A 43,260-nucleotide genomic window follows, 5' to 3' on the forward strand; every position below is an offset into this window, starting at 1 on the left:
GACCACGATTTCGTCTGGTGCCCGGGTCTGCCGTGCCAGTGCGGCCAGGCACCTTTCGAGGAATGCGCCGTCGTTCCGTGCGGGTATCACTACTGAGATGGTTGCCATATCCCCTGCTCTCCGGCCTACGCAATCGTCCCACCGGCCAGGCAGGGGGCGGAAGGCAGGCAGGACGGGCAGCACCTCCGGGAAGCAAAAAGGGCCGGCGGCTGCCGGCCCTTTCCGGGTGTCTCCGTGCTTAGAGCGTGACGGTCACTTCGTCGTAGTCGTAGCGGGGCAGGCGGTCGAACCAGGGGTTCTCCCCCGGCTTGCCCACGTTGATGACCATGAAGGTGCGGCGGTTGCTGCCGGCGTGGAATTCGGCGTCGATCCCCGCGGCGTCGAAAGCGCCCATCGGACCGGCGGCCAGGCCCACGGAACGGACGGCCATGATGAAGTAGGCGGCCTGCATGTGGGCGTTGTTGTTGCCCATGATGCTGCGCAGTTCGTCGTTGCCGTCGAACATTGCCTTGCGGTCCGCAGCGTGCGGGAAGAAGGTGGGGAAGCCTTCATGCCATTCGGTGTCGAAGCTGAGCACGGCCACCGCGGGGGCGGAAGCGGTCTTGGCCTGGTTGCCCTCGGCCATGTGCTTCACCAGGCGCTCGCGTGCTTCCGGAGAGTTCACCCAGGTGATGCGCATCGGCTGGATGTTCATCGACGTCGGGCCCATCTTCGTCAGTTCGTAGATGGCCCGCATCTGCTCTTCGGTCACAGGTTCGGAGCTGAACGTGTTGGCGGTGCGTGCTTCCAGGAAGAGCGTGTCGAGGGCTTCGCTGTCCACGACGAACGGATCCTGGCTGGTCTGGGTGGTGCTGTTGCTCATGGAGACACTTTCTGGTTGGCGAAGTTACCAGTGTTTGTTAACACCGCCGCCGCGCGTCCGCTTCCCGATAGCCTCCGTGATGATCCTCACATTTCAAGCCTCCGGCAGGTCCATCTTGCGCCGGCTCGGCTGCACCCGCGGGGGTTCCCCGGGCATCTTCGGGTAATCAGGAGGAAAGGGCAGCTCCCCCAGCCCGCTGTCCAGGTCCCGCTGCCACCATTCCAGCAGCGTGTCGATGCTGCCCTGCCGGTTCCCGAATCCCGCCCAGGGATCGCCGGTCTCCGCCAGCCGGTCCGGCACGGTGGCAACCGTGAAAGCCCGGGGATCCACATTTTCAAGTTCGTCCCAGGTGACCGGGGTGGAAACGGGGGCATGCGGCAGCGCACGGGGGCTGTAGGCACCGGCCATGGTTCGGTCCCGGTTTGCCTGGTTGAAGTCAACGAACACCTTCTCGCCGCGCTCCTCCTTCCACCACGACGTCGTCACCTCCTCCGGCATCCGGCGTTCGAGTTCGCGGGCGGCTGCGATCACGGCGTGCCGGACATCCTGGAACTCTCGCACGGGTTCAATCGGGGCAAAGACGTGCAGGCCGCGGTTGCCCGAGGTCTTGATGAAGGCCTCCAGCCCTGCTTCGGCCAGCACTTCGCGCAGGGCCAGTGCCGCATGAACGGCGTCGTCGAAATCCGTGCCCGGCTGGGGGTCCAGGTCTATGCGCAGCTGGTCCGGGTTGTCCGGGTCTCCGGCCAGTGAGGGCCACGGGTGGAACACCACGGTGTTCATCTGCACGGCCCAGACGGCTGCCGCAGGTTCATCGATGACGAGCTGCGGATGCGAACGGGCGCTGGGGTACACCACCATCACGTCCCGTACGTAGTCCGGAGCGCCCTTGGGCGGATTCTTGGAGAAGAACTGTTCGCCGTCGATGCCGCCGGGAAAACGCTGCAGGGACAGCGGCCGGTTGCCGTTGGCCGCGGTGAACGCCTCCCCCACCGCCACCATGTAGTTGGCCAGATCCAGCTTGGTGAACCCGGATTCCGGCCACAGCACGCGGTCCGGGCTGGAGATTCGAACCTCCCGGACGCCGTGGGGTCCGGGCACGGAAAGGGTGGTTGCTTTGGCCGCCATGTTCCGCAGGCTACCTGCTGCGCGCGCCGCTGTCAGCGCCGGGTGCCCGGACATTCCCGCATCGGACGGCGGTTGCCTGCGGCTGCAGGCCTCAGGCAACAGCGTTTCTGCCGGCCAACCGCCCGTGCACAAAGTGGTACAGGACCATCGCCGCAGCCACGACGGCGGTCAGGACGGCGTACATGCCGGAGAAGCCGGTGAGCGGGATGAGCAGGCCCAGCAGGAAAGGACCCAGGCCAATGCCGGCGTCGAGCATCAGGAAGAACGTGGACGTGGCGATGCCGATGCGGTGGTCCGGGGCCACGGTCACGGCGATCGCCTGTGCCGTGGGCATCAGGGCTCCGAACCCCATTCCCACAAAGGCTCCGGCAAGGGCCAGCACGCTGGTGTTGGGCGCCCATGCCAGGAGTCCCAGCCCAATCGCGAAGGACGTCAGGATGGGATACACCACGGCGTTATCCCCGTGGATGTCCTGGAGCCGTCCTACGACAAAGCGGGAGATGAACACGATTCCGGCGTAAATGAGGAAAAAGGCCGACGCCGCTGCCACCATGTCCTTCTCCTGTGCGTAGGAGTTCAGGAAGGTGAGCACTCCGGAGTAGGCCGCTCCGGCCACCAGCATGACCGAGGCGACTGCCGCTGCACGCGGTTCAAAGAAGTCCGCCGGCCGCATGCGCCACTTTGCGGCGGTTTCGGCTGCGGTGAGTGTCCGTTCGGGGAGTCTGAGTGCCAGTGCCGTCAGCAGGGACGCGGCAGCGCATGCTGCGGTGACCATGTACAGGACGTCATAGCTGGTGCGGTCCACCAGGAGCACGGCCAGGAAGGGGCCGACGGCGGTGGCCAGGGTAGCTGAAATCCCGAAATACCCGGTCCCCTCGCCCCGGCGCCCGGCCGGGATCAGTCCCATTACGGAGGCTGAGATGGCCGTGCTGGCCAGGCCAAAGGCAGCGCCGTGCAGCACCCTGATGGTGATGAGGACCCCCAGGGTGCCTGCCGGGATGTAGAAGAGGGCGGCCACGGTGTACAGCAGCAGGCCGGTCAGCAGCATCCTGCGCCGGCCCACGAAGTCCAGGAACTTCCCCGCGAAGATCCTTGCCGCGAGTGCACCGAGCACAAACGAACCGGTGGTCAGGCCGGCAGCAGTGTCCGAGGCTCCGAACCGTTCCACGGCATAGAGGGCCATGGACGTCATCAGCAGGTAGAAGACCAGGGAGATGAAGAAGTTGACGGCGATCGCCAGGCTGAAGGCCCTGGTCCACAGCGGGCGGACAGCGGCGTCGTTCCCGTTCCGTGAGCCGTCCAGCGGCAGTTCGCCCCTGTCCGCCTGTCCCTGATGTTCGCCTTCTTGCGGCAATGTGCGCTCCGTTGTCCGTTTGTCCTTTTAGGTTGCCTAACCCAACCACCTAACGCTACGCCGGTTAGCCACAGAGGGAGGAATCGGTTGCGCCCCCCCCCCCCCGGGGTACGCCCGGGCTGCGGATTAGCGCGGTGATTCCGGGGTTTCTCTTCCCTGCCGGTGCGGGCAGGCGCATACTTTCTTCCACGCCGGCTTATGCCGGACCCGGAAAGTAATGGAGAGGATCCGCCATGCCCACCCAGATGAATCCCTACCTCAGCTTCCGTGACAACGCGGCGGAGGCCATGGCCTTCTATCAGGACGTGTTCGGCGGAACCCTGGAGAGCTCCACCTTTGGGGAAATGCATGCCAGCGATGACCCGTCCGAAGCCGGAAAGATCATGCATTCGTCGCTGACCACGGACAAGGGATTCGTCCTGATGGCCTCCGATACGCCCAACAGCATGAACCTGGACGAGGGCAGCAGCTATTCAATCTCGCTCAGCGGCAACGACGGCAATGAGCTCCGCGGTTACTGGGACAAGCTGCTCGACGGCGGACAAATGACCCTGCCGCTGGAGCGCGCACCCTGGGGTGATGTCTTCGGAATGCTCACCGACCGGTTTGGAACCAGCTGGATGGTCAGCATCGAAGACGGCGGGTCCTAAGCCCGGAGGTGCAGGGGGGCTGCACGGAACAACAGATCCTGTGCGGACGCCTCTGCCGCCCTTTGTTGCCGGCCCGGTTCGCCGCCCCTGTTCGCCGGCCCGTGCCAAACCGGGCGTCAACCCCGGGACGACAGCTTTTCTGCCCTGCCTTCCACGGCGCTGCGCAGAGCAAGGGCAGCAACGGCACCACCAACGGCCGCGTAGAGCGCTTCAAGTGGCTGGAACTCGATGACGGCAACTTCCCAGACCTCCAGCCCGGCCAGTGCCGCTCCCGCAGCTCCGGAGACGAAGGGTGCGGCAGGATGCCGCAGGATCTGGAGGGCGCCCGCCGCCAAGTAGCCGCCGCCGCACCCGGCAGCGAGGAGGATTCCCGGGAGGCGCCAGTCCCGGAACGGAGTCCGCCGCAGGACCCCGGGCCCGGCATGGAGGAACGATCCATCCGGCCGTGCCGCCAGCAGCACGCCGGATGCGAGGGCAGCCGCTCCGGTAGTGAGTTCCAGGCCGATCAGCATCTTTTCGGCACGGGTATGGCGTCTGGATCGCTGCTGCATCTCTTTCCCCTGCCGTCGTTTTCACACGGTCCCTGATTCTCCGTCAGCCGTTCCCCGCCCCGTCTGGCCTACCCGCAGTATCCAGCGGGCCGACGTCACCGTACATCCCCCTGCGCGCCCCGGAAGGCTTGCCCGCTCTCATTTGCCGGGATCCGGAGGACCTGTCTTTGGTACCTGCCACAGCCCTATGCTGGCAGTGGAGCCGCCGGGAAACCGGCCGGCGGCCAGAGCCGAGAGGGCTGTCCCATGGAAAACACCTTCACCGTTGCCGTGCGGGCTCCGTTCAAGGAAGCCGTCCGCCTCACCAAGGAATCCCTCGCCGCCCATGGTTTCGACATCATGAGCGACTCAGACTTCGCTGCCCAGCTGGGCTCCGACGCACCCGATTGGATGCTGGGCTACCGAATCCTAGGCACCTGCAACACCGGACTCGCGGGTGAGGCCATGGAGCTGGACCGGGCGATCGGCGTCGCGGTCCCCTGCAACGTAGTCATCCGCGAGGATCCCGGCGGCACCGTTTCCGTGGTGGAAGCACTGAACCCTGAGTCCCTGGTGGACCTGGCCGGCCAGGAAGAGCTGGCGCAGGTGGTCTCCCGGACGTCCGACGGGCTGCAGGCAGCGATGCACACCCTGAGCCAGTCCGCCGGCCCGGTGTAGCAACAAATCCGGGGAGCCGTCCACACTGAAGAGCGCGTTACGGCAGCGGCCCGGGCAGTGCGCGTAAGCTCAGCACATGGCCAGATACTTCGATGTCCACCCCGATAATCCCCAGCCCCGCACCATAGCCCAGGTCACCGCCGTGCTGCGCGACGGCGGCCTGATCGCCTATCCAACGGACTCCTGCTACGCACTGGGCGCCCAGCTCGGAAACCGGGAGGCGCTGGACAGGATCCGCAGTATCCGGGAACTTGATTCAAAGCACCACTTCACCCTGATGTGCCGCGACTTCGCCCAGCTGGGCCAGTTTGTCCAGGTCAACAATGACGTTTTCCGGGCCATTAAGGCCGTCACCCCTGGCAGCTACACGTTCATCCTGCCTGCCACCAAGGAAGTTCCGCGCCGGCTCCTGCACCCCAAGAAGAAGACCGTGGGTGTCCGCATCCCCAACAACAAGGTTGTGCAGGCCCTCCTCGAGGACCTGGGCGAACCCATTCTGTCCAGCACCCTGCTGCTGCCGGGCCAGGAAGAGGCGCTGACCGAGGGCTGGGAAATCCAGGACACCCTGGGGCACCAGCTCGACGCCGTGGTGGATTCAGGTTTCTGCGGCCCGGATCCGACTACCGTCGTCGACTATTCGAGCGGAGTCGCCGAAGTCGTCCGGCACGGAACCGGCGATCCGTCCCGGTTCGAATAGCCCGCACCCGTCCAGTATTGATGCTGTTCTGCGGCCGGAATCCGGCCGGTGCGGTTGACACCCGTATGGGCGTGCCGAAAAGGTGAGCGCACTTGACGAGGGGGGATGCGTCACCATTCGCGCACTCTGAGACGGGAATCCACAAATGAACAAGGGAAAACTGACAGTAACGACGGCGATACTGGGCGGACTGATCCTCTCCGGCTGCAGCGGCGGGGCCGGCTTGGCCGGTTCCCCGCCGGATGCAGGTCCGGCGGATACAGCCGCGGCGGACCTCGAGCAGGCCGGCAACAAAAAGGACCGGGGTCCCAAAAAACCCCGGCCCGACGATCCGCAGGGCGCCAGGAACATCATCCTGATGGTCGGAGACGGCATGGGCACCGCCCAGCGAAACGCCATCCGGCTTTCCCATGTGGGACTCACCGGCGAACTGGTAATGGACTCACTTCCCGAGCTGGGTCTTGTACACACCAATTCCGCGGATCCGGAAACCTTCGTGACAGATTCAGCAGCGGCGGCGACCACGATGTCCACCGGTGTGAAGACCTACAACGGTGCAATCGGCGTCGACCTTAACGGTGTTCCGGTGCCGACGGCGCTGGAGATCGCGGCGGCCCTGGGCAAGTCCACCGGTCTTGTCACCACGGCCCAGGTTACCGACGCAACCCCGGCCGCCTTCGGCTCGCACGTGGCTGACCGAGGCGAGCAGAGCGAAATCGCCCGCCAGTTCCTGGAGTCCAGCCGTCCCGACCTCATTCTGGGCGGTGGTGAAGACCACTGGTATCCCGTGGGGAATCCGGGCCGGCATCCTGACAACCCGCCCGAAGATCCTTCGGAGGAGAGCACCGGCCCGGTAAACCTCGTGGAGCAGGCGCAGGCTGACGGGTACGAATACGTCTGGGACGAGGCAGGACTCCTGCAGGCCCAAGGGCCCAAGGTGCTGGGACTCTTTGCCAATGAGGAGATGTTCCAGTACGGCGACGACGTCGACGAGATCTACGAACCAACCGTTCCGCTGACCACCATGACGCAGAAGGCCCTTGAACTGCTTTCTTCCCCTGCGTCCCAGGCCCGTCACGGCGGCGGCCACGGCGGCCCGGGGCACGGCAGCGGCCCAGGCAACGGTTCCGGAGAGGGGGAAGGTTTCTTCCTCCTCGTGGAGGACGAGGGAATCGACTCAATGTCCCACGTCAACGATGCCGGGCTGACGATCAAATCGGGCATCGCCTTCGAGCAGTCCGTGGCCGTGGCCCGGGACTTTGCCGAGGCGGACGGGAACACGCTGCTGATCGTCGTCGGAGACCATCAGACCGGCGGCATGACGATTGAGGCCTTCAACGACACCGAGGACGAGTCCGGAGACGGAATCTCCGCTGAGGACGGTCCGTTCCCGGTTGCGAATTCGGATCAGGTTTTCTCCGTCGACTGGACCACTGACGGCCACACGGCGCTGGACGTGCCGCTGACTGCCATGGGTCCCGGGTCGGAGAAACTCGGCGGGTTCTATGAGGACACGCATATTTTCGACGTGATGGTGGAGCAGATGCGGACCGGCGTTAAGCGCTCCGGGCTGGACCTCCAGTCGCACCGCGGCGGCCGAGGGGAATTCACGGAAGAGTCCCTGGCCGCGTTCCGGCACTCACTGGAGCTTGGGGTGAGCACGCTGGAACTGGACACCCACCTCAGTGAGGACGGCGCCGTCGTCGTTTGGCATGACGACATCATCCTGGGCACCAAATGCCGTGACACAGAACCGGTGTCCGCAAACGATCCTGATTTCCCCTACGTGGGCGACCGGGTTGCCGAACTGACCCTTGCCCAGCTGAAATCGCTCGACTGCGGCTTCACGCAGCTCCCGGGATACCCGGAGCAGCAGGTGGTCGAGGGAAACAGGATCGCGGAGCTGAAGGACGTTTTTGCGCTGGTCCGTGAGCTGAGGGCGCGTTCGGTGGGCTTCAACATCGAAACGAAGGTAGAGGACGGACGGGCCGGAGGCCCCGGCATGGAGGCACTGACCCGTGCAGTTGTCCGTGAGGTAAAGAATTCCGGGATGGCGGACCGGGTCACTATCCAGTCGTTCGACTGGTCTGCCCTGAACCTCGTGGGCCGCCTGGCACCGCGGCTGGACCGCGTCGCTCTTGTCGACGTCCCGGCTTCCCTCGAAATCGGGCAGCCGGGTGCTGCACCGATCCTCGGCGGCATCGATATCGACGACTACGGCGGATCGGCTGTCAAGGCTGCCGCTGCCCAGGGATACGACGTGATCTCACCGATCTATACGTCCGTAACCAGGCAGATGGTCACAGACGCCCATGAGGCGGGGATGAAGATCGTTCCGTGGACGGTCAATGAGCCGGCGGTGATGAATTACCTCATTGACCTGGGTGTCGACGGCATTATCACCGACTATCCCACGCGGCTGCGGCTGGTCATGGAACAGCGCGGGATTGAACTCCCCCGGGCATACGGCGGCCGCTGAGGCCCTTGATTTCATGGCCTTACGGCCCGGGCACGACGGTGCCTCCCGCACCAGCCGGGTTGGCGCCGTCGTCCTGCTCGAACCGTTACTAGACTTGGGGACGTACTGTTCGCACCACCGAAGAAGTCCTGAATGTCCCGAGGGAAGCATCATCCGCCGCGTCCGAAACCTGCCAACAGCGAGGATTTCCTGATCGCTGCGGATTTGAAGAAGGAACGGGAGTGGACCGAAACGCAGATCAAAACGTTCCTGCCGGAGCCGGACCGCACCGCCCGAAATCCCTTCTCCCGCAAAGCTGCTCCCATGAAGCTGTATTCAACGGAGCGGGTTGAAGCCGTTGAGGCTACCGAGGAATTCAGGAAAGCCCGTGAGGCGTCGCGTAAGCGCCAGCTCGCTGCCCGGGAACGTTCCCTGGCGAAGAAGAAGGAAGCTGTTGCCGCTGCCCGGGCTTTGCAGCTGCGTATTGTTCCCGAACCCTGGGACGAGGTTCAGCAGAAGGCTCTGGACCACTACAACTCGCGGCTGCGGCGAAACCAGTCTCCGGCGGGACCACGTACTTCCCAGGCCCGTCGTGACCGGATGACAGTGAATTACCTTCGGCACAAACAGACCTCCTATGAGGAGGAGCTGAAGGAATTCAAGGGTGTAGTCGGTGTTGGGGAAGCGTATTTGATTGTCCGGAACCGAATTCTGGATTTGATTGCCGAAACGTACCCGTCCCTGGGCGTCGAATGTGAGCGGCAGAAGTTCGATGCTCCCGAGTTGCCGGATGGGGTTGTGCTCTAGCCTTCGGGTGACTTGGTGTTTCGGTGTATTGGTTATCCGGTGCTGCCGGGGTGGATACAGGTCCCTGGTGCCTGAATCTGTTGCGTAAGGGGTTCACCCGTTCGTGGGCGTTCGACACCCGTAGCGGTGGCACGCTGGCCTGAGAAAAGCGGGTAAATCACCGGTAATTGATGGTCCCGAAAAGGGCCGATTTTGGCCCTGAAATGTCGGTGGCAGCTGACAGTGTTGGGGTATGAACCGCTCCTCGGATACACCGTTCTCCCGGTCAGCTGACCGGGGTGGTGGTGGTGTGCCGGGTGCCGGACCTGTGTTCGCCGGTTCTCCGGAGAGTGGAGCGGGCGAGGGGCCGGAACCGGCCGGTTCACTGCCCCGGAATGCCGGGTCTGCTGGCCTTGACGGTGCTGTGTTTTGTGCCGATCCGGCGGTGGCTGATGATGCGTCGGGGTCGTCCTTGCCGGAGGGATTTGCCGGGCGGTTGTCGTTCCGGGGCGCCGAACGTCTGGGTTATGAGGAAACCGTGTCTGCTCTGCAGCGTCTGGGCATGCTGGTGTCTTGGGCGCAGGCGCAGCAGGCACGGGTTGCTGCCCGGTTGGAAGTGCTTTTCGCCCGGGACATTGCCGAAGCATCCGGCCGGGAAGAACCAGCCCTGGCCATGAGTCTTGCTGCTGCGGAGGCTTCCACTGTCCTGAACATTCCGCACATGACAGCGATGCAGCTGATCAGCGAATCCACGCGGCTGTGTACTGAGGCGCCGGACACTCTTGACCGTCTCACCGAGGGGAAGATCGGCCTCCAGCACGCTCGGATCATCCTCGAAGAAACCCACAACCTACCCGCCGACATCCCTGACGTTCCGGAAGTGGGCTCCGGCACAGGTGCCGTAGACCCACCGGCACCGGACCACTCGCCCACCGATGATTCGGGCCAGCTGGACTTGGGGCTCCATGAACCGCACCCAAGTGACGTGAACGGCGCCGATGCCGATGCCGATGCACCAGATGATGCCGAAGCGCTCAGTGTCCGTAATGCCTTTGAACGGGATCTGCTCGCGGAAGCTGAAGGCAGGACTGCTGCCGGCTTCGGACGAAGGGCCCGCAGGCTCCGCGAATCCCGCTTCCCGGATCTGATCCCGGTCCGGCACCGGGAAGCCAAGGACAAACGCCGTGTCATGTTCCAGCCCCTGCCCGATGGTATGTCCTGCCTCAGCGCGATCATCGCAGCAGAAAAGGGCCAGGCCATGTTCGCCGCCCTCACCGGTGCCGCAAAAGCCGGCAAACGGGCCGGAGATCCACGAACTATGGACCAGCTCCGCGCCGACACCCTCACCGAACTGCTCCTCGAAGGCGAACCCACGGCTCTAGCCGCCGACACTCTCACTCCAGCAAGCACACCCGACACCTCAGAGGAAGCACGGTCAGGCACCCCTGCATCGTCTGGCTGTACCGACCCGGGCACGGGGACGGGGACGGGCTCTAGCTCTGGGTCTGGTGGGTCTGGCACCGGCTCGGTCTCCGGTTCCCGTCCCCACCCCGGTTCGGGCACGGGCTCTGGGTCAGGCACCGGCTCTGGTTCAGACCAGCCGGCGGACTCACACAACGACACCAGGCGAGACGCTAGACGTCCCCGCCGGGCCGAACGGCACCGGAACCAGAACCGGTCCACGGTCCGCACCGAAGTCACGGTCCTAATCAACGCCGACACCCTCGCCGGCCTCGACGAGAACCCCGCAGAACTCAACGGCTACGGACCCATCAGCGCCGAAACAGCACGGACCATGATCCTGGGCGCCCTGCACTGGACACCCCTGCTCCAGGACCCCGCCACCGGCGAAATCCTGAACGTGGGACGAACACGCCGCATCCCCGCAGGACTCAAACGCTGGCTCCAGGCCCGGGACGGAACCTGCCGCTTCCCCGGCTGCTCAGTAAACGTCACCCACGCAGAAATCGACCACACCACGCCCTACTCCCACGGCGGACCAACAGAACACACGAACCTGGAACACCTCTGCCCCAAACACCACCGGTTCAAAACCCTCGGCCACTGGAAAGCCCGCCAGCCAAAGGCCGGAACCATCGAATGGAACTCACCCACCGGCCGCACCTACACCACCGTCGCCGAACTGGCCTTCATGCCCAGCCCACGAGAAACGAGCAGAGAGAGCCGCGGCCAGAAAACAAAGCAGGCAGACGACGACCCGCCGCCCTTCTAGGCACTGGCATTAACGACCCCACGCGGGCTGACCCAAAGAATCCAATCCTCAGACGCGCACTGTATTAGCCCCTGTATGAGGAAGGCCGCATCGTCTGGGACCGGCGTTTCCTAGGGCGATGTCCGCAGCCGGGGCAACCGCCGCCGGCACGATGTGAATCACGATGGATCCGCCATCAAGACCACAGGATGCAGGACCGGCGCCGCCTCAAGGCGAGAGATCTCAGGAGGCGGGACGTCCGGAGCAATCCGGAGCCCTCACTGGCAATCAATCCCTAGCTGTACTGAGACACCATGTTGGTTACACGTGAATAGGGTGAAGACCTCTTAGGTTTGGTGGTTACCACACACAGCCGAACCTAAGAGGTCTTCATGTCCCACGGTAATGCCCGTCTGGCTCCGGCCGGAAGAATGATCTTGGTCCAGCGCGTCGCTTCGGGGCGGCCGGTAGCCCATGTCGCGAAGGAAATGGGTATCTCCCGGCCCACCGCTTACCGGTGGGTGAACCGGTACCGGGAAGAAGGCCCGCCTGGTTTGGAAGACCGTTCCTCGAAGCCGAAAACGTGCCCGCACGCCACCAGCCCGGAGAAAACCGCCGAGGTCCTAACAACCCGGGCCGAGCACCGCACCGGGCCGGCCGCTATCGCTTCCCGCACCGGGGTAGGCATCCGCACGGTGTCCCGGATCCTAAACCGTTCCGGGGTCCCCAAGCTCTGGGAACTGGATCCACTGACCGGCATCCGCATCCGTGCCGCACGGGCCACGGACCGCCGCTATGAACGCGACGCTCCCGGGGACATGATCCATATCGACGTGAAGAAACTCGGCCGGATCCCCGACGGGGGCGGCTGGCGGGCAGACCCTAACCAGTCCGCCCGCAACCACAGCACCGGCCACACGAAAGTCGGTTTCGACTACGTCCACGTCGCCGTGGATGATCACTCAAGACTCGCGTTCGTGGAAGTCCACCCCGATGAGAAGGGTCCGACCTGCGCCGGGTTCCTGGAGCGGGCTGCCGCGTTCATGGCCGCCCACGGGGCACCGGTGAAACGAGTCATGACGGACAACGCGTTCGCTTACCGGCTCTCCAAGGACTTCCAGCACGCCCTGAGCACGCTGGGCGCCAAGCACATCCTGATCAAGCCACGCCATCCCTGGCAAAACGGCAAAGCCGAACGGTTCAACCGCACCCTGCAGGAAGGCTGGGCCTACCGGCAGGTTTTCGACTCGAACCAAGCCCGGACCGATGCCCTGCAACCGTGGCTAGACTTCTACAACCACCAACGCCCACACAGCAGCCTCGGAGGCAAAGCACCCATCACCCGGTGTAACTAACGTGCTGTCTCAGTACACCTAGCCGCCCAATCCGGAGCAGACCGCTTCACGGCTGCACCTGCTGGCACCGTCCCCCGATAACCCGACAACCCGGACCTCCGGCTCAGGCTTCGGCTTCGGCTTCGGCTCGGACTCCGACTTCGGCTCGGACTCCAGCACCGGGAACATCGCCACGCGGACCTCGGGCTATTTACTAACGGCCGAACAGTTTCGCCAGCCAACCCGCATTCTCGGCCTTAGGGGCGGGTGCATTCCGGTCACAGGTGCAACGGTCGGACTTCGGAATGTTCCGCATGACTTCCTGCACATGGTTTCCGCAACCAGCCCAGGTCGACTTTCCACAGCTGCGGCACTTTACGGCACGGCACATGATGATTCTCCTCGCAATGTATTCGAATACCGGACCGATGCCCGGCAACACCACCACTATGGGGCATACCCCAGGGGGTATGCAAATTACCCGCCGGGGTATACCATTGGAGGAATCGTGCCGACATCGGCACACCGCCGCACAGGAGAAACCATGCAGCTCGACAGCGAAGACACCACGCCAATCATCAACCGGCTCAAGCGCGCACAGGGGCAGCTCGCAGCCGTCACCCGCATGCTCGAAGAAGGCCGTGACTGCAAGGACATCGTCACGCAGCTCTCTGCAGTGTCCAAGGCGGTTGACCGCGCGGGTTTCGCAATCATTGCCTCAGGCCTCGAACAGTGCCTCACCAGCGACGACCCGAGCCTGGACCGCAAGGATATGGAAAAGCTCTTTATGTCCCTCGCCTAGGGCAGGAACACACGCCGCACGCCAGGACCCGGCAGGCCCCAGCCAGGGCAGTGCCACCCCGCACCGCCAGAGCCCTGCGAGCCTCCGCCGGCCCCGCGGCTAGAAGATCACGACAAAGCGCATGATCGCGTCGTAAAGCTTCGAGCTCATGGGTTCGTCCGGGCCCATCGCCTCCCGGTCGCGGACAGCAGCATCGGGATGGTCGGTAATGATGCCGTCAAGATTGTCGCGGAGCATGCTGCGGATCGCATCCGTTCCGTTCACGGTCCACACATACACTTCCTTCCCTGAATCCCAGGCAGACTCCCGGACGGCATCGGTATACGAGGCCTCCTCCACAACGATGAAATCCGCAGTGGTCTCCGGAGCTGCCAGACCGGCCACAGCGAGAGTCAGCCCCACGTACAGCTCGGGCCGCAGACGCTTCAGTTCCTCGGCCTTGTCCTGGCTCAATGAGTGGTAGATGTTCTCCTGGAGCGCATCAAGCGACTCAAGCTCAGCAACCAGGCGTTCGACATAATCCTCGGTTTCCCCGCCATGCAGCTTCAATTCGATGAGCAGGGGCTCACCGGCTTCCTGGGCAGCGAGGACATAGTCCCGCAGCGAGGGTATCGAGTCCGTATGCCCGGCCTGGTCATGCACAGTGACCGACGTCAGCTCAGCAAGCGTCAGGTCGCCAACCGATTGCTTTCGGCCAGCCAGCCTCTGCAGCGACGCGTCATGCATAACCACGAACCCGCCGTCAGAGGTTTGCATAACATCCATCTCCACCAGATCCGCGCCCACGGCCGAGGCGGCCCGCAGACCCGAAATGGTGTTCTCCACTCCCCCTCCGCTAAACCCGCGGTGCCCCAGGACCAGGGTCTGCGGAACATCCCGCAGGCCTTCCATTACCGGAAGGTTGAACGCACCCAGAAGCACGGCGGGTACGACGGCGGCACCTGCCACAGCCGCCCGGGTCCGGTGCCGCGGCGGGTTTCCGGCCGCGCGTCCAGGACGGGTTCCGGCAGCACTTCCCAATTCACGCTGCACGTCCGGGGGAAGCAGCGGCCGGCTCCGCACCATGAGTTCGAGAAGCATTCCAGCATCGTAGAGAACAAGACCGCCGGCAATCAGTACACCGGCAACCTGGGCTGCACCCAGGCTAAAGGCAGCCACTCCGGCGGCAGCCGAGGGCAGCAGCAGATCCGCGGCCAGCGTCGGAAGCAGCGCAAGCACAACCAGACCGGCACCGGCAAGGAAGGCGGCAGCAACACCGACTGCGCCGGCAGCCAACAGCGCCGGGGTGGTGCGTCCGGTCACCCGCCAGCTCAGGCGCATCGCCTTGCCGCCGGTAACCCCGCCCACCGCAAAGAGCGGAACCGCAAGGGAATACCGCAGCGCGAGGGTTCCCACCACAACAAGGAAGGCCACATAGGCGACCGTCCCCGGCGTGGACTTCAGCATCTCGCCGGAGACGAAGTTCGGAACCGCAATTGAATGGGTCAGGACAGAGAAGAACCCCGCCTGGGTGAGCGGAACAGCGAGAAACAGGTAGGCCCCCAGAGGCAGGAATCCGGGAAGCGCCAGACGCCGCAGCAGCGGCCGGACCTTGGCGGCCAGCGCCGAAGGGCGCAGGCTGCCGCCGCTGCGGACCTGTGCAGCGGCAAGCAGCAGCAGGCTCAGCTGCAGCGACACTGCCAGCAGCGCGACCACGCTCAGCCCCGCAATCCAGGCGAGTGAGACGCCGTTGCCGAGCATGCCTGCAATACCGGCCGAGTCCACGGCATGCGCTCCGGTGGAGGCAAGCGCCTGAATGAACATCCAGTGGATTAGCGGTACTACAAGGGCCAGCGGAATGGCCTGGCTGACCGCATACACAGCCAGCAGTCTCCAGCCGCCGTTCTTCAGCAGATCACGCCCGGCCCGAAGGAGTCCGGGAAAAAGGGACCGGAATGCCAACCCGGGCGGAACCGGATGCCCGTCGGATCGCCCCGGCCCTGCCGACGTCGGAGAGCCGGCACCGCGCATGCCCGGAGACTGCAGACTATTCGGCATGGGCACCGCCCCTGGCGTTGTGCACTAACGGCAGCCTATTTTCCGGCACGGTTGCGGACTTTGCGGTAAGGATGGGTATCGACCTTGGTCGTGAGGTCCGTGATGACGTCCTCGTAGGAGCGGTTGCGGCGGGCCGCGGCCATCATCGCCCTGGTGGTCTTGGCCGCGCTGCGCAGATTCATCGGACGGCCCGCAACACCATAGAGAAGCAGTGCCCAGTCCGGCAGCAGGGAAAGAATTCCGTCCTGGATGACTATGCCGGTCCAGACCTTCACGGGGTTGCCCCTCAGGGACGGCTTTCGTATGGACCGGCTAACTTCCGCAGCAGGCAGGCACAGGGCCAGCCAGTGCCGCTGGTCGTCGATGTACTTCTGCAGATCAGAATAGGTGGCAGGCAGCCGCGCCGGATCGATGCCTACGAGTCCTGCGGCGAGGTGCTGTTCAACAACAAACTGGTCCTGTTCCTGCACCGTCAGTCCGGGGCCGAACGCTTCCGCCGCCCGGAGAACGGCATAGACCAGGGTGTTGTGGGTCCAGTCCATCCAGTCGGCAGTCTCCGCCCGTAGCGTCTCCCCGGTGACGGGATCCTGCCAGTTCGCATGCTTGTGCATGCCGCGCACAGACCTCGCAGCGGCGTCGGCATGGGCCTTGTCACCAAAGATCGTGGTGTCGATGTACTGGCCGGTACGCTCACCCCGGGCTGCGGCGTCCTGGCCCGCCACGCTGACCTCGGAGAACAGGCGCATCATGCCGGGATTAAGCGCCTGCAGCAGCAGTGCGGCAATTCCGCCCAGCTTTGCCGATGGGTCGGAATACAGCTTCCAGCTGATGCTCTCCGGACCGAAGTACCCGAAGTCCTGCCGGGGCTGGTCTGCTGGCCGGGCGGTCTGTGTCACGCGGTCTCCTTCTCGAACGGACTCTGCGGTTGGAAACCAGCCAAACTTGGACAGCATCCAACTTGGCTCGAGTATATAAGCTGCGTCACACGGCAGGCGTCATGATGCCGACACAATTCACGGGCGCTGAAATGGTCTGCCCTCTAGCGCCGGCTGAAGGCTTCGGCCTTTCCAGTGGGCCCCGCCACCAGAAGCTCATCGCCTTCTTCGATGCGAAGGTCGGGCTCGGCAAACTGCCACTCGCCGTCGGCCTTTCGAACGGCAACAATGACGACGCCGAACCGGCGGCGGACCTGCGACTCATAAATCGTCAAACCGGCGAGGAACTCCCGCGGTGAAGTCTCAATCACGGCGAAGTCGCCGCCCAGCGGAATGTAATCGAGCAGGCTGCCCTGAACCAGGTGCGCCACCCGGCGGCCCATGTCCTTTTCCGGGAAAATAACATGGTTGACGCCCAGCTGCCGCAGTACCGTGCCGTGCGCTTCGCTGACGGCCTCTGCCCAGATCTGCGGTACACCAAAACGCAGCAGGAGTGACACGGTGAGGATGCTGGCTCCGATGTCCTGCCCGATTGCCACCACCACGCGGTTGAATTCGGGGATTGAGAGCTGGCGGAGGACATCCTCCTGGGTGGCATCGGCCATGACCACGTAGGTGAGCCTCCCGTCCAGGCTCTGCACCACATGCTGCTCACCGTCTACGCCCAGGACGTCGACGCCGCTGGCCATAAGTTCCAGGGCGAGCGACTCCCCAAACCGTCCAAGACCGATCACGGCCACAGCGTCAGACTCGCCGATCCGCGCCGACTCCCTGCCGGAGAAGAGATTGAGCCTAGCCAATGATCGGCCTTTCCTCGGGAAGCCTGTATTTGAGCCTGCGTTCCTGGAGGGCCAGGGCCGCGGCCAGCAGCAGGGGCCCGAGCCTGCCTGTGAACATAAGTACCACCAGGATCAGCTCCCCTGCTACGGGCAGGGCCGAAGACACTCCGGCTGAGAGTCCAACAGTTCCGAAGGCGGAGACAGTCTCGAACAGCAGCCGGTCCATCGGGTAATCCGTCATGGCCATGAGCGCCGCAGTCGACAGTGCGATTACTCCTCCGGCGACGAGCACCACCACCAGGGCCTGCCGCGCGGTGTAGGCGGGGAGCGACTTGCCCAGGGCCGTCACCTCCTGGTTGCCCCGTGACTCGGCGACGACGGCGAAAACCAGCACAGCGAACGTCGTCACCTTGATGCCGCCTCCGGTCCCGGCCGGCCCCGCGCCGACGAACATCAGCACATCCATCCCCAGCCACGACAGCGGATCCATCTGGGACACATCGATGGAGCTGAACCCCGCCGTACGGGTCTGGACCGACATGAAGAACGCCGCAAGCACCCGCTCCGGCATGGAAAGGGGCCCCAGGGATTGGGGGTTGTTCCATTCGCACAGGGCAATGAACACCGCGCCGGCCGGCAGAAGTCTCAGCGTCCCCCAGAGCACCAGCCGGGTATTGATGCTCCAGTGCACCGGCTTCCGCCAGGCCCGGCGCAGCTGGACGAGCACGGGAAAACCAAGCCCGCCAATAATCACGGCGGCCGCTACCGGAATGCAGACCAGCGGGTCAGAGGCGAAACCCTCCAGATTGCGCGGGAAAAGGGAAAACCCCGCATTGTTGAAGGCTGAGACAGCATGGAAAACCCCCAGCCAGACGGCTTCACCCGGATCCATGCCGTAGCCAAGCCAAAACCGCAGTGCCAGCGCCAGTGCTGTCACCGCTTCGGTGATGAGGGAAATCCGGACGACGCCGCTGATTACGCGCGGCGTGCGGGCCAGGTCCTGGCTGCGGTTCTCGGCGATCGCCTGCAGCCGGGACCGAAAGCTGAACCGTCCAATGACGGCAAGGCCAACAATTGACGCAAATGTCATGACCCCCAGACCGCCAATCTGGATCAGCGCGAGGATGACGACCTGCCCGAAGGTGGACCAGTACACGTGGGTCTCAACCACTGACAGGCCAGTGACACAGAGAGCCGAAACCGCGGTGAAGAGTGCGTCGGTAGAGGAAGCGCTGCCGGCAACTGAATCTGAGACAGGCAGCATCAGCAGTCCCGTTCCGCAGAGGGCGGCGGCGACGAAACCGAGGAAGACCACCTGTGAAGGACGGGAGACGCGTCCGCGGCGCCCCGGCCCGGCACGCTCAGGCACACACCGAGAGTACGCCCGCGGTGCTGCCCGGTCACCGTCACCCAGCCGGGAGAGGGTACCCGCACCGTGAATTGCACCGGCCGGACTGCCGCACTTCCCTGCGGCAGCGGGACGGGCATTGACACCCCTTCCGGCGGACGGGCACCCTTAGCGCACGGTCCGCAGCAGCACTGCGGCCGGAGAATGGGCCGCAGCGGGCCTGAAATGTGGGGAGCGGCAGAGTGACCATGAGCAGCGGCGTCATGCATGAGGTCCTGGCAGTCCTGGAAAAAGAATGGGACGCCGGGCGGACGGCGGCCCTGGCGACGGTGGTCCGCACCACCGGTTCTGCGCCGCGTCCGTCCGGAACCAGCATGCTGGTAACCTCCGGCGGAAGCGTTGCAGGTTCAGTGTCCGGCGGCTGTGTCGAGGCAGCCGTGTACGGGCAGGCCATGGAGTGCATCAGCGGGGCTGTTCCTGCCCTGGTGCGGTATGGGGTCAGCGACGACGACGCCTTCGCCGCAGGACTCACCTGCGGCGGGACCATTGAAGTGTTCATCCAGGCCCTGCCGCCCGGAGCCTCAGCCGTGCTGGGCCCGGTCAGGGACGCCGCAGACGCAGGGCTGCCGGCCGCGGTGGCAACCGTGGTCGAGCATCCCGATCCCGGCTGCCTTGGCCTGATGATGGCTGTTCTTCCCGGACAGACCATCGGCTCACTCGGAAGCCAGCGCGCCACCCAGTCGGCTGCAGACGACACACTGGGCCTGCTGGCAGCCGGCCGCAGCGGGGTACTGACCTATGGCCCGGACGGCGAACGCCTCGAGACCGGCATGAGCCTGTTCGTCAGCACGTTGTCCCCGCGGCCGCGAATGCTCATCTTCGGAGCCACCGATTTCACCGACGCCCTGTCCAGGCTCGGGTCATTCCTCGGCTACCGCGTCACGGTGTGTGACGCGCGGCCGGTGTTCGCGACGCCGGAACGCTTTCCGGACGCGGACGAGGTGGTGAATTCCTGGCCCCACGTTTACTACCGGGCACAGGTGGAGGCTGGGATGATCAGCCCGCGCACGGTGGTGTGCGTCCTCGCCCACGACGCCAAGTTCGATATCCCGCTCCTGGCTGCCGTTCTCGGCGGGCCGGAGGTTGCCTACGCAGGCGCCATGGGTTCCCGGCGGACCCACCGCGAACGCATGAAGAGCCTGCTCGAAGCCGGTGTGGAGCCTGCCGCGCTGGCAGCGCTGCACAGCCCCATTGGACTTGATCTTGGCGCACGCACACCTGAGGAGACCGCGGTATCGATCGCGGCTGAGTTCATAAGCGAGGCCTGGGGCGGCACCGGTGCGCCGCTGCGCCTCCTGACAGCGCCGATCCACCGTGCCGGGCAGCAGCCCCTTACGGCGCCGGCCGCCTCGTCTGCGGAGTCTCCGTCTCCGTTTCCACACCAGATGCTTCCTCCTCCTGACCGGAGAGGTACACGTCAAACGCCAGGGAACCGTGCCGGATCCCGTTGACCTGGATCTGCAGGAGGTGCGTACCGGCGTAATGGCGCCGGGTGGTCATCTGGTGAAGTGCGTGTGAAGCGGACAGAGTGCGGGCCTCGCCCGGTCCGAGTTCCAGGACCGCCAGCTTGAAGACTGCCGGAGCTGTTCCGCCATGGGCTTTTACATAGTGCACCACGTAGTCCACCGCCAGCCGCGCCGTCGTACTTCCCGTGTTCCTCAGCGTGACGCTGAACCGGAGTTGGCCCGGGAGGGTGATGGCAGGCGTCTGCGTCGAGAGGTCCTCCACAGCGACGTCGGCCGGCGCGAAGCCCAGCAGCTCAAGGGCACCGGGGTGCCCCTTCTTGATGAGGGTCCTAAGGCTGTGGCGGACCACCCGTTCCGTTGCGGGACCGGGCGCATCCAGCCAGCGGGCAGCAGTCCGGACCGCAACGTCCGGCGCGTGGCGGGAAATGTCGTTCAGGTGGTTGGCGACGGAGCGGCGCACATCCTCGCTGGGATCGCTGCGCAGCGCATCCAGGATCGGAAGGGTTGCCTCCGGGTTCTGCAGCAGTCCGGGAACGCGGATAGCCCAGGGAAGGTAGGGCCTCGTTCCTTCGCTGGCCAGTCTGCGGACGTGCGAATCGGGATCCGCTGTCCAGCCCTGGATGCGGGCCAGGGCCCGCATCCAGGTCGGCCGCCAAAATCCTGCGGATTGCGAACTCACTCGTTAGCCTGGGTGTGAGGGCCGCCAGCAGGTCCAGGACGTCATCGAAGTCGCGCACGGATCCTCCGGACAATGCCAGCGTGACGGCAGATTCAGTTACCGGCCACATCATCCATCCCTTGAACTTGGGATCGGCCAGGGCGTCCCGGAAGGCAGCGGCCGCCTGGCCGTAGGCGGGGTATGCGCGGGTCAGCCGCTCTGCCAGGAGATCTGTGCGGCCGCGGAGGGACAAAGCGTCCAGCTCCGGGATCGCGGCGAGAAGCCCTTCCAGTCCAGGGACTCCAGCAGCAGCGGCGAGGCTGCGGTGGAGCGCATTTACTTCGGCAGGGCCCAGCAAATCATCCATTGCACCCAAAGATGTCTCCCGCAGTGATCAGCCCGGGGATACCCGGTATCGCAATCGGCCGCTCCAGGTCTGGCAGCACCCTCACATCCTATCGCCGGCCAGGCACCCGGCGGCGTTCACCGGGAGGCCCCGGACAGCTGCTTGCGGCGGGAAGGGACTACAGGTTGGCGTCGGTGTAGCTGCCGCCGGATGCCGGGGCCGCTGTGGCGGCGGCGGTTACGGCACCCGGGCCGAAAACATAACTGTCCACCGGTGCCGGTGAGTTTCGGTGCACCGCACCGTCGAACCGTGCGGTGTATCCGTGGCCGGAGGCAGGGCGGGAAACCGGAGAGTGCACCTCGGACTGGCGGCGGCCGAAGGCTGCCACGTAGTTGCCGCCCAGTGCGGCGCGGCGTCGGCTGGCCGGGGCAACACGAACTGTCCGCTCGTCGTCGTGGACCAGGACCGATTCCTGGTCGTGGATGGTGAGGGTGGCGGCGGAAGCAGTGGTATCGAACATGGTTCTCCTAACAGTGGGCCGCAAGCGGCAACCGGGCAGCACAAAAGGCGCCGGGGCTTGGGCGGCGTTGCAACAAGTGGGGGCGGGCGGCGGGGGCCGCCCGGCGGTGGTCCGTGGTCCCGTTCTGCAGGGACCGGCTGTGGACGAAGGGCCGGACGGGAACTGCCCGGCGCTGGTACGACTCTAACAGTTATTCTGAGTCATTCATAAAAAGGGGTGCTGTCACCTTCGTCTCACATCCCTCACGGGCTGCCGGCTTTGAGTGCCGGAGAACCCACCCGAGTCCGGCGATAGAGTTGAGCGCATGAGCAATACCGCGCGTTCCCGCAGAGCTGTCTTTCTTCTGGTCCCCATGGGCGCGCTGGCAGGAATGGCACTGGCTGTGCTCAACTTCCAGCTCAGTTATGCCTCTGCTGTGGAGCCCGGCGACTTGGCGCCCTACGTGCTCTGGACACTTGCAGGCGGGGCTGTACTGGGAGGTTCATTTGCCTGCCCGGCAAGCGTGGCTGCATATCTGGGCGCCACCTCGGGAAAGTCCGCCCGGTTCTGCGCCGCAGCAGCGGGATCCGCACTTGCAGTGTGCTGGCTGCTCTACGCCGCGGTTTCAGCCTCAGGAGGAACTCCGCTCACCTGGCTGCTGCCGGCCGCCGCCGCCCTCACCACCGCAGCCGGAGCCTGGTATGCCTGGTTCATTGCCCGCCGCAGCCAGCACCCGGCGCCTGGAAACTAACCTCCGTACGGACCACCCACCAGGCGGACCAGGGAGGCCGTTGGCGAGGAGGCTTCCCCGCCGTGGGCAAACAGCATGCGTTCGGGCGACAGGGCGGCGATCCGCTCCAGGGATTCTTCGGCACGTGCGGCATCCGAGGTGAACGCCGCCGGACTCCTGACGACGTCGCCGTGACTCGTGGCGGCAGCGTCGCCAATGAAGAGGGAGCCGGTGCCTTCGTGGAAGACACTGACGTGTCCGGAGGTGTGGCCGGGGGTAGCGAGAATCTGGAGATCCTGCACAGAATCCCCTTCCTCCAGCGTGTGGATCTTCCGCGGCGACCGGATATCCGGAGAATCGGCACCTCCGGCATAGATGGACGCCAGGGGAGCCTGCTCGGCCACCGCAAACAGGGAACCGACATGGTCCATATGCAGATGGGTCAGGACTATGTCCCGCACATCCGCGAAGGTGCCGCCGAGCGCGTCCACCGCTTCCGCGATCGCATCGAAGGCATCCGGCATTCCTGTGTCAATGAGCACTATCCCGCCGGGTTGAGCGACGGCATAGCACCGCACATCGGAGATCACTGGCTCCGGACCGGCCAGGCCGGCCGGAATGCTCATCTCGCGGACGACTTCCTCAACTGGCAGACGGTTGTTTCCGCTGCTGGATTCCTGGGCCACGACAGCTCTCCTTCGCCGGAATACAGGGGTTTAAGCGTATTCCCGCAACACCGGCTCCGTCCCGGGGCTGCGGTAAAATTTCCACTTCCGAACGCCCGCGGACCCGTGAGCAGCCGCGCTGAACGCCTGGGACTGCTGTGAAACAACTCGACAGCCTGCTGCGCGTTAGCACTAGTGACCCGCTGCACACAACGGCAACACGCGGCTGTTACCGAATTGCAATCAAAATGAAATTGCTGTTAGTGTCCTTGGCATGCCGCAGACCTGATGCGGCGCCCCAGGCTCGTTACCTAACTCTGCCGCTTGCCTGGGGTCCCTTTTGCACTACGACGGCAGGGGCGGGGGAACCAATTTTTTGGGTCCTTTGAATCCTTGGGGTTAAGCCGACCGGATGAGACCGGCGGCCGGGTGACTCCCATCCGAACCCGACAGCTCACCTCGCAGGTATAGGGAGAGGTAATTCCTTGTCTTCAAAGAATCGCGGACGTCATTGCGCAGAGTCCAGCATCTGGACCACCATCGCAAAAGCAGCACCCGCCAAAGCACGCACCGTCACCGGAACCGCAGCCGCAGTTGTAGCAGGCTCCGGCCTGATGTTCGGCATGGCAGCACCGGCCCAGGCCAGCGCAGTCATCAACGAGACCCCGGCACCTGCAGCAGCACCCGCTTTCGCTGCTCCGGCAGCCGAAGCCCCTGCGGCTCCCGTTGCCGAAACCCCGGCACCTGCCGCAGCCGTAACGCACACCGTTGTTTCCGGCGACACCCTGAGCGAGATCTCCGCTGCCTACGGAGTCACCCTGGACAGCGTCCTGCAGCTCAACGGCCTGTCACTGGCATCCATCATCTACCCCGGTGACGTGATCACTGTTTCCGGTGAAGCCGCGGCAGCACCCGCTGCCGCCGCAGCACCGGCGGCCACCTATACCGCTCCGGTTGAGGCCGCGGCTCCGGTCCAGGCTGCTGCTCCGGCCGCTGCCACCTACACCGACCCCGGCACCTTCACCGGGTACGAGAGCAACGTCACCACCCAGGCCGTCACTCCGGCCCCTGCTGCAACCGGTTCCGGCATTGGATCGATCATGGTCAGCTCTGCCTACGCCCAGCTGGGCGCGGTACAGGACTGCACCATCCTCGTTGAGCAGGCACTGCGTGCAGCAGGCCACTCGGTCGGCGACCTCTCCCCGGCACAGCTGGCCGCCTACGGCACCCCGGTCTCCAACCCGCAGCCGGGTGACATGATCTACTACGCCAACGGCGGAGCAGGTGTCCCCCACATCGCCATCTACATCGGCGACGGCCAGGCCATCCACAGCGGAATGAACGGCAACCAGACCGTTATCGCAACCGCGAACCTCGGTTCCGGCCCCGTCTACTACCGCGCATAAGTCCGCGCGCCTGCCGGAGTGGTAGCCGGCAGCCTGCAGGGCGCCCCTCCCGGATTCCGGGAGGGGCGCCCTCCTTTGCCTTCCGCCCCATCCCTGCTCCCCGGTGGCCCGCCTGCCTTGAGGGCGGGTGCATAAGCCCGGGACGTGAAATAATGGAAACTGCCAGACTCGCGGCTGCCGGAACCTTCACCCATGTGCTGGTACCGCCTCCGCGCTCCCGTCGCAGCGCTCAGCCGTTCCGAGCTTGTGAGGGGACGGCAATCCCCGCAGCGGGCCACACCCATTCACCCGCTGACGTGCCGGGTCCGGATTCGAAGCAGCCAGAGGTAAACACATTGACGTTTAACGTAGGTCAAACCGTAGTCCACCCCCACCACGGTCCCGCAGCCATCCGCCGGCTGGCAACCCGCAAAGTCCGCGGCGAAGACATGGAGTACCTCGTACTTGAGGTCCAGGCGAACAAGCTGGAGGTCTGGGTCCCGCTGGCCAAGGCTGCCGAGGTAGGGCTGCGTCCTGTACTCGACGGTGCCCAGCTCGAAAAGCTCATGGAAGTCCTCAAGGCCGGTGCGGATGCTGAGGAAACGCAGTGGTCACGCCGTTTCAAGGAAAACACGGAGCTGCTGGCGAGCGGCAGCATCACCGACGTCGCCCGCGTTGTCCGCAACCTGACGCTCCGGTCCCTGGACAAGGGCCTCTCCCACGCTGAACGGGACATGCTGCGCCATGCCCGGCGCCCGCTGCTCACGGAGATTTCCCTCTCACTCGGCGTGAGCGAGGACGAAGCGTCCGCAGTGCTCGACGCCGTCTGGGCGGGCTCCGCCCGTTCCCTTGCCGAGCCTGTTGCCTAGGCTTCCCCCCCCCCGCGCACGAACGGCGCAACGTCCGGCAACGCAGCCTGCGTTGCCGGACGTTCTTAATGCGGGTCCGGTTCGACGCGGGTTCATTGCCGTTTAGATGGCGGCTCACGGTTGCTCCGACACGTCAGGGCAGCAGGCGGCAGAGCCCGTAGACCGCAGGGCACCGCGACACCGCTCCTACATCCGGGCTTTGGTGCGTGCCGTAGCGGGCGCGGTCCACGGATCCTCCGGCCACGGGTGGCGTGGATAGCGTCCGCGCATTTCAGAGCGGACCTGTGCGTAGGGCCCGGACCAGAATGACGCGAGGTCATCTGTGACAGCCAGGGGCCGGCCGGCCGGTGACAGCAGATGGAACTGCAGCCGGATCCGTCCGGCAGCAAGCGTTGGAGATTCAGCCCAGCCAAAGCATTTCTGGAGTTTCACCGCCAGGACGGGAGGACCGGCGTCGTCGTCCACATCCGGATAGGTGATCCGTTCCTGGCTTCCACTGGGCACCAGGATCTTCTCCGGCGCCAGCTCATCGAGCCTGGCTGCGTCGGGCCAGGGAAGCAGGCGGCGCAGTGGTTCCAGAAGGTTGACGTCCGCTGCGCGCACTCCCCCGGCCATGGCTTCCAGCTCCGGACCAAGCCAGTCCTCCAGTGCGGAGAGCAGCCCCGGATCCGAAACGTCAGGCCACGGCGCGCCAAGCAGGCGGTGAAGCAGAGCCATCCGGCGGCGCAGTGAATCGGCTGCCGCAGACCAGCCGACAGCACCAAGTCCCTGCTCTGCCAGTGCGCGTGCCACTGCGCGGCGGCCTTCCGCCGCGGCTGGCCGCACCGGGGTGGAGGAAAGTTCGATGGCGCCCAGGCGGCGCACCCGCCGGGCAGAGACCCTCCCGCCGTCGAACACTGCATTGACGTCCCGGCTGAGCAGGCGGGAAGCGGCAGTTTCGGCGGTCTCCTGCCGGATCGGCGCAGCAGCGCGGATAACCGCCCCGGTTCCCGCAGCAGCCCGCCCGGCGGCGCGGGAGGCTTCCGCTACCGCCAGCCATTCGTGTCCCCGCAGCGGGCTGTCCGGCGGAAGTCCGGCGCGTGTCCCCGATGCCAGGAGGTACTGTTCCCCTGAAGCCCCGGCCACGCGGCGCGCAACGCGCTCCGGATAGGCCAGCGCCACCAGGGCGCCGACGGACTCTTCAGCTCCCGGCGCCCCCGTTCCCGGTGCTGCCGCACCCCCGGCTCCCGCGCCCTGACCGTCCGCGTCCTGCTTTCCTGCGGATTGGACGAAACGCTGGAGGCGTTTTGCCTCGCGGCTGAAAGCTGCCGACCGTGGGGCTTTCCCGGAACGCAGCTCTGACAGAAGCCGCACCAGGTCCGCCCCCGCGGGGCGGCTGTCCCCGGACAGCATGGCTGCCACCTCTGCGGCATTGCGCGGGCCGAGCAGCTGCGCCCCATCCAGGAGCGCCCGGGCCAGCCGCGGGTCTGCCGGAATGCGGACCAGCCGGTGTCCGGTTTCGGTGGCCTTTCCCTCCTCGTCAACGGCGCCGATGCTCTGCAGAACAGCTTCGGCCTCTGCCAGTTCCGCTTCCGGCAGGGCCTGTGGCAGCGGCAGTCCGCGCCCGCCGGGTGTTCCCCAGCAGGCAAGGATCAGCGCGGCTGACGTGAGGTCTGCAGCCGCCGCCTCCGGCGTTGGGCGCGCCGGTGACGCGGCGTAGGCAGCTTCGGTATAGGCCCGGATCACCGTTCCCGGTCCCTGGCGGGCCGCACGGCCGGCCCGCTGCTGGGCCGAGGCACGGGACGCACTGACGGTAACGAGCCCGCTCATCCCGCGGGCGGCGTCGCGCCGTGGTTCACGGGCGAGCCCGGAGTCGATGACCAGCCGCACGCCGGGAACCGTCAGGGAGGATTCAGCCAGCGAGGTGGACACGACGATTCTCGGCCTGTCCCCCGGAGACCGCCCGGAAACCGCGCGGTCCTGTTCGGCCGCAGAAGCCTGTCCGTGCAGTTCCAGCACTTCGGTGCCCGGTCCCGTTTCCTGCCGCAGGACCCGGGCCACGTGGGACACCTCCCGGACACCCGGAGCGAAAACCAGGGCATCAACTGCCGGGTCCTCCGCCAGGGCGCGGGCATGTCCCCGGGCAGCCAGCCGAGCCAGGGCGTCGAGGAATCCGGGTGTAACTCCGCGTTCATCGAGGCGGGCCGCCGCGGGCGGCTCCCACTGGACCTGCAGCGGATGCAGGGCCGACGGGCACTCGATAACGGGTGCCGGAGATTCGGGAGTGCCGATGATCCGGGCGAAACGTTCGGTGTCCAGGGTGGCGGACATGGCAACAAGGAGCAGGTCCGGCCGCAGCTGGCGGACTTCGGCGAGCATGCCGATCAGCAGGTCGGTCTCCAGGCCGCGTTCATGGACTTCATCCAGCACGACGGCGGAAACACCTTCCAGCCCCGGATCAGCCAGCAGCCGACGCAGCAGAATGCCCGGCGTCACGAACTCGATCAGCGTCTTCGCACTGGTGCGGTTTTCACCCCGGACCGTATACCCCGCACGCTCCCCGACCCCGGTCCCATCGAGTGCCGCCAGCCGGCGGGCGGCCGCCCGGGCGGCTACCCTGCGGGGCTGGGTGACGAGGACGCGCACTGCCCCGGCATCCGCGCCGTTCACCGCAGGGCGGCCCGCCATCAGGTTGGCCACGAGAGGCGGCATCAGGGTGGTCTTGCCGGTACCGGGCGGAGCCTGCACGACGGCGGTGCCCCCGGAAACGGCACGCGAACCCCGGCCGCCCGGGCAATCCGTACCGCCCAGTGCCCGTACCGCTTCGGGGAGCGACGCGGCAAACACCAGCCCGCGGCCGAGGGCAGCAAGGTCAAACGGGCCGCCGGGCAGCTGTGCGTCAGGTTCGGAAGAGCTCACCGGACCATTCTCTCCCAGCTGCCTCCGGACTGCGCAGCACCTGGGCGCTCAGCGGCGCAGCACCTTCCGTGCCGTCTGGTTGCCCAGGAACTGCACCAGCTGGACCAGGATGATGATCACGGCCACTGCCGCCCACGTCACCACCGGGTTGAACTGGCGGTAACCGTACTGGATGGCAAAGTTGCCCAGGCCGCCGCCGCCCACGTAGCCGGCCACAGCGGACATATCCACTAGGGCCACGAAGATGTACGTGTATCCCAGGATCAGCGGACCCAGGGCCTCCGGAATCAGGATCGTGGCGATAATCCGCCGCCGCCCGGCGCCGACGGACCTCGCCGCTTCAATAACCCCGGGCTGCACGGTGAGCAGGTTCTGCTCCACGATCCGGCTGATGCCGAAAGCTGCAGCAAGCGAGAGAGTGAAGATGATCGCGTTGTTCCCGATTCCGCTGCCCGTCACGGAACGGGCAAGCGGCTGGGCGGCGGCAAGGAAAATGATGAACGGGATCGGACGGAAGATGTTCACGAGCACGTTCAGCACCCCGAACACGGCCCGGTTGGCCAGGAGCGCACCGGACCGGGTGGTGTAGAGCCCCAGCCCGATGAGCAGGCCTCCGATCCCGCCGAAGAGCAGGCTCAGCCCCACAATGTAGAGCGTCTCCTCCACGGCCTCCCACAACTGCGGCGTAAGCGGTATCAGGTCCTCCATGTCAGCCCAGCTCCGTTACCGTAAGTCCGTGCCCGACGGCGGCCAGGGCAGTGTCGATTGTCTGGTCCCCGCCTTTGAGTGCGAGGGTGAGGTGCCCGAATGCCCGGCCGGCGACGTCGTTGATTCCTCCGTAGACCAGCTCGAAGTCCACCCCGGCAGCCGCGAGCTCCAGGAACACGCCGGCCTGCGAGGCGGATCCGTCCCGGAAGGAAAGCGTTACCAGGCGTCCCTCATGGCGTGCACGCAGCGCCTGAAGCTCCGGTGCTGACGGAACGCCGCGCACCACGGTGGAAACGAAGCGGCGCGACGAGTCCTGCTGCGGGTTGGAAAAGACGTCGAAGACCCCGCCCTGTTCCACGATCCGTCCGGCGTCCATAACGGCCACACGGGTAGCGAGGTCCCGGATGACTTCCATTTCGTGGGTAATCACCACAATGGTGATCCCCAGTTCCTGGTTCACCCTGCGCAGCAGGGCGAGGACCTCGTGCGTGGTCTCCGGGTCCAGGGCAGAAGTCGCCTCATCGGCCAGGAGGATCCTGGGAGAAGCGGCCAGCGCGCGGGCAATGCCCACCCGCTGCTTCTGCCCCCCGGAGAGCTGCTCCGGGTAACTGTCAGCTTTGCCCGCCAGCCCGGTGAACTCCAGCAGCTCGTCCGTGCGGGCCGCGATTTCGGCCCTGCTCCGTCCGGCAACACGGAGGGGGTAGGCGATGTTGTTCCGGACCGTCTTGGAGCTGAAGAGGTTGAACTGCTGGAAAATCATGCCGATGTCCTGGCGGAGCGTCTTCAGTTTCCTTTCCGGCACGCCGGAGACTGCCCGGCCGTCAACGGTGATGTCCCCTGAAGTGCAGCTCTCCAGGCCGTTGATGAGCCGGACCAGCGTGCTCTTTCCTGCCCCGGAGTAGCCGATGATGCCGAAGATCTCCCCCTGCTCGATATCCAGGGTGATGTCCTCCAGGGCGGTGACGGCAGGACTGCCTTTGCGGGAGCCGGGATACGTCTTGGTGACGTTGCGCAGTGATATGAGGGCCATGGTTCCGCGGCTGCTAGCCCAGATCCTTGATGTCCTGCTCAACCTCAGCCAGTGAGGCGCGCAGGTCATCCTGCGGTACTTTCAGGAACTGCGCGGTATTGCCGGAGGACTTCTGGACGCCGTCCTGCACCGACTGGGTGTCCTGGTAGATCTGCACCAGCTTCTGGTACGTCGGGTTCTCCTCCTCGCCCGCCCGTGCAGCAAAGATGTTCACATAGGGAATCGCCTTCGGGTCCGAGGGGTCGTCCTGGGCAATGGCGTCCGCGGCGCTGAGGCCGGCGTCCTCGACGAAGTCATTGTTGATGATTGCCGCAGCGACATCAGGCAGCGAGGTGGGCGTGAGCGAGGCTTCCAGAGTGGTGACCTTCACCTTGGACTTGGCCTCGTCAATGTCCTCCAACGTTGAGAAAGCACTGCCGCCGTCCGCGAGGGACACCAGGCCGGCGGACTGGAGCACGAGCAGGCCGCGGGCCAGGTTGCTCTCGTCGTTGGGGACCGCCACGGTGGCGCCGGCGGGGATTTCCTCCACGGAGCCGTACTGGGTGGAGTACAGGCCCAGGGGGTAAATGGCGGTGGATCCCACCGGGACCAGGTCTTCCCCGGCTGAGACGTTGTAGCGGGCCAGGTAAATGATGTGCTGGAACTGGTTCAGGTCGAGTTCGCCCTCGGTGAGGGCAGGATTCGGCTGGGTGTACTCAGCGAAGTCGACAATTTCGACGTCGATGCCTTCTGCTTCTGCAGCCTCTTCGTAGGTTGCCCAGTAGGGGTCGCTGGCACCGACGACGCCGATCTTAATCGTCCCTTCGTCGCCCTTGGCTGAGCCGCAGGCGGCAGCGCCCAGGAGCAGGACGGGCACGGCGGCAAGGGCAAGCAGTTTCCTGTTGATGTTCATTAGGTTCTCTCCGGTCAGGTTCGCGGCAGGCCGCGGTAAGGGGTTTGTGCGCTGGCCGCTGTGAGGGCAGTGCCCGGCGCCGTACTTGCCCTGCGGGAATTCCCGCTGCAGGACCGAATCTTCACCTGGAGCACCCCGCTTACGACGAGAGGGTTGCTGTCCAGCCGGCCAGGGCCCGTGGCTGGAACTCTTGATTCATGCATCACGCTAAGGCCGGAAACCGCCCCGGGCCACTTGGCAGACATCCGCCGTCGCACACGGTCATCAGGCGCCCAAAAACGAAATGTGACGACATAAATCCGCGGTTCCCACGCGTCCCGGAGTGCTGGCCGGGGATTCCCAAACCTGCGGTGATGGGAAAGGCTGGGCAACAAAGCCCCACGTGCACGTGACCGTGGTGACCGGAGAGAGAAGGATGCGATGAACCCTGTGACGGCAGAGGAGACCCAGCCGAGCCCTGAGGAGGTCTGCGTGCTGGCCGCCGCCCACGGGCTGTCCCTGGATCCGGAGGGCATAGAGTTCAATGAAGCCGGTCTCGATTACCGCGTTGCCTTTGCTGCGGAGACCGGCACGGGGAAGAGATGGGTCCTGAGGCTGCCGCGGCGTCCGGACGTGGCCGCCAATCAGCCGCGTGAGGAAGCGATTCTGGATTTCGTCCGCCCGCGCCTGGGGGTGGCCGTCCCGGACTGGCGCATCCAGCAACGTGACCTGGTGGCCTACCCGCTCCTGCCCGGCCGTCCTGGACTCACCGTGGGAGAAGGCAACCAGCCCAGCTGGCATTTCGACCCGGCGTCCGGGAACTACCTGAAGTCCCTGGCGGACCTGATTGTTTCCCTCCACCGGCTGGACCCGGCTGAGGCTGCTGCGGCCGGTACCCCGGCAGATGCTCCGGAAGAAGTCCGTGGTTACTGGGCCGCCGTGCTGGAGAAGGCCCTGGCCGAATTCCGGATTGATCCCGGGATGCTCGCCGGCTGGCGGCGGTGGCTGGATGACGACGGGCTGTGGCCGGAGCGGACTGTCCTGACGCACGGCGAGCTGTATCCGGCGCATCTGCTGCTTGATGAGGCAGACCGGATAGTTTCGGTTCTCGACTGGACGACGGCGAAAGTCAGCGACCCGGCCCTGGAGTTCATGTACGTGCAGCTCATTACGCCGGACCACTTCGACGAGGTGGTGCGGCGTTACCAGGACGCGGCCGGCGTTGCCGAGCCGCGCCTGGCAGAGCGCTGCACTGCATTGATTGCAGCCGGCCCGCTGAATTACGCAATGTTTGCGCTTACCACGGGCCGGCCCGAACACCGGCAGGCTGCGCAGGCACAGCTGCTGCCGGACTAGGAATTCCGCCTAGCTTTCTGACGGCGCGGACTCAGCGGGCGCTTCTTCCTCGCCGTCTCCGGGCCCGTGATGGTGGCCGTCGCCGCCGCGTCCGCCGCGGTTGTCATCGCGGTCCGGCCTGCCGGGCTTGTCCTTCGGAGCGCTGTCCTTGCCGGAATTGTCCCTGCCGGAGTCGTCCTTGCCTGAATCTTCCTGCTTCTCTGGCCGCGCCGAATCGGAATCCTGGCCGCCGTCGTCGTCATTCGTGCCGTTGTCCTGGGTGTCTTCCCCGTCCGGCAGGTCCCCGTGGTCACCGCGCTGGGGAAGCTCGGGCCGCTCACCGTCAATTTCAGACGTGACCGAAGCCGGCTCTGTATTGTCAGCCACGGCCATACCCGTAAAGAAAGTGCCGGTCAGCAGGCCGGCAGCTGCCAGGCCACTGGCGCTCCAGACAATGATTTTCTTCGCTTTGCTGCCAATCTCCATGGATGGTTTCACCTTCGAGATGAGTGTGGATAACTACGTTTCCTATCCAACGCCGTCATTCTTCGAAGTTTCTTAGAGGGTCACCGGTCAAGGGGCAGCCGGACAGTCAGCGAGGTGCCCCGGGCATGGCTCGGTTCAGCCTGAACCGAACCGCCGTACCGGCTGGCAATCTCGGCTACGAGGGCCAGGCCCAGCCCATAGTGCCGGGTGTGCCCGCCGGATGTCGGGCGCACGGAAGAGAAGCGCTCAAAGACACGTCCGCGCAGTTCCCGGGGCAGGCCCGGACCGTCGTCGGAAACCCGGAGCACACCATCGTGCCCGCTCGCGGACACCTGCACCCATACGGTTGAACGGGCGTAGTCTCCGGCGTTGGAGAGCAGCGCAGTAATCACCCGCTGCACCGCGGCGTGCCCCGCCCGCACCCGCACGGGTGCAGCAGGAACATCCAGCTTCAGCTGCAGCGCCCGCTCGCTCATGGTGGCGCGGAAGGCCTGCGCGCCCTGGCGCGCGGCGGCGGCAAGATCAACCGGTTCCGGCGGACCGGCACGGCGCGGGTCGGCTGATTCAAGCAGGTCTTCAAGGATTCCGGTCAGGACGCCGGCATCAGCGATGATGTCATCGAGGCCGGTCTCAAGGATCTGCCGGTCCGGCGGCTCCTGCCTGGCCCCAGCCCCTTCGGCCTGTCCCGGGGACGCCTCCGGAGAACGGCTTCCCAGACGGCGGCGCAAAAGCTGCGCCCGGGTGCTCAGCAGCGTGAGCGGCGTGCGCAGCTCATGGCTTGCATCCGAAACGAACCTGCGCTGGAGCTCAAGGGCCTGGATGAGAGGCCGCATGGCGGCCCGCGCAGCCAGGACGGAGAACGCTGCGGCCACAGCGGCTGAGAAGAGCACGGCGAAGACCAGCGCCAGGACCAGCCGGTCCAGCTGTCCGCGGGTTTCCGAGGTGTCGATGGCGGCCTGCACTATGTCCCGTCCGTCGGTCCTGGTCAGCACCCGGAAGGTGGTGCCGGACGCTTCGACGGTTTCCTCCACCTCTCCCCCGCCGGCAGCCACTGCGGCCATCGAGTCTTCTACGGGCAGACCCTCAGGCATGTCCCGCGAGACCGTCAGCCTGCCCCGGTCGTAGACGGCCAGGAAAATGTCCAGAGGAGCATCACGGGGATTGTCCAGCGCGGCAGCCGACTCCAGGCGGTCCTGCAGCGCCTGCTCACTTCCAGCGGCGGCAAGGTAATAGACAACCACACCGGCCAGGGACAGCAGCACCACGGTCAGGGCCGTGAACTGCAGCGCAAGCCTGCGGGCGGCACGGGCCGGATCGGCGTCGTCCCCCGGGCCGGCCCGGAACCAGCGCCGCCTCACGTCAGTTTGCCCAGCCGGTAGCCGATTCCGCGCACCGTCAGTACAGCGGGCCGGCCCAGTTTGCGCCTGAGGTAGTGGACGTAGGTGTCAACCACGCCGTCGTCGTCGGCGTCAGGGAAAACCATGTCATGGAGGTCCTGCCGCGGAAAGACCTGCAGCGGCCGACGGGCCAGTTCCTCCAGCAGGGCCGCCTCCCGCTCGGACAGGACCACCACCGTTCCTCCTGCCATGGTCACTGTCCTCCCGGAGGTATCGAACATGCCGCCCGGAACAGGCAAAACCGGCACTTCCTGTGCGGTGCGGCGCCGGAGCACACGGAGACGGGCCAGCAGCTCATCCACGTCGAACGGCTTGGCGAGGTAGTCTTCCGCACCGCGGTCCAGTCCTTCCACCCGGTCGGAGGTGTTGCCGAGCGCAGACAGCACCAGGGCGGGTACGGCTACTCCCTTGCTGCGCAGGCGGACCAGGACGTCCAGCCCTTCGATGGCAGGCAGCCCGCGGTCCAGCAGCAGGACATCGAAAGGGCGGGTGAGCCCTTCGTGGAGGGCACGCTGCCCGTCATGGGCCGCAGTCACGGCGTAGCCCTCGGATTCGAGGATCTCCGTCAGCATCTGCGCCAGGCGCATATCGTCTTCCACCACCAGGATCCGCGGTTGGTCCTCCATCTTGGCGAGTATAGGAGCGGGCGCTGGTGCCTGAGCCTCCGCCGGCAGGTATACACTGTAAACACGATCGAATTCCCGCTACGGCCGTCCGGAGGTGAACCGGTGGGAGCACACCAGCCGCTGGGCCCGGCCGCCATTGCGCGGGCCGGCGCCCGGATCGCGGACGCCGAGGGTCTGGACGCAGTGAGCATGCGCCGGGTGGCAGGTGAACTCGGGGTCTCGGCCATGGCGCTCTACCGCCACGTTGCCGACCGCCGCTCTTTGCTGCTGCTCATGGCCGAAGCCGTCCGGAACTATCCGCTCGTGCCGGCGGGCAACCACACCTGGCAGGACATGCTGGCGCACATGGCCGACGTGCAGTGGCGGACGTTCACGGCCCACCCCTGGCTGCTGAGCATCATCCTGACTCCCCGCCGCCTGGTGAACATGGCGGCACCGGCCGAAGCGGAGCGCCTGCTCTCCGCCCTCGCCGCAGCAGGACTGGCCAGCGATGAAGCCTTCGACTGCCTCCTGGGAGTCTCCGCCGCCGTCATCGGGACGGCTGCCATAGCGGCAGCTGCGGAAGACGGGCCGGGCATTTCGCCGCAGGAGCCCGGTGACGGGGCTGAACCGGCTTCCCTGGCTGAACGCTTCCAGCAGCGCGGCATCAGCTACCGGACTTCACGGCAGTCCCTGGACTATCTGGTGGACAGCTTCATCCGCGGCGTCGAGTCCCGCCTCCACAATTCTCCGGATCCCTCCCCGGACCCGGTACCACGGAAGGAAAATCATGCAGTTGAAGGATAAGACCGCGATCGTTACGGGCGGCGCAGGCGGCATTGGCCAGGGAATCGTCCGCAGGTTCCTTGCCGAAGGCGCGAAGGTGGCCATCGTAGACATCGACCAGGCGCAGGGCGAAAAGCTGCTTGCCGAGCTGGATGGTGAGGCCATCTTCATCGCCAAGGACATCTCCGTTGAGGAGAATGCCGCTGCGATTGTCGCCGAAACCGTCGAGCGCTTCGGCGGCCTGGACATCCTGGTGAACAACGCCCACGCCTCCAGGCAGGCGTCCATCCTGGAAACCACGAGGGAGATCTGGGACCTGTCTTTCAACACCGGAACCATGGCCACGTTCTACCTGATGCGGGCTGCCTATCCGGAGCTGAAGAAGACCCGGGGCAGCATCATCAACTTCGCCTCCGGCGCCGGCATGAAGGGCTTGCCCAACCAGGTGGCATACTCCGCGGCGAAGGAGGCCATCCGCGCCATTACCCGCACGGCGGCGAACGAATGGGCTGCTGACGGTATCCGTGCCAACGTGGTTTCACCCGTTGCCCTGACGCCGGGCATTGTGCAGTGGAGCAAGGCCTACCCGGAGGCGTACCAGGAAGTGGTGGACGCGGTTCCCCTGGGCCGGCTCGGAGATCCGGAGACGGACATTGCCCCCATTGTCGTGTTCCTGGCCGGCAGCGATTCCCGCTACCTGACGGGCCAGACCCTGATGGCCGACGGCGGCTCCATCAAGCTGTACTAGTCCGGCCGCCAGCGGCACCGTAACTGGTCACCGCAGTTGGGTCGACCACAAAGTCGGCCTGCTCCCCCACTGCCAGGGACAATCCTGCCGCGGAAGCTGGACTGATGTCTGCGGCCAGCCCGGCGCCCCGTACCCGAATCCGGTCCCCGTAGGGTTCCAGGTCGGTGACGGTGACGCTGAAGATGTCCAGCCCGGAGTCCGCAGGGCCGGTGCTGCCGGCCCTGCGGACCGAAACGGCCGACGGCGGAAACACCGCGAGCACGGTGCCATCGGCGTCCGCCGGGGTACCGCGCGGTACGGAGAACCTCATCCCGCCCGGTGTCAGCAAGCGGCCCTCCTCGAGCCTGCCGCGGACCAGGTTGAGTCCGGCAAGACTTGCCGTGAACTGGTTGCGCGGCCGCGCCAGCACTTCTGCAGGCGGTCCGGATTCGACGACCCGGCCTTCCTCCATCACCAGCACCCGGTCTGCGAGGGTCAGTGCATCGAGGATGTCATGGGTGACGATCAGTGCGCTTCGGCGTGCCAGTACCCGCTTGAGCAGCCTGCGCATCTGGGGTACGGCCTCAACATCCAGGGCTGCCATCGGTTCATCAAGCAGCAGCAGGGAAGGCTCCGCTGCGAGGGCCCGGGCCAGGGCGACCCGCTGGGCCTGTCCGCCGGAGAGCTCGCCGGGGTGCCTGCATGCCAGGTCTGCCGCATCGGTTTCAGCCAGCCAGCGCAGGGCGGAAGCACGGGCAGCCTTCCGGGAAGCGCCCGTACTGCGGGGGCCGAACGCCACGTTGTCCTCAGCGCTCAGGTGCGGAAAGAGCAGGGCTTCCTGCGCCAGCAGGGCAGTTCCGCGGCGGTATGCCGGGAGGAACTCACCTCTGCCGTCCTTGAAGCGGAACAGAGTGGTGCCGTCCAGCTCGGCGTACCCGCTGTGGGGATGCACCAGTCCGGCCACGAGGGACACAACACTCGATTTCCCGGCCCCGTTGGGCCCAAGGAGGGCCACCGTCTCACCGCCGGCAACCTCAAAGCCGACATCAATTCCGCGTTCCGGCAGTTCCGCCTCGATCCTCAGGCCCATCAGCCCGCCGCTCCTGCGTTCGCGGAACCCTGCGGCTCAGACCGTCGGGCCGCCGGGCGGCCGAAGACGGGCCCGTAGGACAGCCCCACCACCAGCACGGCGACTGCTACCAGGACCAGCGAAAGAGCCACCGCGGCGTCGGCGTCGCCTTCCCGCTGCAGGTAGATCTCCAGCGGAAGTGTGCGGGTGACGCCCTGCAGGCTCCCGGCGAAGGCCAGGGTTGCACCGAACTCCCCCAGGCATCGGGCGAAGGAAAGCACCGCGCCGCCGGCAAGTCCCGGAAGCACCAGGGGCACGGTAACCCGGCGCAGTACCGTCCACGGCCGGGCGCCGAGTGTTGCCGCGACGGCCTCGTACCGTGTTCCAGCGGTCCGCAGGGCTCCCTCAAGGGTCAGGACCAGAAACGGCAGCGCCACGAAGGTCTGGGCCAGGACCACCGCTGCGGTGGAGAACGCCACCTGGATGCCCAGGACCTGAAGCGCACCGCCCAGCAGCCCCTGTCTCCCGAAGGTGTACAGCAGGGCGATACCGCCCACGACCGGAGGGAGCACCAATGGCAGCAGTACCAGCGAACGGACAAGACGCTTGCCCGGGAACTTCACCCGTGCCAGGACCAGTGCCAGCGGCACCCCCAGCAGGATGCACAGGAGCGTGCTCACGGCTGCCGTCCGAAGGCTCAGGGAGAGTGCGGCGAGTGACGATTCGGACGTCACCAGCGGGATGAACTCCGCCCAGTCCACCTGCACAACGACGGCCGCCAGCGGCAGGACGAGGAACACTGCTCCGACGGCGGCGGCGCCCAGCACCCAGCGGGGCAGTGGAAGCGCGCTAGGGGACGCCAAAACCGGCCTCCTCCAGCGCGGCCCGGCCCTCGGCGCCGCGGATGAACCGGACAAAGGCATCGGCGAGCTCCGCATTCCCGGAACCCGAGAGGCGGACCAGCGGGTAGCGGTTCACGGCCCGCCCGGCCTCCGGAAAGGCGACTTCCTCGACCTCTTCCCCGGCGGCCCGGACGTCAGTGACATAGACCAGTCCGGCGTCGGCCTCACCGGATACGACCTTGCCCATGACGCCCGCCACCGAGGATTCCTCGCTCACCGGGGACAGGTCCACGCCGGCGGCATGCTCCGCTTTCTCCGCGGCAGCTCCGCAGGGCACCTGGACCGCACAGACCACCACCTGGCGTCCGGTGCCGGCGAGGTCGCCGAATCCCGTGATGCCGGCCGGGTTGCCGGGCGGAACGGCGATGGTGAGGGTATTCGTCGCGATGACCTGCGGCTCCCCCGCCGCGAGGTGGCTGTCCACCACTTTGGCCATGGTGGCCTCGTCTGCGGACGCGAAAACGTCGGCCGGCGCACCGGCCTGGATCTGGGCTGCCAGGTCGGCGGAACCGGCAAGGTTGAGCCTTACGTCGGTACCGGGGTGCGCCGCTTCGAAGTCCTGCGCCAGCGCGGTGAAGGGCACCGCCAGCGAGGCCGCGGCAAAAACGGTCAGTTCACTGCCGCCTCCCTCCTGCGGTGCGGTTCCGCTGGAGCAGGCGGTGAGGGCCAGCAGGCAGGCCAGCAGCCACACCGGCCTGAACCCTGTCCTTGTCAGCTGCCTCCCTGAAGCGCTCCCCGTCACGGGTGCTTCTTTCCCGGGGGCGTTTCCACAATGACATTGGTCGCCTTGACCACGGCTGTAGCGGTGGACCCCAGCTCCAGGCCCAGCTCCCGGACCGCCTCAGAACTCATCAGGGAGACCACCCGGAACGGCCCGCACTGAAGCTCGACCTGTGCCATCACCTTGTCCATGACGATTTCAGTCACGAGTCCCACGAAGCGGTTGCGGGCGGAGCTGGCGATCTCTGTCGGATCCTCGGGCAGCTGGGCCTGCCGGCGGGCGAGCCGGGCAAGTTCAAGACTGTCAATGACCTGCCTTCCGCTGGCGTCCCGGCGCCCGGTCAGGGTACCGTTCTCAATCCAACGGCGCACAGTGTCGTCACTGACACCAAGGAACCGTGCTGCTTCAGCGACTCTCAAGCTAGGCATAGAAAGACCATAACTCCGCAGATGCGCTGAATTCCAGCGAAACAGCGGATATGTGCGGCAATGTTGTGTGCGCATAGCGGCGTCTGCTCCATGCCTGAAGGACGGAAGGAGAAGCCCTGGACTCCAGCCAGCAGCAGCTCCTTGGGCGGTTTACGTTGCGCCTGCAGTCGGCGGGGTGCGTCTTCGCGCTGGAGGAAGCCGAACACCTGCTCCGTGCCGCAGATTCTCCGGATGAGGCAGAGGCACTGCTCCAGCGACGCCTCTCCGGCGAACCGCTTGAGTACGTGCTTGGCTGGGCTGAGTTCCTTGGCCGGCGGGTCCGGGTGGTCCCGGGCGTTTTTATTCCCCGCCGGCGGACTGAGTTCCTTGCCTCGGCCGCGCTTGAGTCAGCCTCCCGGTGGGAGCACCCGGTGATTCTGGACCTGTGCTGCGGCAGCGGAGCCCTCAGTACGGTCTTTGCCGGAGCTTTTCCGGAGGCAGAACTGCATGCCGCGGACCTGTCCTCCGAGGCGGTTGCTGCCGCACGGCTTAACCTGGGCGAACGGGCGGAGATACACCAGGGCGACCTGTTTGCGGCCCTTCCCTTCCGCCTGCGCGGCAGCATCGACGTCGTTGCCGCCAACGCTCCGTATGTCCCCACGGACCAGCTGCCCTTCCTGCCGCGCGAAGCACGTATCCATGAACCGGCCCAGGCGCTGGACGGCGGCCGCGAGGGACTTGAGCTGCTTCGCCGGATAGCAGCGGACGCTCCCGCCTGGCTGTCCAGCGGCGGCGAGCTGCTGGTGGAATGCAGCGAAGGACAGGCACCGGGATTGCAGGCAGACTTCCGGGCCTCCGGATTCCAGGCGCTCGTCCGAACCGACGCTGAGACCGGGACGGCAGTGGTTACCGGCGTGCTGCGCTGAAGGGGGGCGAACGCTCTAGGCGGCCGGGGCGGGCTTCCCGGCTCCCTGGTCCAACAGGTGTGCCGCCGGTGCATCCGTTTCAACGGCAGCGCCGGAAACGGATTCGATGCCGGCCACTGCCTCCGCGGAGGGCCGGCGATGTCCGGCGAGGAACTCCGCAATCCGGTTCACGGCGTCGCGGATGTCGTCCTCAGCCGGAAGGATCACAAACCGGAAATGGTCCGGCTCCGGCCAGTGGAAGGCCGTCCCCTGAGAGACGAGGATCTTCTGTTCCTCGAGCAGGTCCAGGACAAACTGCTCGTCGTCGTCGAACGGGTACATGCCGCGGTCCAGCTTGGGGAACAGATACATGGCCCCGGAGGCGGGGACGCAGCTGACGCCGGGAATCTCGTTGAGCAGGCGGCAGGCAAGGTCGCTCTGTTCAGCAAGGCGGCCCCCCGGCTTCACCAGGTCATTGATGCTCTGGTATCCGCCCAGGGACGTCTGAATGGCGTGCTGCGCAGGCACATTTGCGCACAGGCGGAGGGACGCCAGCAGGTTCAGGGATTCCCGGTAGCCGGCGGTGTCCGCCCGCTTCCCGGTCAGTGCCACCCAGCCGGCCCGGTAACCGGGCATGCGGTATGCCTTGGACAGTCCGGAAAAGGTCAGCACCGGCAGGTCACCGGCCACGGAGGCAGTGTGGATGTGCTCGGCTCCCCGGTAGACGATCTTTTCGTAGATCTCATCGGAGAACAGCACCAGGTCGTGGCGCCGGGCGAGCTCGGCGAACTCTTCAAGGATTTCGCGGGGATAGACGGCGCCGGTGGGGTTGTTCGGGTTGATGATCACGATGGCCCGCGTGCGGTCGGTGATCTTCTCCTCGACGTCGGCCATGTCCGGCCACCAGTGGTTCTGCTCGTCGCAGGCGTAGTGCACGGCCTCACCGCCGGAGAGCATCACCGATGCCGTCCACAGCGGATAGTCGGGTGAGGGAATCAGCACCTGGTCACCGGGTTCCAGGAAAGCCTGCAGGGTCATTGAAATCAGCTCGCTGACGCCGTTGCCAACCCAGATGTCCTCCACGCCGATCTGCATCAGGCCGCGGGTCTGGTAGTACTGCGAGATGGCGGTGCGGGCCGAGAAGATGCCCTTGGAATCGCTGTACCCCTGGGCGCCGCGCAGGTGGTGGATCATATCCACCACGATTGATTCAGGAGCCTCCAGCCCAAACGGTGCCGGATCGCCGAGGTTCATCTTGAGGATCCGCTGCCCCGCCGCCTCCATCTGCTTGGCGACCGCCTGTACGGGCCCCCTCAGGTCGTAGCGGATGTTCTGCAAACGGCTGGAATTCTGCATCGGGGGCATAGTCGGATTTTCCCACCACGCGGGCCCGTGGCCAAACCGGCTCCTGAAACGGCTCCTTCGGACACCCTCCCGCGATGCCTCCTACCGAACGCGGGCTGCCGCCTTTTCCACGTCTGCGGCTGCTTCACGGATACCGCGGACCCGGTCGTACAGGACCGAGAACAGCAGCGCCAGCACCACCGCGATGAGGATGATGACCCCCATCCCGATCAGCCCGGCCTGCAGGCCCGCGGAGGCTTCGGCGTCGTAATAGAGGATGGCCTTGTTCGCGATCGTCATCTGGTACAGGGGTTCCCCCCGTGCAATAAAGGAGAAGAAGCCGGGCAGGGTCTCCAGCGGCACCACGCCGGTGGCCGCCGGCAGTCCCATGAACACCACGTAGATCAGGGACAGCACCATGCCTGCGCTGCCAAAGATGGTGATCAGCGCGAACGTCACCGCGGAGACCGTCACGATTGAGAGCCAGGTACTGAAGAAGAACCAGCCGCCGTGCGGGATGGGCATGCCTACGGCATTGGCCACCCACATCATCAGCCCGGCAGTGGGCAGCCCGGCCACGACGGCGATCCCCCACTTGAGCAGGAAGTCCACCCAGCGCGCCGGGAGCAGTTTCGGGCCCAGGACGTAGCGCGGCCCCAGTTCAACGGGCAGCACACCCACCCGTGAATCCACCAGGAAGTGAAGCGTGACGGAACCGCTGAGGCCCACCACCATCAGCAGCACGGAGTAGAAGAAGGCACCCATTCCCAGCGCCGCGCCGTCGGGAGGCTTCTGGAACGCCGTTTCCGTGACCTGGATCGGATCGCGCAGTGCCTCCGCTGACGTTCCGGTGATCTTGGGAGCCAGCTGTTCCTGCACCTGGGCGGGGACTCCGGCCTCCGTGAGTTCGGCGTCCTGGCGTTCGGTAGCCTCGCCCTGGGCCTGCCGCGCGGTTTCGTCCAGCTGTTCGCCCAGACTGGTACTGGCCTGCTTCAATGCCGGTTCGACGGCGTCGGCTGCCAGTTCGCTGGCCAGCGGGCTCGCCAGCGGATTCGTATAGAGCGTGATCTGCGGACGGCTGGCATCGCCGTCGGTCAGCGAGGAGGACACCAGCGAAACCGCGGATTCAGAGAAGTCCTCCTCCACCACTACCGCGGCGAAGACCTGTCCGGTGCGCAGCTGGTGCTGGGCGTCGTCCCAGCTCAGCGGGCGCAGCTCGATCTTGTCGGTCTTGGAGAAGTCCGTCTCCATGGTGCTGGTGAGGTCCTCGCCGAAGTTCTCCTGGCCGGTGGGGGTGTCCGCACCCTGGTCACGGTTCACGACGGCGACCGGCAGGTGGTTGAGGTTGCTCTCCGGACTGCCCAGTCCGCCGATGTACAGCGCGGAACCCGCTCCGCCCAGTATGAGCAGGACCAGCAGCGGAAGCAGCCACGTGCGGGGTGAGAAATAGGCTCCCGCCCGGCTGCCTTGGTAACGGGTGCCTGCGGTGGATTGTGCGCCGCTGCCTGATCGTGGTTCGTGTGCGGGCATGGGAACTACCTCCCGGGATGCCGCGCGGTGTTACCGCACGTGCCGAACGTTGGGGGAAGCACTGTCCCTATTGACGGTACGTGCAGCCTCGTCCGGCGCACAGACTCGGAGTCCCCGGGACCGCTTGTCCGGCGGAACTTTTCCCGAACTAGTTGTACTGAGACAGCACGTTAGTTACACCGGGTGATGGGTGCTTTGCCTCCGAGGCTGCTGTGTGGGCGTTGGTGGTTGTAGAAGTCTAGCCACGGTTGCAGGGCATCGGTGCGGGCTTGGT

42 protein-coding genes and 2 riboswitches (1 of these 44 cut by a window edge) are annotated in these 43,260 nt (G+C 65.8%); of the genes, 16 read left to right on the forward strand and 26 right to left on the reverse strand.

Going from position 1 to position 43,260, the window contains the following annotated elements; translation table 11 throughout:
• From NGB94_RS10610 to NGB94_RS10625, 4 genes are all read right to left on the reverse strand, one after another.
• A protein-coding gene (locus NGB94_RS10610; RefSeq protein WP_325790599.1) for a glycosyltransferase family A protein crosses the window boundary here: on the reverse strand, nt 1–108 show its 5' end (the start). 675 nt of this gene lie to the left of the window's left edge; the window shows 108 of its 783 coding nt (coding positions 1–108); it begins with the start codon at nt 106–108; the stop codon falls past the left edge of the window.
• Between the two features lie 130 nt (nt 109–238).
• Nucleotides 239–862, reverse strand: a complete 624-nt coding sequence (locus NGB94_RS10615) for a malonic semialdehyde reductase (protein WP_325790600.1) — start codon at nt 860–862, stop codon at nt 239–241.
• A 93-nt stretch (nt 863–955) separates the two neighbouring features.
• The gene (gene ligD, locus NGB94_RS10620) at nt 956–1,987 is read right to left on the reverse strand and encodes a non-homologous end-joining DNA ligase (RefSeq protein WP_325790601.1); all 1,032 of its coding nucleotides are present in this window, start codon (nt 1,985–1,987) and stop codon (nt 956–958) included.
• 91 nt (nt 1,988–2,078) lie between these two features.
• A complete protein-coding gene (locus tag NGB94_RS10625) occupies nt 2,079–3,341 on the reverse strand; it encodes an MFS transporter (RefSeq protein ID WP_325790602.1) in 1,263 nt (420 codons plus the stop codon).
• 233 nt (nt 3,342–3,574) lie between these two features.
• Here NGB94_RS10625 and NGB94_RS10630 point away from each other — a divergent pair, with 233 nt between their 5' ends.
• On the forward strand, nt 3,575–3,991 hold the full coding sequence (locus NGB94_RS10630) for a VOC family protein (RefSeq protein WP_325790603.1): 417 nt from the start codon (nt 3,575–3,577) through the stop codon (nt 3,989–3,991).
• Nucleotides 3,992–4,107: 116 nt separating this feature from the next.
• Here NGB94_RS10630 and NGB94_RS10635 read toward each other — a convergent pair whose 3' ends face one another.
• On the reverse strand, nt 4,108–4,542 hold the full coding sequence (locus NGB94_RS10635) for a hypothetical protein (RefSeq protein WP_325790604.1): 435 nt from the start codon (nt 4,540–4,542) through the stop codon (nt 4,108–4,110).
• A gap of 246 nt (nt 4,543–4,788) precedes the next feature.
• On the opposite strand from NGB94_RS10635, the gene NGB94_RS10640 reads away from it, so the two are divergent.
• The 7 genes from NGB94_RS10640 to NGB94_RS10670 all read left to right on the forward strand — a co-directional run bounded on the left by NGB94_RS10640 (nt 4,789) and on the right by NGB94_RS10670 (nt 13,488).
• A complete protein-coding gene (locus NGB94_RS10640) occupies nt 4,789–5,199 on the forward strand; it encodes a DUF302 domain-containing protein (RefSeq protein ID WP_325790605.1) in 411 nt (136 codons plus the stop codon).
• 76 nt (nt 5,200–5,275) lie between these two features.
• Complete coding sequence (locus tag NGB94_RS10645) at nt 5,276–5,896, forward strand: L-threonylcarbamoyladenylate synthase (protein WP_325790606.1); 621 nt, start codon at nt 5,276–5,278, stop codon at nt 5,894–5,896.
• A gap of 145 nt (nt 5,897–6,041) precedes the next feature.
• Nucleotides 6,042–8,375 (forward strand): alkaline phosphatase, encoded by a 2,334-nt coding sequence (locus tag NGB94_RS10650; protein ID WP_325790607.1) that lies wholly within the window; start codon nt 6,042–6,044, stop codon nt 8,373–8,375.
• 132 nt (nt 8,376–8,507) lie between these two features.
• On the forward strand, nt 8,508–9,161 hold the full coding sequence (locus tag NGB94_RS10655) for a hypothetical protein (RefSeq protein ID WP_325790608.1): 654 nt from the start codon (nt 8,508–8,510) through the stop codon (nt 9,159–9,161).
• A 517-nt stretch (nt 9,162–9,678) separates the two neighbouring features.
• The gene (locus tag NGB94_RS10660) at nt 9,679–11,373 is read left to right on the forward strand and encodes an HNH endonuclease (protein ID WP_325790610.1); all 1,695 of its coding nucleotides are present in this window, start codon (nt 9,679–9,681) and stop codon (nt 11,371–11,373) included.
• Nucleotides 11,374–11,744: 371 nt separating this feature from the next.
• Complete coding sequence (locus NGB94_RS10665) at nt 11,745–12,707, forward strand: IS481 family transposase (protein WP_325790611.1); 963 nt, start codon at nt 11,745–11,747, stop codon at nt 12,705–12,707.
• 523 nt (nt 12,708–13,230) lie between these two features.
• A complete protein-coding gene (locus NGB94_RS10670) occupies nt 13,231–13,488 on the forward strand; it encodes a metal-sensitive transcriptional regulator (RefSeq protein WP_325790612.1) in 258 nt (85 codons plus the stop codon).
• Between the two features lie 99 nt (nt 13,489–13,587).
• Here NGB94_RS10670 and NGB94_RS10675 read toward each other — a convergent pair whose 3' ends face one another.
• The 4 genes from NGB94_RS10675 to NGB94_RS10690 all read right to left on the reverse strand — a co-directional run bounded on the left by NGB94_RS10675 (nt 13,588) and on the right by NGB94_RS10690 (nt 18,608).
• The gene (locus NGB94_RS10675) at nt 13,588–15,525 is read right to left on the reverse strand and encodes a glycerophosphodiester phosphodiesterase family protein (protein WP_325790613.1); all 1,938 of its coding nucleotides are present in this window, start codon (nt 15,523–15,525) and stop codon (nt 13,588–13,590) included.
• A gap of 35 nt (nt 15,526–15,560) precedes the next feature.
• Nucleotides 15,561–16,421, reverse strand: a complete 861-nt coding sequence (locus NGB94_RS10680) for an oxygenase MpaB family protein (protein ID WP_325790614.1) — start codon at nt 16,419–16,421, stop codon at nt 15,561–15,563.
• A gap of 143 nt (nt 16,422–16,564) precedes the next feature.
• Nucleotides 16,565–17,260, reverse strand: a complete 696-nt coding sequence (locus tag NGB94_RS10685) for a TrkA family potassium uptake protein (protein ID WP_325790616.1) — start codon at nt 17,258–17,260, stop codon at nt 16,565–16,567.
• Nucleotides 17,253–18,608: a TrkH family potassium uptake protein gene (locus NGB94_RS10690; RefSeq protein WP_325790617.1), complete on the reverse strand. Its 1,356-nt coding sequence runs from the start codon at nt 18,606–18,608 to the stop codon at nt 17,253–17,255. The genes NGB94_RS10685 and NGB94_RS10690 overlap by 8 nt, the downstream gene beginning before the upstream one ends.
• A 227-nt stretch (nt 18,609–18,835) precedes the next feature.
• Between NGB94_RS10690 and NGB94_RS10695 the strand changes: the two genes are divergently transcribed.
• Entirely contained in the window at nt 18,836–20,098 is a 1,263-nt protein-coding gene (locus NGB94_RS10695; RefSeq protein ID WP_325790648.1) for an XdhC/CoxI family protein, read from the forward strand.
• On the opposite strand, the gene NGB94_RS10700 is transcribed toward NGB94_RS10695, so the two are convergent.
• The gene (locus tag NGB94_RS10700; protein ID WP_325790618.1) at nt 19,980–20,792 is read right to left on the reverse strand and encodes a hypothetical protein; all 813 of its coding nucleotides are present in this window, start codon (nt 20,790–20,792) and stop codon (nt 19,980–19,982) included. The genes NGB94_RS10695 and NGB94_RS10700 overlap by 119 nt on opposite strands.
• Before the next feature lie 503 nt (nt 20,793–21,295).
• A complete protein-coding gene (locus NGB94_RS10705) occupies nt 21,296–21,637 on the reverse strand; it encodes a hypothetical protein (protein ID WP_325790619.1) in 342 nt (113 codons plus the stop codon).
• Between the two features lie 304 nt (nt 21,638–21,941).
• On the opposite strand from NGB94_RS10705, the gene NGB94_RS10710 reads away from it, so the two are divergent.
• Nucleotides 21,942–22,367: a hypothetical protein gene (locus tag NGB94_RS10710; RefSeq protein WP_325790620.1), complete on the forward strand. Its 426-nt coding sequence runs from the start codon at nt 21,942–21,944 to the stop codon at nt 22,365–22,367.
• Here NGB94_RS10710 and NGB94_RS10715 read toward each other — a convergent pair.
• Nucleotides 22,364–23,032 carry an MBL fold metallo-hydrolase gene (locus NGB94_RS10715; RefSeq protein WP_325790621.1) on the reverse strand — a complete coding sequence of 223 codons (669 nt, stop codon included), beginning with the start codon at nt 23,030–23,032 and terminating at the stop codon, nt 22,364–22,366. The two genes, NGB94_RS10710 and NGB94_RS10715, sit on opposite strands and share 4 nt — an antisense overlap.
• A 287-nt stretch (nt 23,033–23,319) precedes the next feature.
• Nucleotides 23,320–23,493: riboswitch (cyclic di-AMP (ydaO/yuaA leader) on the forward strand.
• Nucleotides 23,494–23,496: 3 nt separating this feature from the next.
• On the opposite strand from NGB94_RS10715, the gene NGB94_RS10720 reads away from it, so the two are divergent.
• Complete coding sequence (locus tag NGB94_RS10720; protein WP_325790622.1) at nt 23,497–24,417, forward strand: LysM peptidoglycan-binding domain-containing protein; 921 nt, start codon at nt 23,497–23,499, stop codon at nt 24,415–24,417.
• A 335-nt stretch (nt 24,418–24,752) separates the two neighbouring features.
• Nucleotides 24,753–25,265: a CarD family transcriptional regulator gene (locus NGB94_RS10725; RefSeq protein WP_325790624.1), complete on the forward strand. Its 513-nt coding sequence runs from the start codon at nt 24,753–24,755 to the stop codon at nt 25,263–25,265.
• Between the two features lie 186 nt (nt 25,266–25,451).
• On the opposite strand, the gene hrpB is transcribed toward NGB94_RS10725, so the two are convergent.
• Genes hrpB through NGB94_RS10745 form a run of 4 tightly spaced genes read right to left on the reverse strand, consistent with a single transcriptional unit; the run spans nt 25,452 to nt 30,793 of the window.
• Nucleotides 25,452–28,163 carry an ATP-dependent helicase HrpB gene (gene hrpB, locus NGB94_RS10730; RefSeq protein WP_325790625.1) on the reverse strand — a complete coding sequence of 904 codons (2,712 nt, stop codon included), beginning with the start codon at nt 28,161–28,163 and terminating at the stop codon, nt 25,452–25,454.
• Nucleotides 28,164–28,211: 48 nt separating this feature from the next.
• The gene (locus NGB94_RS10735; RefSeq protein ID WP_325790626.1) at nt 28,212–28,871 is read right to left on the reverse strand and encodes a methionine ABC transporter permease; all 660 of its coding nucleotides are present in this window, start codon (nt 28,869–28,871) and stop codon (nt 28,212–28,214) included.
• Nucleotide 28,872: 1 nt separating this feature from the next.
• Nucleotides 28,873–29,901: a methionine ABC transporter ATP-binding protein gene (locus NGB94_RS10740; protein ID WP_325790627.1), complete on the reverse strand. Its 1,029-nt coding sequence runs from the start codon at nt 29,899–29,901 to the stop codon at nt 28,873–28,875.
• 13 nt (nt 29,902–29,914) lie between these two features.
• On the reverse strand, nt 29,915–30,793 hold the full coding sequence (locus NGB94_RS10745) for a MetQ/NlpA family ABC transporter substrate-binding protein (protein ID WP_325790628.1): 879 nt from the start codon (nt 30,791–30,793) through the stop codon (nt 29,915–29,917).
• Between the two features lie 76 nt (nt 30,794–30,869).
• Nucleotides 30,870–30,989: riboswitch (SAM riboswitch) on the reverse strand.
• Between the two features lie 224 nt (nt 30,990–31,213).
• On the opposite strand from NGB94_RS10745, the gene NGB94_RS10750 reads away from it, so the two are divergent.
• Nucleotides 31,214–32,128: a macrolide 2'-phosphotransferase gene (locus NGB94_RS10750; protein WP_325790629.1), complete on the forward strand. Its 915-nt coding sequence runs from the start codon at nt 31,214–31,216 to the stop codon at nt 32,126–32,128.
• Nucleotides 32,129–32,137: 9 nt separating this feature from the next.
• Here the strand turns inward: NGB94_RS10750 and NGB94_RS10755 are convergent, their stop codons facing one another.
• The 3 genes from NGB94_RS10755 to NGB94_RS10765 form a co-directional block, all read right to left on the reverse strand.
• The gene (locus NGB94_RS10755; protein ID WP_325790631.1) at nt 32,138–32,593 is read right to left on the reverse strand and encodes a hypothetical protein; all 456 of its coding nucleotides are present in this window, start codon (nt 32,591–32,593) and stop codon (nt 32,138–32,140) included.
• An 80-nt stretch (nt 32,594–32,673) separates the two neighbouring features.
• Nucleotides 32,674–33,951, reverse strand: coding sequence for a HAMP domain-containing sensor histidine kinase (locus NGB94_RS10760; RefSeq protein ID WP_325790632.1), 1,278 nt, complete (start codon nt 33,949–33,951; stop codon nt 32,674–32,676).
• Nucleotides 33,948–34,616, reverse strand: coding sequence for a response regulator transcription factor (locus NGB94_RS10765; protein ID WP_325790634.1), 669 nt, complete (start codon nt 34,614–34,616; stop codon nt 33,948–33,950). The genes NGB94_RS10760 and NGB94_RS10765 overlap by 4 nt, the downstream gene beginning before the upstream one ends.
• Nucleotides 34,617–34,718: 102 nt before the next feature.
• Here NGB94_RS10765 and NGB94_RS10770 point away from each other — a divergent pair, with 102 nt between their 5' ends.
• Both NGB94_RS10770 and NGB94_RS10775 read left to right on the forward strand, forming a co-directional pair.
• Nucleotides 34,719–35,402: a TetR/AcrR family transcriptional regulator gene (locus tag NGB94_RS10770; protein ID WP_325790635.1), complete on the forward strand. Its 684-nt coding sequence runs from the start codon at nt 34,719–34,721 to the stop codon at nt 35,400–35,402.
• Nucleotides 35,386–36,129: an SDR family oxidoreductase gene (locus tag NGB94_RS10775; protein ID WP_325790636.1), complete on the forward strand. Its 744-nt coding sequence runs from the start codon at nt 35,386–35,388 to the stop codon at nt 36,127–36,129. Before NGB94_RS10770 ends, NGB94_RS10775 begins: the two co-directional genes overlap by 17 nt.
• Here NGB94_RS10775 and NGB94_RS10780 read toward each other — a convergent pair.
• The 4 genes from NGB94_RS10780 to NGB94_RS10795 are packed head-to-tail and all read right to left on the reverse strand — an operon-like array spanning nt 36,116 to nt 39,228.
• A complete protein-coding gene (locus NGB94_RS10780) occupies nt 36,116–37,198 on the reverse strand; it encodes an ABC transporter ATP-binding protein (protein WP_325790637.1) in 1,083 nt (360 codons plus the stop codon). The genes NGB94_RS10775 and NGB94_RS10780 overlap by 14 nt on opposite strands.
• Nucleotides 37,198–38,100 (reverse strand): ABC transporter permease, encoded by a 903-nt coding sequence (locus NGB94_RS10785; RefSeq protein WP_418910642.1) that lies wholly within the window; start codon nt 38,098–38,100, stop codon nt 37,198–37,200. Before NGB94_RS10785 ends, NGB94_RS10780 begins: the two co-directional genes overlap by 1 nt.
• Nucleotides 38,027–38,821, reverse strand: a complete 795-nt coding sequence (modA, locus tag NGB94_RS10790) for a molybdate ABC transporter substrate-binding protein (protein ID WP_325790639.1) — start codon at nt 38,819–38,821, stop codon at nt 38,027–38,029. Before modA ends, NGB94_RS10785 begins: the two co-directional genes overlap by 74 nt.
• Nucleotides 38,818–39,228: a TOBE domain-containing protein gene (locus NGB94_RS10795; RefSeq protein ID WP_325790640.1), complete on the reverse strand. Its 411-nt coding sequence runs from the start codon at nt 39,226–39,228 to the stop codon at nt 38,818–38,820. Before NGB94_RS10795 ends, modA begins: the two co-directional genes overlap by 4 nt.
• Nucleotides 39,229–39,383: 155 nt before the next feature.
• On the opposite strand from NGB94_RS10795, the gene NGB94_RS10800 reads away from it, so the two are divergent.
• Entirely contained in the window at nt 39,384–40,133 is a 750-nt protein-coding gene (locus NGB94_RS10800; protein ID WP_325790641.1) for a putative protein N(5)-glutamine methyltransferase, read from the forward strand.
• 15 nt (nt 40,134–40,148) lie between these two features.
• Here the strand turns inward: NGB94_RS10800 and NGB94_RS10805 are convergent, their stop codons facing one another.
• The 3 genes from NGB94_RS10805 to NGB94_RS10815 all read right to left on the reverse strand — a co-directional run bounded on the left by NGB94_RS10805 (nt 40,149) and on the right by NGB94_RS10815 (nt 43,240).
• Entirely contained in the window at nt 40,149–41,477 is a 1,329-nt protein-coding gene (locus tag NGB94_RS10805; RefSeq protein ID WP_325790642.1) for a pyridoxal phosphate-dependent aminotransferase, read from the reverse strand.
• 81 nt (nt 41,478–41,558) lie between these two features.
• On the reverse strand, nt 41,559–42,986 hold the full coding sequence (locus NGB94_RS10810) for an ABC transporter permease (RefSeq protein ID WP_325790643.1): 1,428 nt from the start codon (nt 42,984–42,986) through the stop codon (nt 41,559–41,561).
• Between the two features lie 170 nt (nt 42,987–43,156).
• On the reverse strand, nt 43,157–43,240 hold the full coding sequence (locus tag NGB94_RS10815; RefSeq protein WP_418910588.1) for an integrase core domain-containing protein: 84 nt from the start codon (nt 43,238–43,240) through the stop codon (nt 43,157–43,159).
• Nucleotides 43,241–43,260: the final 20 nt, after the last annotated feature.

Origin of the sequence: Arthrobacter koreensis (assembly GCF_035792275.1) — a bacterium.
GTDB classification, from domain to species: Bacteria; Actinomycetota; Actinomycetes; order Actinomycetales; family Micrococcaceae; genus Arthrobacter_B; species Arthrobacter_B koreensis_A.

Excerpts from the sequence above, each read along its gene's own strand:
- NGB94_RS10670 (WP_325790612.1), top strand. The coding sequence starts at position 13,231 with ATGCAGCTCGACAGCGAAGACACCACGCCAATCATCAACCGGCTCAAG.
- NGB94_RS10765 (WP_325790634.1), bottom strand. The coding sequence starts at position 34,616 with ATGGAGGACCAACCGCGGATCCTGGTGGTGGAAGACGATATGCGCCTG.
- NGB94_RS10745 (WP_325790628.1), bottom strand. The coding sequence starts at position 30,793 with ATGAACATCAACAGGAAACTGCTTGCCCTTGCCGCCGTGCCCGTCCTG.
- NGB94_RS10750 (WP_325790629.1), top strand. The coding sequence starts at position 31,214 with ATGAACCCTGTGACGGCAGAGGAGACCCAGCCGAGCCCTGAGGAGGTC.
- NGB94_RS10810 (WP_325790643.1), bottom strand. The coding sequence starts at position 42,986 with ATGCCCGCACACGAACCACGATCAGGCAGCGGCGCACAATCCACCGCA.
- NGB94_RS10785 (WP_418910642.1), bottom strand. The coding sequence starts at position 38,100 with ATGCCTTTGTCCGGTTCATCCGCGGCGCCGAGGGCCGGGCCGCGCTGG.
- NGB94_RS10740 (WP_325790627.1), bottom strand. The coding sequence starts at position 29,901 with ATGGCCCTCATATCACTGCGCAACGTCACCAAGACGTATCCCGGCTCC.
- NGB94_RS10805 (WP_325790642.1), bottom strand. The coding sequence starts at position 41,477 with ATGCCCCCGATGCAGAATTCCAGCCGTTTGCAGAACATCCGCTACGAC.
- NGB94_RS10775 (WP_325790636.1), top strand. The coding sequence starts at position 35,386 with ATGCAGTTGAAGGATAAGACCGCGATCGTTACGGGCGGCGCAGGCGGC.
- NGB94_RS10630 (WP_325790603.1), top strand. The coding sequence starts at position 3,575 with ATGCCCACCCAGATGAATCCCTACCTCAGCTTCCGTGACAACGCGGCG.
- NGB94_RS10710 (WP_325790620.1), top strand. The coding sequence starts at position 21,942 with ATGAGCAATACCGCGCGTTCCCGCAGAGCTGTCTTTCTTCTGGTCCCC.
- NGB94_RS10655 (WP_325790608.1), top strand. The coding sequence starts at position 8,508 with ATGTCCCGAGGGAAGCATCATCCGCCGCGTCCGAAACCTGCCAACAGC.
- NGB94_RS10735 (WP_325790626.1), bottom strand. The coding sequence starts at position 28,871 with ATGGAGGACCTGATACCGCTTACGCCGCAGTTGTGGGAGGCCGTGGAG.
- NGB94_RS10640 (WP_325790605.1), top strand. The coding sequence starts at position 4,789 with ATGGAAAACACCTTCACCGTTGCCGTGCGGGCTCCGTTCAAGGAAGCC.
- NGB94_RS10665 (WP_325790611.1), top strand. The coding sequence starts at position 11,745 with ATGTCCCACGGTAATGCCCGTCTGGCTCCGGCCGGAAGAATGATCTTG.
- ligD (WP_325790601.1), bottom strand. The coding sequence starts at position 1,987 with ATGGCGGCCAAAGCAACCACCCTTTCCGTGCCCGGACCCCACGGCGTC.
- NGB94_RS10635 (WP_325790604.1), bottom strand. The coding sequence starts at position 4,542 with ATGCAGCAGCGATCCAGACGCCATACCCGTGCCGAAAAGATGCTGATC.
- NGB94_RS10695 (WP_325790648.1), top strand. The coding sequence starts at position 18,836 with ATGAGCAGCGGCGTCATGCATGAGGTCCTGGCAGTCCTGGAAAAAGAA.
- NGB94_RS10705 (WP_325790619.1), bottom strand. The coding sequence starts at position 21,637 with ATGTTCGATACCACTGCTTCCGCCGCCACCCTCACCATCCACGACCAG.
- NGB94_RS10675 (WP_325790613.1), bottom strand. The coding sequence starts at position 15,525 with ATGCCGAATAGTCTGCAGTCTCCGGGCATGCGCGGTGCCGGCTCTCCG.
- NGB94_RS10795 (WP_325790640.1), bottom strand. The coding sequence starts at position 39,228 with ATGCCTAGCTTGAGAGTCGCTGAAGCAGCACGGTTCCTTGGTGTCAGT.
- NGB94_RS10755 (WP_325790631.1), bottom strand. The coding sequence starts at position 32,593 with ATGGAGATTGGCAGCAAAGCGAAGAAAATCATTGTCTGGAGCGCCAGT.
- NGB94_RS10780 (WP_325790637.1), bottom strand. The coding sequence starts at position 37,198 with ATGGGCCTGAGGATCGAGGCGGAACTGCCGGAACGCGGAATTGATGTC.
- NGB94_RS10645 (WP_325790606.1), top strand. The coding sequence starts at position 5,276 with ATGGCCAGATACTTCGATGTCCACCCCGATAATCCCCAGCCCCGCACC.
- NGB94_RS10615 (WP_325790600.1), bottom strand. The coding sequence starts at position 862 with ATGAGCAACAGCACCACCCAGACCAGCCAGGATCCGTTCGTCGTGGAC.
- NGB94_RS10650 (WP_325790607.1), top strand. The coding sequence starts at position 6,042 with ATGAACAAGGGAAAACTGACAGTAACGACGGCGATACTGGGCGGACTG.